The sequence below is a fragment of the Micromonospora sp. NPDC047521 genome (assembly GCF_055587305.1).
On the sequence record NZ_JBVJGN010000001.1, the window covers coordinates 459,537 to 516,106 of the forward strand.

Here is a 56,570-nt window from a genome sequence, read left to right on the forward strand (position 1 = left end):
GCCCGGGAGTACGACCTTCCGCGCGCAACGTGGCTGCAACGTTCTGGAAACTAGCGTCGCCGTCGGCACACCCGCACCACGACGGCGGAGGTAACCATGACGCGCTACGACGCGCCCACCCACTGGCAGTCCCGTTACGACCACTTCATCGGCGGCGAGTACGTCAAGCCGCACGGTGGTGGCTACTTCGAGAACCCCACCCCGGTCACCGGTCAGACCTTCACCGAGGTGGCCCGGGGCACGGCCCCGGACGTCGAGAAGGCCCTGGACGCCGCGCACGGCGCCGCCGACGCCTGGGGGCGTACCTCGGTGGCCGAGCGGGCGCTGATCCTCAACCGGATCGCCGACCGCATGCAGGACAACCTGGAATCCCTCGCGATCGCCGAGAGCTGGGAGAACGGCAAGCCGGTCCGGGAGACACTGGCGGCCGACATCCCCCTTGCCATCGACCACTTCCGGTACTTCGCCGGCGCGATCCGGGCCCAGGAGGGTTCCCTCGGCGAGATCGACGACGACACCGTGGCGTACCACTTCCACGAGCCGCTCGGCGTGGTCGGGCAGATCATCCCGTGGAACTTCCCGATCCTCATGGCCACCTGGAAGCTGGCGCCCGCTCTGGCCGCCGGCAACGCCGTGGTGCTCAAGCCGGCCGAGCAGACCCCCGCGTCCATCCACTACTGGCTGTCGCTCGTGGCGGACCTGCTGCCGCCGGGCGTGCTCAACATCGTCAACGGCTTCGGCGTGGAGGCCGGCAAGCCCCTGGCGTCCTCGGCCCGGGTGGCGAAGGTGGCGTTCACCGGTGAGACCACCACCGGGCGGCTGATCATGCAGTACGCCAGCGAGAACATCAAACCCGTCACCCTGGAACTGGGCGGCAAGAGCCCCAACATCTTCTTCGACGACGTGAGCGCGTCCCGCGACGACTTCTACGACAAGGCGCTCGAAGGCTTCACCATGTTCGCGCTCAACCAGGGCGAGGTGTGCACCTGCCCGTCCCGGGCGCTGATCCAGCAGGGCCACTACAGCGACTTCCTGGCCGCGGCCGTGGAACGCACGAAGGCTATCGTGGCCGGGCATCCGCTGGACACCGAGACGATGATCGGCGCGCAGGCCTCCAACGACCAGCTCGAGAAGATCCTGTCCTACCTGGACATCGGTCGGCAGGAGGGCGCCCGGGTACTGACCGGAGGATCACGGGTGGACCTGGGCGGCGACTTGTCCGGCGGATACTACGTCGAGCCAACCATCTTCGAGGGCGACAACTCGATGCGCATCTTCCAGGAGGAGATCTTCGGCCCGGTGGTTTCGGTGACGTCCTTCGCCGACCTCGACGACGCCGTCAAGACCGCCAACGACACCCTGTACGGGTTGGGCGCGGGCGTGTGGACCCGGGACATGAACGTCGCGTACCGGGCCGGGCGGGCCATCCAGGCCGGGCGGGTCTGGACGAACTGCTACCACGCGTACCCGGCGCACGCCGCCTTCGGCGGGTACAAGCAGTCCGGCATCGGCCGGGAGAACCACAAGATGATGCTTGAGCACTACCAGCAGACAAAGAACCTGCTGGTCAGCTACTCCACGCAGAAGCTCGGCTTCTTCTGATGTCCGTGGTCTCACTCACCCCCGCGGCGGCCGAGTTGATCAGGTCGCTGCGGGGGCGGCACGGGCCGCTGATGTTCCACCAGTCCGGCGGCTGCTGCGACGGCAGTGCCCCGATGTGCTACCCGGCGGGTGAGTTCCGCACCGGCTCGTCCGACGTGCTGCTCGCCTCGCTCTCGGTCGACGGGGTGTCCGAACCTGTCGAGTTCTGGATGTCGACGTCCCAGTGGGAGCTGTGGAAACACACCACGCTGACCGTCGACGTGGTGCCGGGCAGAGGCAGTGGCTTTTCCCTGGAGGCACCCGAAGGAGTCCGCTTCCTCATCCGCTCGCGTCTCGCTCCCTGACAGTCCCCCGCCCCGCCGCGTCGATCATGGAGTCGCGGTGGGGAGAAGATGCGTTAATGCACCCTTTGCGAGGCACCACAACTCCATGATCGACGGCGAAAGCTGGGCCAAGGGAGGCGTAGGGGCGGCGGGTTGGAGCAAACGGCGGGTTTAGGGGTGAAGGAGGGGGGTCAGGGTGGCGATTATGTGACTGGGGCGGCGGTAGAGGTCCACATCGGTGAAGTGACGCATCTGCCAGCCGTGAGCGGATAACCAGTTCATCCGGGATCGATCGCGGCGGAGGCGGTCACGGTCCAGGTGGGACGATCCGTCGTACTCGACACCGACTCGGCGCTTCCGATAGCCAAGGTCGAGGCGGTAGAGCGGCACCCCGTTGCTGTCCGGGACCCAGATCTGCGGCTCCGGCGCGGGCAGTCCAACGTCGATCATGACCATGCGAAGCTGACTCTCCTGCCGGCACTCCGCACGAGGGTCCGCCCGCGGCACCAGATCCCGCGCCTGGCAGATGCCACGCAGGCGCTCGTGCCGAGCGACCTCAACCAGAAGGTCCTCGGGTCGACACGCGCCTGAGCGAAGACACAGATCCAGAAGTGGCATCGCGTCCAGCCGGCACAATGATCGGGCGAGGTCGACCGCGCACCGGGCAGCGGGCGCACACGGCACTCCAGCCAGAACCACCGGGTCGCGTACCGGCAGCACCGCCTCGTGGGCGACGACCCCGCGAATATGCGGCACCCGCTCCCCTGCCGGCGCGATTATGTGCACGTCGGAGCTGCGGGCGTCTCCGAAACCGTGCAGCTGCGCACCGGTGTGGAAGCCAACAACGGCGGTGTCCGGCAACCGTCGAAAGATCGCCGGAAGGTGCCGAGCCGGATCGCCCGAGGGCGCATACACGCTCCGCGACAGTCGGTGCAGTCGGGACCTGTCAGCCAGCCTGCGCACCTGTTCCCGACTCAGGCCCGCGGCGAGCAGCTCCGAGTATCGATACAGACGCTCTGCCATGTCGCAGGAATCTGCAGCACCAAGCCGGAAGCCTGCCACCCCGACCCAACGCCCTGTGGACAACCACCGCCCCTGTGCACAACGCCCAAGAGGGCCCCGACCGTGCTACGCGCCCCGACCCACCCACCGGGTCGATCATGGAGTTGTGGTGCCGGATAGATGCCTCGAAATGGCACGGATCGGCCACCACAACTCCATGATCGACGCGAGGCTGAGCGGGCGGATCAGTCGCAGCCGTAGCCGTCGTTGTCGCGGTCCAGGTCGTAGACGTCGGTGCCGATCACCTTGACGACTCCGCTGACGTAGGCCGGGCCGTTGCCGCTGCCGCCCGCGCAGTCGACGTCGCTGGCGATCGGGACGCAGGGGGTGTAGTTCGGGTCGCACTTCGACGACTGCGGCTTCTTGGTGCCGACGGCGACGACCTGGGTCACCGCCTGCTTCGTCACCACGGACTTGACCAGCTTCTTGGCCGTCGGCACGCCGTCGGTGGTGGTCACCTCGTACGTCAGGGTCTTCACACCGTTCACGCCCTTGGTCCGGACGACCCGCTTCCCCTCGGCCAGCGACGAGTCCTTGACGGTCCGCTCGCCGTACCGGATCGTGGCCCGCTCGGTCACCGTCGTCACCTGGACGACAGGCGCGGGCGCGGCACTGGACAGGGTCGGGGCGGGCGGGGTGGTGGCCGTCGCGGGGTCCGGCACCGACTCGGTCTGCGCGGGACCTTCGGCGGGGGCTGCCACGATGGGCTGCTGCGCCTCGGCGGCGGTGCCGGTACGGCTCGGCTCCGGCTCACCGTCAAGGGCGCCGATGATGGCGGTGCCGGTGCAGCAGAGCAGCAGGACCGACAGGGTGATCGAGCCGACGATGACGGCGGCCCGGCGGGCAGGGCTTGCGCGGTGGAACCAGTTCGGCGCGGCAGTCGGTGGGGGTCCGGGACTGAACGGCGGGCCGGGATTCGGCGGTGGTTGCATCGTCACGGCGATGAGTGTCGTCGCAAACACCGTGTGCAATATCCACCGGCACGCCTGTCACAGGCGTCGTTCGCTCCGCGGGGGTGATCGCTGGGCGATGTCGTGGACGACGATGCGACACCCTGCGGTGGCCTGTCGGGTTGGTCTGGCACGGCCGATCGTGCGGCTGCCCTGCGGACAAAAGCGCATTTCCTCGCGTATCGACCCGCGTTGCGACAGTCCGGCGACGACGGCTGGGGTCCTGTCGGGATGCCGTCAGACGGCGGGGTTCAGCGCTCCTCCATGCCCCATGGCGACCCGTAGTCGGTCAGCAGGTCGAGGAAGGGGATCGGGGGTAGCGCCTCGGGTCCGAGCACCCCGACACCGGCCCACGCCCCGGTGGCGAGCAGTTCCAGCGCGACGACCGGGTTGACGGCAGTCTGCCAGACCACCGCCTGGTGGCCGTACTCCCGCATCGACCATTCGTTGTCGACGACGTGGTAAAGGTAGACCTCCCGGGGCTGCCCGTCGGGGCCGAGGCCACGTACCCAGGTGCCGGCGCAGGTCTTGCCGCGCATCCGCGCGCCGAGGGTGGCCGGGTCGGGCAGGCTGGCGGCCACCACGTCGCGCGGGGACACGTCGACGCCGCGTACCCGCACCGGGGACACCGCGTCCAGGCCGAGCTTGTGCAGCGTCTTGAGCACCCCGATGAACTCGTCGCCGAGGCCGTACTTGAAGGTGACCCGCCGGGCCTTGACCCAGCGCGGAATGAGCAGCACCTCCTCGTGCTCCACGTTGACGCACTCGACAGGCCCGATGCCCTCCGGGAAGTGGAAGATCTCCGGCTCGGAGAACGGTTCGGTCGTGTACCAGCCCCGGTCGGCCTCCCAGATGACAGGCGGGTTGAGGCACTCCTCGATTGTGGTCCAGATGGAGAACGAGGGCGCGAAGTCGTACCCGTCGACTGTGAGGTTCGCCCCGTCCCGGACGCCGATCTCGTCGATCTGGCTGAAGAGTTCGTCGGCGGCGTAGCGGGCGAACACGTCGGACAGGCCGGGTTCGACGCCGATGCCGCACAGCGCCAGCCGGCCGGCGGCCGCCCAGGCTTCGGCCTGCGCGAACTGGTCGTCGCCGAGCTTCACGCCGGTGTCGGCGTGCGACAGCGACATCGCCATGTCCAGGTAGTCAGCGCCGGCCGCGAACGCGCCCTCGAAGATGGGCAGGACGAAGCGCGGGTCGACGGCGTTCAGCACGTGGGTGATCCGGTGCTCCCGGCACAGCGCGGCGACCGCGTCGGCATCGGAGGCGTCCACGCGGGCGGCGACGAACCGGTCGCCGTGCCCGGCGACCGCGCGGTCGGCGCGGGAGGGGTCGTGGTCGGCGACGACCATGGTCTCGAAGAAGGTCCGTCGGGCGGCGATGGCTACGGCGGCGGAGCCGACGCCACCGGCGCCGACGAGCAGGACACGCATCAGGAATCAAACCCCAAACCGAGACGATCGAGAGTACGGAGCCAGAGGTCGCGCCGGCCCTCGCGCGCGTCGGCGCGGGCCAGTGACCAGCGGGTGAGGTTGATGCCGATCGCACGCACGGGTTCCGGCGGGAACGGCAGGGGCTTGCGGCGGACCAGGTCGAGCCGGGTCAGCGGGGTGTTCCCGCCGTCGAGCAGGTCGAGCAGCACCCGGGCGCCGAAGCGGGTGGCCCCGACACCGAGGCCTGTGTAGCCGGCCGCGTACGCGAGCCGACCGTCGTACGCGGTGCCGAAGAACGGGCAGAACCGGGCGCAGGTGTCGATGACGCCGCCCCAGCGGTGACTGAAGCGCACGTCGTCGAGCTGCGGAAACGTGGTGAAGAAGTGCTGGGCGAGGGTGGTGAAGGTGGCCGGGTTCTGTTCCAGTTCGGGGGCGACCCGGTTGCCGTAGTGGTAGACGGCGTCGTAGCCGCCGAAGAGGATCCGCCCGTCGGCGGTGATCCGGTAGTAGTGGAACTGGTTGCCTGTGTCGGCCAGCCCCTGCCTGTTGTGCCAGCCGATCGCGTCCCGCTGGGCGGGGGTGAGTGGTTCGGTCATCAGCACGTGGTCGTAGACCGGCACGACGTACGCCCGCAGGCGGCGCAGCAGTGGCGGGAACGCGTTGGTGGCCAGCACGACCCGCCGAGCCCGCACCGAGCCGGGAGCGGCGTCCGGCCCGCCGGCGGTCGCCGCGTGCAGTGCCGCGCCGTCGGCACGCAGGCCGGTGACCCGGGTGTGTTCGTGCACGCGTACGCCCAGGTCGAGGCAGGCGCGGCGGAGGCCCCATGCCAGCTTCGCCGGGTCCACCATGGCGACCCGGTCAGCGTCGATCATCCCACCCAGGTACGTCGGCGAGTTGACCTCGGCGCGTACCTCGTCGCGGTCCAGAAGCCGCACCCGGTGGCCGTACCTGCGGGCCAACTCCGCGTCGGCGGCCAACCCGTCGAGCTGGTACGGCTCGACGGCGACGGCCAGCTCACCGGTGCGTTCGAAGTCGCAGTCGATGCCGAACTCGTCGACGGTGGCGGCGATGGCGTCGAGGTTGGCGCGGCCGAGGCGTTCCAGTTCGCCGACCTCGTCGGGGAACCGGTCGACGCCGTTGGCCAGCCCGTGGGTGAGCGAGGCGGCGCAGAACCCGCCGTTGCGTCCGGACGCCGCCCACCCGCAGGTGCCGGCGTCGACGAGCAGCACGTCACGGTCGGGGTCGGCCTGCTTGGCCAGCAGCGCGGCCCAGAGTCCGCCGTACCCGCCGCCGATCACCAGCAGGTCGGCGTCCCGCGGGCCGGTGAGCGGCGGCAGCGGGTCGGGGCGTTCCGGTCGGTCGAGCCAGTACGGCAGGGGCACCGCGTCGGCGAGCGCCCGGCCGACCTGCGGGACTGTCATGACGGCCGGCGAACCGAGGCCGTACCGGCCAGCAGGTTGGCGCGGCGTTCCCGCCTGCCGCGCAGCGAGCTGAGCCCGACAAGCAGCAGGGCGATCGCGAACATGGCAGTGCCGATGACGTTGACCTGCGGCGGGATGCCCCGCTGGGCGGCGCCCCAGACGTACATCGGGAACGTGACTGTGGTGCCGGCGTTGAAGTTCGTGATGATGAAGTCGTCGAAGCTCAGCGAGAACGCCAGCAGCGCCGCGGCCACGATGCCGGGCAGCACCAGCGGCAGGGTGATCCGCCTGAAGGTTTGCCACTCGTTGGCGTAGAGGTCCATGGCGGCCTCCTCCAGCCGCCGGTCCATCCCGGCGAGCCGCGCCTTCACGGTGACCACCACGAACGACACGCAGAACATCACGTGCGCGATCACGATCGTCCAGAAGCCCTGCGGCACCCCTGCGGACACGAACAGGGCCAGCAGCGACGTGCCCATCACCAGTTCGGGGGTGGCCATCGGCAGGAAGATCAGCACGTTGACCCCGGACCGGCCCCGGAAGCGGTGCCGGACCAGCGCGAACGCCATGAGGGTGCCGAGCACCGTGGCCACGACTGTGGCGATGAAGCCGATCTGCACGCTGCGGACCACCGCGTCGCACATGTCCGACGTGGCACACGGCTGACGCCAGTTGTCCAGTGTGAACTCGTTGAAGTCGTACGACAGCCGGCTCGACGGCCTGTTGAACGACAGCCCGGCCACCACCAGGATCGGCAGCGCCAGGTAGCCGAGCACCAGCAGCGCCACGATCATCACCCAGCGGTCCGCCAACCACCGCGAGAGCCTCATCGGAGCCGCCTTCCGTTCGCGACTGCGGGGCTCCGCTGCGCTGCACTCCTCGCGCTCACCAGAGCCGCCTTCCGTTCGCGACTGCGGGGCTCCGCTGCGCTGCACTCCTCGCGCTCACAGGACCTCCTCCGTGCCGGCCCTGCGCAGGTAGCCGAAGACCACCGCGAGGATCGCCGCCATCAGCAGGAACGACAGTGCGGCGCCCTGCGGATAGTCCAGCCGGACCAGGAAAGCCGAGTCGATGACGTTCCCGATCATGTACTCGTTAGGGGTGCCGAGGAGTTCGGCGTTGATGTAGTCACCGCTGGCGGGGATGAAGAAGAGCAGCGTGCCGGCGACCAGGCCGGGCATGGACAGCGGCAGCGTCACCCGCCGGAACGCCTGCGCCGGGCTCGCGTACAGGTCGGTGGCCGCCTCCAGCAGCCGGGGGTCCAGCCGCTCCAGGCTCGCGTACAGCGGCAGCACCAGGAACGGCAGGAAGTTGTACGTCAGGCCCAGCACCACCGCGAACGGGGTGGCCAGCAGCCGGCCGTCCGGCGCGAGCAGGTGCACGTCCCGCAGCAGGCCGACGAGCGCGCCGTTGTCCGACAGGATCGTCTTCCAGGCCAGCGTGCGGACCAGGAAACTGGTGAACATCGGCGCCACCACGCACACCAGCAGCAGGTTCTTCCACCGGCCGGCCTTCTGCGCGATGGCGTACGCCAACGGGTAGCCCAGCAGCAGCGCCAACACCAGGGCCAGGCCGGCGTAACCGAACGAGCGCAGGAACTGCGGCCAGTACGCCTGGAGCACGTCCGGGTAGTTGCCGAACGCCCAGGTCAGCGCGTACCCGGTGGAGAGCGAGCCGCTGGGGTCGTACAGGCTCGCCGCGGCGAGCTGCACCAGCGGCACACCGAAGAAGATGAGCAGCCAGGCCGCGCCGGGCAACAGCAGGAGGTACGGCAGGAGCCGGCGCCGCCCGGACCGGGCTGCCGGTGGCACGCTCGGCGGCTGCCCCGATCGGGTGGGGGCCAGGAGGGTCACGACGACGCGCCCACCGGCTCGTCGAGCACCGGCGACGTCCGGTCGATGTCGTCGGCGCCCCGGGGCAGCAGGAACGCGTGCCGCGGATCCCAGTACGCCACAGCCTCGCTGCCGACCGGCACCTGCGCCAGCGCGCCGCTGTTCGCGGCGAAGACCGACAGCTCGGTCCCCCAGCCGGTACGCAGCAGGTACTGCGTGCTGACCCCCACGTAGGAGGCGTCGGTGACGACACCTGTGACGTGCTGATGTCCTTGGGGCACCTGGTCGGCGGAGCCGACCAGATGCAGCTTCTCCGGGCGTACCCCCAGGTGGACCGGACCCCGCTCGGCGCGCGACCGGCCGGCGGGCACCGAGAAGCGCGCGCCGTGCGCCGTCACCGCGACGTCGCCGCCGGTGGTGCCGGCGGCCTCGGCGGCGAGCAGGTTCGACTGGCCCAGGAAGTTCGCCACGAACGCGGTGGCGGGGAACTCGTAGAGGTCGGCAGGTGCGCCGAGCTGCTCGATCCGGCCGGCGTTCATCACCGCGACGGTGTCGGCCATCGTCATGGCCTCCTCCTGGTCGTGGGTGACGTGCACGAAGGTGATGCCGACCTCGGTCTGGATGCGCTTCAGCTCGATCTGCATCTGCCGGCGCAGCTTCAGGTCGAGCGCGCCCAACGGCTCGTCGAGCAGCAGCACCTGCGGCCTGTTGATCAGCGCGCGGGCCAGCGCAACGCGTTGCTGCTGGCCGCCGGAGAGCTGGGCCGGCCGGCGGCTGCCGTAGCCGTCGAGCTGCACAAGCGACAGCATCCGGGTGACCTCGTCGTCGACCGAGCGGATGCCGCGTCGGCGCAGCCCGAAGGCGACGTTCTCGAAGATGCTGAGGTGCGGGAAGAGCGCGTAGCTCTGAAAGACGGTGTTGACCGGCCGCTTGTACGGTCGCAGCCGGGCGATGTCGGTGTCGCCGAGCAGCACCTGGCCGCTTGTCGGCTCCTCCAGGCCGGCGATCATCCGCAGCGTGGTGGTCTTGCCGCAGCCGGACGCGCCGAGCAGCGCGAAGAACGAACCCTGCGCGATGGTCAGGCTGAGGTCGTCGACGGCGGTGAAGATGCCGAACCGTTTGGTGAGGCCGGCCAGGCGCAGATCGCCTGCGGGTGTCTCGCGCGCCATCCCGTCACGCCCCGATGACCTGCTGGAACTTACCCTCGTACTCCCGTTCCTGCTTCTCGTCCAGGGCCATGAACACTTTGGACTTCGACAGCAGCGCCTCGTCGGGGAAGATCAGCGGGTTGGCCGCCAGCTCCGGGTCGATCTTCTCCATCTCGGCCTGGGCGCCCTTGACCGGGCAGATGTAGTTGACGTACGCGGCGAGCTTCGCGGCGACCGCCGGCTCGTAGTAGTAGTTGATGAGCGCCTCGGCGTTGCCCTTGTGGGTGGCCTTGTTGGGCACCATCATGTTGTCGCTGTACAGCATCACGCCGGAGTCGGGCGCGACGAACCGCACCTTCTCGTTCTCACTGGAGAGCTGGATGACGTCTCCGGACCAGCCGATACACGCGGCGATGTCACCCTTGGCCAGATCGGGTGCGTAGTCGTTGCCGGTGAACTTGCGGATCTGCCCGGAGTCGACGGCCTTCTTGAGCTTGTTGAGGGCGTCGTCGAACTGGGCCGCCGTGAAGTTGGCCGGGTCGTGGCCGTTGGACCCGAGGAGCAGGCCCATGGTGTCGCGCATCTCGCTGAGCGCCGTCACCTTGCCCTTGAGGTCGGGGCGGGTGAGCAGCTCGTCGACGGTACGAAGCTCCTTGGTGACACTCCCGTTGAACGCCAGGCCGGCGAGGCCCGACTGCCACGGGATGGAGATCCGGTTCTCGGCGTCGAAGGAGCGGTTGAGCAGTGACGGAAGCAGATTGGCCTGCACGTTCGGAATCTTCGCCGGGTCGAGCTTCTGGATCCAGCCGAGCCGGATCATCCGCGCCGCCATCCAGTCGGTGAGCACGATGATGTCCCGGTCGGTGCTCTGGCAGGCGGCGAGCTGGTTCTGCACCTTGCCGAAGAACTCGTTGTTGTCGTTGATGTCCTCGGTGTACGTGACCTGGATGCCGGTCTTCGTGATGAACTCGTCCAGGCTGGGCCGCTTGGATTCGTCCTTCTCGTCCACGTCCATGTACTGCGGCCAGTTGGAGAAGGCGAGCTTCTTCTCGGTGCCGGACAGGTCCTCGCTGACACAGCCGGCCTCGGTCTGCTGGGCGCCCTTGGTGCCGCAGCCGGCGAGACTACCGCCCGCGGCCAACAGGGCGGCCGAACCGAGAGTGCCGGTGAGCAGTCCACGCCGGGAGAGGGGCCGGAGGGGAGTACGCATGACGACTCCTAGGGGTCGGTGCCGTGGACGACTGATCCTGACATGAGGTGACCTCCCTTACAAGGGATTCCGTTGCGGGATTAGCGATGCACGACGAAATACGCCAGACTACGCGGGGATACACGCGCGACATCACGATCCGGGACATGGGGAGCGCACGATGACAAACCGGCAGCACGAGAACGGCAACGGCGGCCGACGTGTCGCTGTCCGTGAAGGTGCCAATCACGCTCTGCTGGACGACGTGGCCAAGCAGATCATCGAACAGCTCCAGGAGGACGGCCGCCGCCCGTACGCGACCATCGGCAAGGCCGTCGGGCTCTCCGAGGCGGCGGTCCGCCAGCGGGTGCAGCGACTGCTCGACTCCGGCGTGATGCAGATCGTCGCGGTGACCGATCCGCTCCAGCTCGGCTTCCCCCGGCAGGCGATGATCGGGCTGCGTACCGACGGCGACCTGGAGGCGGTGGCCGACCGGCTCGCCGAGCTGGACGAGGTCGACTACGTGGTCATCACCGCCGGGTCGTTCGACCTGCTCACCGAGGTGGTCTGCCGCAACGACGACCACCTGCTGGAGATCCTGCAACGCCTACGCGCGGTGCCCGGCGTGCTCTCCACCGAGGCGTTCGTGTATCTCAAGCTGCGCAAGCAGACCTACACCTGGGGTACGGCCTGACGCGTTCTTGCGCCGGCGCTCGCGTGCTTGTCGGCGCTCGGGTGCCTGTCGGCGCTCGGGTGCCTGTCGGCGCTCGCCGGTGCGTTCCGGAGTGGGTCAACTTCCGAGGCGTGGGCGAACGCAGGCGCGGTGTCAGGCGCGTGTCCCATATCTGGGGCAGCTCGGCAGCCTCCCACCCCCTACCGGCAGGCCGCGCGGACGATGCGGAATCCGTTGCCGAGATCGCCACCGCGCGCTGAATCCGTCGCGGTCAGTCCGTCACACCACTGATAACACTTGCCTCAAGGACCCTGGCTGTGCGATAACCGTTGGCAGAGCGGCCGGCTTCACCCCTTGGACCGGCCCGACGACCGATGGGGCTGACATGGCCAACGCCACCGACCACCTCTGGATGCACTTCACCCGGATGGCGAGCTACTCCGCCGGCGAGGTGCCGACAATCGTGCGCGGCGAGGGCGCGTACGTGCGGGACGCGCAGGGTCGCCGCTACCTGGACGGGCTCGCCGGGCTCTTCGTCGTCAACGCAGGCCACGGGCGCACCGAGCTGGCCGAGGCCGCCGCCAAGCAGGCCGGCGAGCTGGCGTACTTCCCGCTCTGGTCGTACGCGCACCCCAAGGCCGTCGAGCTGGCCGAGAAGATCTCCACACTCACCCCCGGTGACCTCAACCGGGTCTTCTTCACCACCGGAGGATCCGAGGCGGTGGAGGCGGCGTGGAAGCTCGCCCGCGCCTACTTCAAGCGCACCGGCAAGCCCAACAAGTACAAGGTGATCAGCCGGTACATCGCGTACCACGGGACCTCGATGGGCGCCCTGTCGATCACCGGCCTGCCCGGCATCAAGAGCGACTTCGAGCCGCTGGTGCCGGGCGCGATCAAGGTTCCGAACACCAACTTCTACCGGGCACCCGAGCACGGCGACGACGCCGAGGCGTTCGGCCGCTGGGCCGCCGACGAGATCGGCCGGGCCATCGAGCGGGAGGGGCCGGACACCGTCGCCGCCGTCTTCCTGGAACCCGTACAGAACTCCGGCGGCTGCTTCCCGCCCCCGCCCGGCTACTTCCAGCGGGTCCGGGAGATCTGCGACGCGTACGACGTGCTGCTCGTCTCCGACGAGGTGATCTGCTCCTGGGGGCGGCTCGGCGAGTACTTCGGCGCGGTGCGCTACGGCTTCCAGCCGGACATCATCACCACGGCCAAGGGCATCACCTCGGGGTACGCCCCGCTCGGCGCGATGATCGCCAGCGACCGGCTGATGGAGCCGTTCCTCACCGAGACCGGCATGTTCGCCCACGGGGTGACCTTCGGCGGCCACCCGGTCTCCTGCGCGGTGGCCCTGGCCAACCTGGAGGTGTTCGCCCGCGAGGACCTCATCGGGCACGTACGCGCCAACGAGGACGCCTTCCGGTCCACCCTGGAGAAGCTGCACGACCTGCCGATCGTCGGCGACGTCCGGGGCGACGGCTACTTCTACGGCATCGAGCTGGTCAAGGACAAGACCACCCGGGAGACCTTCGACGAGGCCGAGTCGGAACGACTGCTGCGCGGCTTCCTCTCCACCGCGCTGTTCCAGGCCGGGCTCTACTGTCGGGCCGACGACCGGGGCGACCCCGTCGTCCAGCTCGCCCCGCCGCTGATCGCCGAGCAGCAGCACTTCGACGAGATCGAACAGATCCTGCGGACGGTCCTCACCGAGGCCTGGGCGCGGCTCTGAGACGGCCCGGCCGCCGGGATCAGTGGTTCGGAGGGATCACGCGCAGGTGGCCTCGGCGGCCGGTCTGGTGGGGGTTGTCATGGTGCTGGTCGGGCTCCGGCGGGCGGGGGGCCGGGCGGGCGGCCTCACGGACCGCCTCGGCGAGCGCCACCAGATCGTCGGTGGTGGGGGGCGGCGGCTCGAACTCGCCCTCGTGCCGGACCACGTCCCAGCCCCGGGGGGCGGTGAGGCTGCGGGCGTGCGGCTCACACAGGTCGTACGTGTGCGGCTCGGCGAAGGCCGCCAGCGGGCCCACCACAGCCGTCGACTCGTTGTAGACATAGGTCAATGTGGCGACCGCTTGCCGGGGGCAGCCGTTACGGGAGCAGCGCCGTGGTGACCTCACGGCGGCAGGGTATCTCCATTACCGGGTCCGGCGCATCGCTTCGCGTTGCGACACGCCCGTCGTGGTGATCACAGTTCGCCCGTCCGGTACGCGCCGCGCCGCGCGTGCGGCGCTGCCGCTGGCCAGCCCGGCGTGGGGGCTACCCTTTGCCTCATGACGAGTCCGGAACACCGCCGCCCCGGTTCCGGCCGGCGCGCGCACCGCGACCGGCACGGGCGCGGCCTGCGCGGGCGGCTGGTGCCGGCGACGGTGCCGCTGGCCCGCACCAAGGCGGAGGTCTTCGACGACCTGGTCCTGGACACCGTCGAGACGCTGGAACGCCGGTTCGCCAAGGAGTTGGCCGGAGTCGAGTTCGCCGTCGAGGACGTTCCCCCGGACCTGAACGTCTACGACTCCGACGTGTTGGAGGACGGCGAGGTCCCGTTGGCCCGGCTGCTCCCCGGCCGCCCGGGCCGGCAGGAGGTGCCGCCGCGGATCGTGCTGTACCGGCGGCCTCTGGAGTTCCGGGCGATGGACCGTGAGGACCTCGCCGATCTCGTCCACGATGTGATCATCGAACAGGTGGCGAACCTGCTCGGGGTCGACCCCGACGAGCTGGCCTGAGCCGGGCGGCCCCCACCGCCCCGACCCCGTACCGCTCAGGCGGCCCGCCGCTTCAACTTGCGCCGCTCCCGCTCCGAGAGCCCACCCCAGATGCCGAACCGCTCGTCGTGCCCGAGAGCGTATTCGAGGCATTCGGTCTTGACCTCGCAGCGCGAACAGATTCGCTTCGCCTCGCGGGTCGAGCCGCCCTTCTCGGGAAAGAACGCCTCGGGGTCGGTCTGCGAGCACAGCGCCCGCTCCTGCCACTCCGGCGCGTTTCCGAGCAGGTCGGCCACCTCAAGCTGGCCGTCCATCAAATGCCTCCTTGTCGCGCACCGGCGTCATCGCCGCTGCAACCCCCCACGCGAAAGGCGTGCTTGTCCGTCCGGTCCCGTTTTGTTGCGTTCCGTGCGAACAACCCCATTCAAATTACACGCGTGTAATGCGTGCGCCGTCAAGCCAAACTTGATAATGGAGTCGCCCTCCCGACACCCCCGGTCGACCCCTCAGGTCGTCCAGCCTCGCAACCTGCCCTATCGATTCAGACCCCGGCCGAGTAACGCCCTCTCCGGCGAGTTGCCCGACTTTTCTGCCGTGGCGCGCCTCCGACGAGTCGCCGCCATGACGGCGCCAGACACATCGGACGACCCCCTCCCGTCAAGCTGATCTTGGTGGGGGACAGGTTAACGCGGCGCGGCGCAGACCGCCCGTCGAGTGAGGGACAGCATTCACGCCCCGTCCACGATGTGGACGGGGCGCGCCTGCCGAAACGGTGCGGTGAGGTCAGCCCGCAGCCCCGAAACCGCTGGTGGGCCATACGAACTCGGCTATCGCTCCACCATGGACAGAAACTGTGCCGGCGGACGTACCCTCGTCCCACCAGACGGTATAAATGCCGGCCGGCAGATCCGGGTAGACCGCGCTGTGGAACGACCCGTCCCGCACCCGGCGTTCGCGGACCGCCGAGTGGACGCGCCGGTCGTCGCCCCGGCTGATCTCGATCTCCCGGCCGTGCAGATCGGGACCCGTGTAGAGGATCAGCGCGCCGGTCTCGCCGCCCAGTTCGAGAACGACGGTCCCGGTCTCCGACGGCCCGTACGTGTGCTCGTGCATCCGCCGCTCCCCCACCCCGGTCAGGACGACGCCGGCGGGTTGTTGAACCCGTCGTACGGCGTACCCAGGTAGGGGAAGTTCCCGAGGAACGGCGCGGTCACGTCGGCGGCGCTCAACCCGGGGGTGACCGCGCCGGCCGCCGCATCCGGACGGAACGACCTGTCCACCAGCGGGACGGTCACCCCGGCGATCGCCCGCAGGGCGATGCTCACCACGTCGTCGCCGACCCGCCTCCCGTTGGGAAAGCCGGCCAGATCACCGCCGAGCACCCCGAACCGGTCCGGCTTACGGGTCGGCGGGATCGCGGTGTTCAGCCGCAGCATGTCGGCCTGCACGTCGCCCGTGGCGTTGGTGAAGCCGTCGATCAGCCCGGCGGGTACGCCGGTGAGCAGGATCGCCACCAGGTCGGCCCGGGCCTTCTTGGACTTGGTGAGCCGGTCCAGGCTGGGAAAGACGTCCGGGTAGAGCGCCGGCAGCAGCGCGGCCAGTTCCGGCTGCTCGACGAACTTTGCGAACCGCTTGTCCTCCGACGGTGACAGCGAGTTCCACAGGTCCTTCTTGGACATCGGCACGATGACCTCGTTGAACAGCGGATTGCCCAGCCGGGAGACCTGTTTGAACGGGCCGGTGGCGGTGTCCGCCCCACCCTGGTCGCCGAGCACCCGGACCTGCCGGCGCGACGCCGACGTCCACACGCCGATCACCGACGCCTGGTCACCCGCGCCGTACCTGTTGGCGCGCCGCCGCACCCGGTTCAGCGGCACCTGCACGGCGAGGCTGTGCACGTTCATCCGGTCGGTGGCGTTCACCGGTTCACCCTCGGCCTTGAAGATCTTTTTGCCGGCCACGTGCAACTGCTGGAACGGCCGCAGCGTGCCGAGGTCGAAGATCGCCCCGAGGTCCACGAAGAACCCGTCGGCGCGCTGCCCGGCGAAGACCCGCTCCCCCGTGGAGAGCGAGTAGGTGGCCTGCCGGACCAGGTTTGCGTACTTCGGGGTGGACAGCGGGCCGACGTTGCACGGCGGGCACTGCAGCTTGTGCGCCAGCCGGTGCTCCCGGCCGTCGGCCACCCGGGTCAGGCTGTAGAACTGCCGCCGGTTCCAGGTCTCGCTGTCAAGCGAGTCGATCGGGCCGGTGTTGTAGAGAAAGCTGTTCGGATTGGTGATCTGGGTGGTGAATTCGAACCGGTAGGTGACATCCGGACGGCCGTCACCGTCGTTGTCGATATGGATCTCGTAGCGCACGTCGTCACCGAACTCGAAGAAGTTCGGCCCCCCGGAGGGGAGTTGCAACGGCACGTAGTTGGCGATCAGCGTGACCGTGTCGGGCCTGTCGGGGCTCACGAACGCGTACAGGTCGGAGCTGTCGGCGACCGGGTCCTTGGCTATCTCCGGTGCCTCGCGGTGGGAAGACATGGCGGACCAACCTCACTGGGCGGGGGCGGATGGCGGGGTGGTGCGTCGGGTCAACGCCGGGCGGCGCGCCGCAGCCGGTCCGCCAGGCCACGGTCACGGACCTCGATCCGGGACTCGCCGACGAAGACGTCCATCGTTCCGGAGGCGGGGTCCCGCAGGTGCACGACGATCGGCTCGTCGGCACGGGCGGCCGCGCCAGGGGCGTTCTGGGCGGCGGACAGACCCGGCACGGTGAGCGCGGCGGCGCCGAGGGTGGCGCTGGCCGCGGCGGTCAACGTCTGCCTGCGGGTCAGTCGCGGCCACTGCCGCTTCCGCTGATCACTGGTCATGGGCAACCTTTCCGGCTGCGGCGCGAACGCGCCCGCGGTGACGGACGGGTCCGGTGCCGTCTACCGACGCCGCCGGCCCCTCGGGGGACACCGGCGGCGATCCTCGCCGCGACCGCCGCCGGCACCGCGTGGTACGGCCGGCGGCGGGAAAAGGTTCGACCTCAGGGCCGGACGTGACCGTACGCGGTCGAACGCTTGCGCGCCGGTCGCCCGGCCGCCGTCGCGATCGCCCGCAACTGCTCCTCGGTACGCGCCGACCCGTTCCCCGAGCCGGCCATGCGGGAGATGGTCTCCTCCATGAGCGTGCCGCCCAGGTCGTTGCAGCCGCCCTGGAGCATCGCCACGGTGCCCTCGTCGCCGAGCTTCACCCAGGAGCACTGGATGTTGTCGATCCGGCCGTGCAGCAGCAGCCGGGCCATTGCGTGCACCACCCGGTTCTCCCGCCAGGTCGGCCCGGGGCGGGCGATCCCGGCCAGGTAGATCGGGGCGTTCGTGTGCACGAACGGCAGCGCCACGAACTCGGTGAACCCACCGGTGCGGTCCTGCACCCCGGCCAGCACCCGGAAGTGCGCCAGCCACTGCCCGGGGTGGTCGACGTGGCCGTACATCATCGTGGAGCTGGACCGGATGCCCAGCTCGTGGGCCGTGCTGACGACGTCGACCCAGGCGGCGGCCGGGAGTTTGCCCTTGGTCAGGACCCAGCGCACGTCGTCGTCGAGGATCTCCGCGGCGGTGCCCGGGATGGTGTCCAGCCCGGCCTCACGGAGCTGGGTCAGCCACTCGCGGACCGGCACGCCGGCCTTCGCGGCGGCGGTGACGATCTCCATCGGGGAGAAGGCGTGCACGTGCATCTCCGGCACGCGGGCCTTGATCGCGCGGACGATGTCCGCGTACCCGGTGACCGGCATCTTCGGGTCGATGCCGCCCTGGAGGCACACCTCGCTGGCACCTGCCGTCCACGCCTCCTCGGCCCGGTCGGCGACCTGGTCGACCGAGAGGCGGTACGCGTCGGCGTCCCGCTCACGCTGGGCGAACGCGCAGAAGCGGCAGCCCACGTAGCAGACGTTGCTGAAGTTGATATTGCGGTTGACCACGTAGGTGACGTCGTCGCCTACCGTGTCACGGCGGACGTCGTCGGCGAGCCGGCACAGCTCGTCCAGCGCCGGGCCGTCCGCCCCGAACAGCGCCAGCGCCGCGTCGGTGTTGCCGGGCTCCAGCAGCGCCGCCGGATCGTCCGCCGCCAGCCGCAGCCCGGCAGCCAGGTCACGGTCAGCGCCGCTTCCGGCCGCCACCGGGGGTACGCCCGTGCGCCGCGCCTCCGCCTCGGGCGTGACCTTGCCGGCGACCTCGGACCAGTCGCCGTAGACACTGTCGAAGTCGCCGCGCCGGTCGTCGGTCCGGCCCGTGGTGTCGATGGTGGCGTGCAGGTCGGTCCGCCCGCCGAACACCTCCTCCGGCTCCTGCCACGGGTGGCCCTGCGGCATCGCCGACTCGACAGCCATGCCGGTATCCGGGTCGGCGAGGGCGTTCACGTGCGGCGACAGCCGAGGGTCGAGCCACGGGTCGCCGGCACGGACGTACTCGGGGTAGATCGTCAACCGCTCCCGCAGCGTGAACCCGGCCAGTTCGGTGTGCCGGGCCAACTCGTCGATCTGCGGCCAGGGTCGTTCCGGGTTGACGTGGTCCGGGGTGAGCGGCGAGACACCACCCCAGTCGTCGATCCCGGCGCGCAGCAACAGGTCGTATTCGCCGGCGATGAGGTTCGGTGGGGCCTGGATGCGGGCCTTCGGGCCGAGCAGCAGCCGCGCCACCGCCACCGTGGCGGCCAGGTCGTGCAGCTCCGCGTCGGGCATGCCGCGCATCGCCGTGTCCGGCTTGGCGCGGAAGTTCTGCACGATCACCTCCTGGAGGTGGCCGTACTCCCGGTGGGCGCGACGGATCGCGAAGAGGGCGTCGACCCGCTCGGCCGGAGTCTCGCCGATGCCGATGAGGATGCCCGTGGTGAACGGCACCCCGACCCGGCCCGCGTCGTCGAGCACCCGCAGCCGGACCGCGGGCTCCTTGTCCGGTGAGCCGTAGTGCGGGCCGCCCGGCTCGGACCAGAGCCGGGTGGCGGTGGTCTCCAGCATCATGCCCATGCTCGGCGCGACAGGCTTGAGCCGTTGCAGCTCCGACCAGGACAGCACGCCAGGGTTGAGGTGCGGCAGCAGCCCCGTCTCCTCCAGCACGGCCACCGCGCAGGCGCGCAGATAATCCAGTGTGGAGTCGTAGCCGCGCTCGTCCAGCCAGCTCCGCGCCGCCGGCCAGCGCTCCTCGGGCCGGTCGCCGAGGGTGAACAGCGCCTCCTTGCAGCCCTGCGCCGCGCCCTCACGGGCGATCGCGAGGACCTCGTCACGGTCGAGGAAGGGCGCCGGCAGCCGGTGCGGCACGGTGGCGAACGTGCAGTAGTGGCAGCGGTCCCGGCAGAGCCGGGTCAGCGGGATGAAGACCTTCTTCGAGTACGTGACGACGCCCGGCCGCCCCGCGTCACGCAGCCCGGCGTCGCGGATCCCACCGGCCACCCGGAGCAGCTCGTCGAGGGCGTCACCGCGGGCGGAGAGCAGCGCGGTCGCCTCGTCGACGTCGAGGGCCCGCCCGGTCGCGGCCCGGCCCAGGGCCCGCCGCACGCTCGCCTCGCTCGGGCCGGAATGGGTGCGATCAACCATCCACTCACCCTATGCGCCGCGCGTGCCCGCACCACCAGCCCCGGCCCGCACCGTGGGAAACGGCACCCGCTCCTGGTGACGTGCTGCGTCGGTGGGAGGGGCAGGCACCCCCGTGCCGCTCCTTTGCTCTGCTTCAACGGACGCAACACCGCACGTCCGATATCCGGACACCGGGTGTTGCGTCGGTTGAAGCAGAGCAAAGGAAGACCCGAACACCGCCGTCCCCGGAGGGATGCGGCGGTGTTCGAGCGGCTCTGCTGGCGCTGGCGCTGGCTCAGCGAGGCTGGTCGGGGTGCTCGCCCGGGTTGATGTGCTGGGTGCGGTCGGTGTCCGTGTCCGTAGGGCGGCGGATCGCCTGGGTCGGGTCGGCGGACGTCGGGTCGCCGGGCGCCGGGGCAGCGGACTGACGCGGGATGGTCTGCGTCGGGTCGGCCGACGGCGGCTGCCCGAACGGCGGCGCGGCCGGGCCCGGCGGTGCCGACTGGGGGGCGGGGTGCGCCGGAGGTCCCGACTGCGGGAACGGCGGCGCGGACTGCGGTGCCTGGAACGACTGCGCGGACTGCGGGTGCGCCGGGGGCCCGGACTGCGGGAACGGCGGGGCCGACTGCGGCGCCTGGAACGGCGGGGACGGCTGGCCGTACTGGCCGGCCTGCGGGTAACCACCCGCCTGCGGGTAGCCGCCCGGCTGGCCGGGAGCGGGCCATCCACCCTGGGGCTGGCCACCGGGCTGACCCGGCCACCCGCCCTGCTGCTGCGGCCAACCTTGCTGGGGCTGGCCGTACACGCCCGGCTGCGCCTTGGGCTTGGGCACGTAGTACAGGGTGCGCCAGAGCGTGAAGACCACCCAGGCGGCGACCGCGAAGATCACCATCCAGGCGAACCGGGTGAGCACGCCCAGCAACGCGTCGAGGACCTCGGCCTCGGCCAGCCGGCCCACCGTCCAGACCAGCAGGGTCAGCGTGCCGAACAGCGCGCTCACCGCGTACTCGCCGAGGGCCACCTGGGTGATCAGCTTGGCCTTCGGCAGCACCGGCGAGATGTGGGTGGCCAGCAGCACGGCCAGCAGCGGCAGGACCACCGCCTCGATCCCGACGAACGCGAAGAAGGCGCTGCCCGCGCGGTCGGTGAAGTCGCTGTAGTCGTTCGGGGCGATCAGCCGGAGCAGGCCCACGAAGAGGAACACGGCGTTGGCGCCCAGCAGGGCGAGCGCAGCCAGTTCGCGTAGTGGCCTGGTCAGCTGGCGGGCCTGCGTCGCGTCGGTGGACGCGGGCTCGGCGGGGCTGGTCACGAGGTCCCCCTCGGGGCGTGGACGGACAAGGCGCACGTGAGCCTAGTCTCCCGGGCCACTGGCGGCCCGGAGGCGTCACGTGCGCGAGGATGGTCGACATGCGCATCGTGGTACTGGCCGGCGGCATCGGCGGCGCCCGGTTCCTGCTCGGCGTCCGGGCGTACGCCCGCGAGGTCGGCGCCGAGGTGACCGCAGTTGTCAACGTCGGCGACGACCTGTGGCTGCACGGGTTGAAGATCTGTCCCGACCTGGACAGCGTCATGTACACCCTCGGCGGTGGCGCCGATCCCGAGCGGGGCTGGGGCCGGGTCGGGGAGAGCTGGACGGTCAAGACGGAGCTGGCCGCGTACGGGGCGGAGCCGACCTGGTTCGGCCTCGGCGACAAGGACATCGCCACCCACCTGGTCCGCAGCACCATGCTCAACGGCGGCTACCCGCTCAGCGCGGTCACCGAGGCGCTGGCGACCCGCTGGGAGCCGGGCGTACGCCTGCTGCCGGCGACCGACGACCGGCTGGAGACCCACGCTGTCGTCGAGGACGACCAGGGGCAGCGGGCCATCCACTTCCAGGAGTGGTGGGTGCGGTACCGGGCGGACATCCCGACGCACCGTTTCGTCTTCGTGGGCGCGGAGACGGCGAAGCCGGCACCCGGGGTGCTGGACGCCATCGGCACCGCCGACCTGGTGCTCATCGCACCGAGCAACCCGGTGGTGAGCGTCGCGCCGGTGCTGGCCGTACCGGGGATGCGCGAGGCCGTGGCGGACGGCCCGGCGCCGGTGGTGGGTGTGTCGCCGATCATCGGCGGCGCGCCGGTGCGGGGCATGGCCGACAGGTGCCTGGCCGTGCTCGGCGTCGAGTGCAGCGCGGCGGGAGTGGGTCGGCTCTACGGGGGCCGACCGGCTGGTGGTCTGCTGGACGGCTGGCTGGTCGCCGAGGAGGACTCGGGCGCGGTGGTGCCGGAGGTGACGGTCCGCGCGGTGCCGTTGCGGATGACCGACGAGGCGGCGACGGCGGCGATGGTCCGCGCCGCGGTGGAGTTGACGTGAGGCTGGAGATCCTGCCGGTGCTGGGCATCGGGCACGTGACCGAGGGCGACGACCTGGCGGCGTTGATCGCGACCGCCGCGCCCTGGCTGCGCGACGGCGATGTGCTGGTGGTCACCAGCAAGATCGTCTCCAAGGCCGAGGGTCGGCTTGTCGACGTTCCGGCGGACGGGCCGGAGCGGCTCGCCGCGCGCGACGAGGTGTTGGCGGCGGAGACCGCACGGGTGGTCGCCAGCCGGGGGCCGACCCGGATCGTGCAGACCCACCACGGCTTCGTGATGGCCTCCGCGGGCATCGACGCGTCGAACGTGGACAAGACCCGACTGGTTCTGCTTCCGGTGGACCCGGACGCGTCGGCCCGCGCGCTGCGCGCCGCGCTGCGCGAGCACTACGGGCTGGACGTCGCCGTGGTCATCACCGACACGATGGGGCGGCCCTGGCGCAACGGGCTCACCGACGTGGCGCTCGGGGTGGCGGGGATGCCCGCCATCCGCGACCACCGGGGCGAGGTCGACCCCTACGGCAACGAGCTGCACCTGACGCAGATGGCAGTGGTGGACGAGCTGGCCGCCGCCGGCGAGCTGATCAAGGGCAAGTGCGACCAGGTCCCGGTCGCCGTGGTCCGGGGCTACCTCTCGACCACCGACGCCCCGGACGGCGATGGCGCGAAGGTGCTGGTGCGTGACGCCGCGCAGGACCTCTTCTCCCTCGGCACTGCCGAGGCCCGCGCGGCCGGTCTGGCCGACGCCGTCACGCTGCCCGACGGTCCCGGTCCGACGCCTGCCGATCCGGAGGCCACGCGACGGGCGATCGAGGCGGTCGCCGGCGTCGTCGCGCCCGGCACGGTCTTCACCCTTGTCGACGAATCGGAGGTACGCGCCGGACTGATCGCCGAGGTGCCCGGGTGGCCGGACGGGGCCACGGCCCTGGTGCTCGGCTCGCCGCCGGCCCCTGTCGAGCCGATGGACCTGGTCCGCTTCGGCGCCGACCTGCACCGGCTGCGCGTCGCCCTGGCCGCCGAGGGCATCGGATCGACCCTGCTCCCTCCGCCGTCCGGCAGCACGGCGAGCGCCACGCTCGCCCTGTGACCCGTCCGGCCGCGCTCAGGCGTCAAGCATGGCCCGGCCGAGCGGGGTCAACGTGTGCAGAACCCGGTTGCGGTCACGGTGGCTGACGAGCAGGCCGGCGTTGCGCAGCACCGTGGCGTGCTGGCTCGCCGCCGCCGGTGAGATGTTGAGCTGACGGGCCACCTCGCCGGTGGTGCAGCCGTCGTCACTGGCCTGCAACACCGCCGCCCTCGTCCGCCCGAGCAGCGCGGCGAGCGAGTCCCGGCCGGCGCCTGTCGCACCCGGTGCGGTGCCGTTGGCCGGGGCCAGCCCGCCCAGCCGGTCCACCGGGTAGACGAGCACCGGCGGCAACGCCGGATCGAGCAGGGCGACAGGGGTGCTCGCGCAGAAGAACGACGGCACCAGCAGCAGTCCCCGGCCGTCCAGGTACAGCTCCCGGTGGTGTGGGTAGTCGCGAACCTCGAGGACCCCACCCTCCCAGCGCATCGCCGGCCGGAGGCTGGTGAGCAGCCCCTCCACGCCGCCGTCGAGCAGCGCTCGCGCCCGACGGGCCCGGTCCGCCGCCACCGCCGCCTGGATCCGGTGCCAGTACGGGCCGATCGCCAGCGACCGGTACTGCTCCGTCGACTCGGCGAGGTGGTGGAGCGTCGCCACGTCGCCGCGGGCCAGCGCGGCGGCCGACGACGGCAGCGGGGTTTCGGCGGCAAGCACACCCAGGTCCCGTCGCAGCAGCTCGACGGGGGTGCTGCGGACCGCGTCCAGCCCGGCCTCGAAACCCTCGACACTCGCGTACGGGGTGAGGAAGTCGGGGAAGTACCCGCGCGGCGGATTCAGCGCGAAGAGCAGCCTGAGCTGCTCGGAGGCGGCGTCCTGGCGTAACTCCCGGCTCACCGTGCGTCGCCAGGACGACGTCAGTGGGTCGCGGTTGCGGCCCTGCAACGCGTGCAGGCTGAGGACCAGCTCCCAGACCGGGTCCGCCGCCGGGGCCACCCGGGTCCGGAGGATGTCCTCGCCCGAAAAGTGGATCTTCAGCATGGAGCACTCCCGTGTCGCCGGCAGGGGGATGCCGGGTGACCGTTCGACTCTACCTGCCCGGCAGTTATCTCCATCTTTAAGCCTGAGATGAAAAACCTCGACGCCTCCCGGGACAGTTCGGCATGCTTCCAGTGCCCGAGCACGGCACCGGTACGTCGTGGACGTATCCGGCGCCTGGGCGCCGGGGCCGGGGAGGACCGGTGATCGGGCGGCACCACGAGGGTCTGCGGCCCTTGCTCCGCAGAGGTGCCGTCCGATCATTTCGCCGAATTCCGCTCACCCCACCCACAACGCGACCCGGTGGTCCTCGTCGGTGACGTAGAAGACCTGCCCGTCCAGCGTGGCCAGCCCCTCGACATGGTGGAACGGCGCCAGCTCCGCCACAACCTCCCCGTCGAGCAGGTACGCGTCAGGCACCGCGCCGCCCGACCCACCCGCCGGCAACCGGAACCGGACATGCCGCGACGTGACGTCACCCCCACCCGGATGGTCGTCGAGCAGCACCGAACCCTTGCCCAGCGCGTCGATCGACCCGATCACCGCGTCGTACCCGCCGTCCGAGGTCGGCGCGATGGCCCGGAACCCGGCCAACGCCCCCGTCGGGGTCACCCCGCTCACCGCGTACGCCCCCAGCGCCCTGGGCCACGCCGGCTCGACCGCGAACATGTCCGGGACGCCAGCCACCTCCACCACGATCGGCTCACCGGCCGAGGTGACCGGGAAGCGCAGCCCCAGCAGCACCGTCCCGGCCGGGGTGAACGCCGCCGCCTCCACGTTCAGGGGCAGGTCGTCCGGGGCCAGCCGGGTCACCCAACTCTTCGCCCGGGCCGTCCCCCGGGCCAGGGTCTCCACGATGAACCGGTCCCGTACCCGCTCCCCCGGCGGCAGCAGGCTCAGCGGCGCCACGGCGAGAGCGTCGTTGACCGCCCGGTGCAGCCGGAACCGGTTACGGACCACCTGCACCGGCAGCGGACCGACCGCCGCGTCGTCCTCCCGGAACCGGGCCACGAAGGCACGCCGGGGGCGCAGTGGGCCGGCCTTCGACCCGAAGTGCGAGCCGAAGACGTACACCCAGCCGTCGTGGTGGGCGAGCGCCTCGCCGTCCTCGGTGCGGCCGTTCTCGGCCCCGGCGTCCGCCACCACGTGCCGGGCCGTCCACCCGCCGCCGTCCACCTCCAGCAGCAGCGCCAGGCAGCGCTCCACAGGCCCCTCGTCCAGCACCGTCCAGAAGCCCCGCCGGGCGCCGTACGCGCGCAGCAGCGCCGCCGAACGCACCGGCAGCAGATCGCTGGCCTCGTTGCCGGCCACCACGAATTCGACGAGTCGCAGGGTCACCGCGCCAGGGTACGGAGCGGGCGCTCGTACAGTGGCGAGGTGCCCGACACCGCGCTCACCGGCCCCGCCGCCCACCCGACCGACGCCGAGACGTACGCCGCGCTGCACGCCGACGCCGCCGCGCTGCTCGGCGGCTGGCAGCCCACCAGCCCGGACGCCGCCACCGCCCGCGAGAGGACCCTCGCGATACTTTCCGCCGGCCCGGTCGCGATGAGCAGACAGCACCGCCCCGGTCATCTCACCGCCAGCGCGCTGATCCTCGACCCGACCGGCTCGCGGGTGCTGCTCTGCCTGCACGGCAAGTTCGGCATGTGGGTGCAGCTCGGCGGGCACTGCGAGCCGACCGACGAAACCCTGGTGGCCGCCGCGCTGCGGGAGGCCACCGAGGAGTCCGGGATCGACGGCCTGCGCATCGACCCGGTACCGATCGACGTGGACGTGCACCAGGTCGCCTGCCAGGGCGGCTCCCTGCACTTCGACGTCCGGTTCGCCGTACTCGCGCCGCCCGGCGCGGTGGAACAGGTGAGTGACGAGGCCGAGGCGCTGGGGTGGTTCCCGCCGGACGCGCTGCCCGAGCCGCTGGCCGGCGGGACCGCTCAACTCGTCGCGCCGGCCCTCGCGGCCCTCAGACGTAGCCCTCTTCGCCTCGCTCCTTGAGCTTGTCGACCAGGGCCTTCACGTCCTGGGCCCGGTCGCGCGGACAGACCAGAACCGCGTCGGGAGTGTCCACGACGATCAGGTCACGGAGCCCGAGAACGGCCACCATCCGGCCGGACTGCGGGACCACCACCAGGTCGGCGCTGTCGTGCAGCAGCACGCCCGGCTTGGTGTCGGCGCTGCCGAGCACCACGTTCCCCGCCTCGTCGGCCGGCAGTACCTCACCGAGGGTGTGGAAGTCGCCGACGTCGTTCCAGCCGAAGTCACCAGGCACCGTGGCCACCCGGCCCGCGGTGGCGGCGCCCTCCATGACCGCGTAGTCGACGGAGATCTTCGGCAGGGTCGGCCAGATGGCACCGAGCACGTCGTCCTGCTCGGGGGTCCCCCAGGCGGCGGCGATGGCGGTGACACCGGCGTGCAGCGCCGGCTGCTGGCGGGCCAGCTCGGCGAGGAACACGTCCACCCGCCACACGAACATGCTGGCGTTCCACAGGTGGCGTCCGGAGCGGACGTACGCCTCGGCGACGTCGACGGCCGGCTTCTCCTTGAACTCCGTGACGGCCCGCCACGGCGTGCCGTCGGTCTCCTCGCCGGTCTCCAGGTACCCGTAGCCGGTCTCCGGCCGGGTCGGGGTGATTCCGACGGTCATCAGCAGGCCCCGCTCCGCGCCGAGGGCGGCCTCCCGGACCGTACGCACCCAGCTCTCCGGGTCGCCGATCAGGTGGTCGGCGGCGAAGCTGCCCATCACCGCCTCCGGCTCCCGCAACGCGATCACCGCCGCGGCAAGCGCGATCGCCGCGCAGGAGTCCCGTGGGGACGGCTCGACGAGGATGTTCTCCTCGGGCAGACCGGTCAGTTGCCGGGCCACCGCCGCGACGTGCGCGGCGCCGGTGACCACAAGGGTGCGTTCGGCGGTGGTCAAAGGCGCGAGTCGGGCCACCGTCGCCTGGAGCAGCGAAGCGTTGGTGCCGGTCAGCGGGTGGAGGAACTTGGGGTGGCCGGCGCGGGACAACGGCCACAACCTCGTGCCGCTGCCACCTGCCGGGATGACCGCATAGAGCATCCGCACATCATGCCCGACGGATGTCGGGCCGGTGGCCGGGTCGCCCACCGAGCACTCGACGCTCACGAACGGGCGCGACTCCACGCGGCGATGTGCACCTCGGCGCTGGACTCCCAGGTGAACTCCTTGGCCCTGTCGAAACCGGCCTTCGCCAGCGTCAGCCGGCGCTGTTCGTCGTCCAGCAGGGCGGCCAGGTCGGTGCCGATCTGCTCCGCGTCCTCCGAGGTGTACGCGACCGCGTCGCCGCCCACCTCGGGCAGCGACAGTCGGGGCGTGGTCAGCACCGGCGCGGCGCACGCCATGGCCTCGAGGATCGGCAGGCCGAATCCCTCACCGTAGGACGGGTAGGCGGCGACCAGCGCGCCTCCGAGGAAGCCGGGCAGGTCGGCGTAGCGCAGGTAGCCGGGGCGCAGCAGGCGCAGGTGCGACGGGACCTCGGCCACCGCCCGGTCGATGTCGTCGTCGTGGCCCTGCCCGCCGGCGATCACCAGCGCCGGCGGGTCGTCCCGGTCGGCCACCGCGCGCGCCCAGCCGCGGATCAGGTTGGGCACGTTCTTGCGCGGCTCCTTGGCGCCGAGGAAGGCGACGTAGCTGCTGTTGCCGAGCCCCAGCCGGGCGCGCACCCGTGCCTTCTCCTCCTCGCTGGGGGCGTGGAAGGCGGCGTGGTCGACCCCGTGGTAGGCCACGTCGATGCGGGTCGGGTCGGCGTCGAGCAGCCTGATCAGCTCGTCCCGGGTGGCCTTGCTGGGCACGATCACCCGGTCGGCGCGGCGCAGGGAGGTCTTGATGGCGCTGCGGAAGAACGTCCGGCGGGACTTGTCGTAGTGCTCCGGCTCGGTGAAGAACGTCGCGTCGTGCACGGTGACCGTCACCGGACAGCCGGCCCGCAGCGGGCAGGTGTAGAAGGGCGAGTGGAGGACGTGCGCGCCCACCTGCTGGGCCAGCAGCGGCAGGCCGGTCTGCTCCCAGGCGAGGCGCGCCGGGCGGTGCGCCACGGCGGCCGGCGCCGGGATGATCTCCGCGCCGGGCAGCATCCGGGTGTACCGCTCCAGGTCGGTGCGGAGGCTGACAACTGCCAGCTCCACCCCCGACCCGCAGACCTTGCCGAGGGCACCGAGCAGACCGTCGACGTATCGACCGACACCACCACGGTCGGCGGGGACACTCGTGGCGTCGATGAGCACGCGGGGCGGGCGACCGGCGGTCACGGGGCGACTCCTTGAACTGGCGGGTCTGTGGGGAACAACACTCCGGGGGTAAAGCCTACGCCGGAGTACGGGACCGACGCTGACTGCGACCCGACCGTACGCCGACTTGTCATCGTCTTCGAGTACGGCTCCCGGGGGCGTATCGTTCGCGCCGATGGCCGACAACATTGCCCGCGTCTTCGCCGACGCGATCGCGACCGACCCGACCCGACCGCTGCTGACCTGGTACGACGACGCCAGCGGCGACCGCACCGAACTGTCCGGCGCCACACTTGCGAACTGGGTGGCGAAGACCGCGAACCTGCTCGTCGACGAGGTGGGCCTCGCGCCGGGCTCACCGGCGGGGGTGTTGCTGCCTCCGCACTGGCAGACCGCGGCGGTGCTGCTGGGTTGCTGGTCGGCCAAGGTGAACGTCACCGACACGCCCGGCGACGTGGAGGTCCTGTTCGCCGCCGCCGACCGGTTCGACGAGGCGCAGTCCTGGTCGGCGGCCGAGCAGTACGCCCTGGGCCTCGCGCCGCTCGCCGCACCGCTCCGGCAGGTACCGCCCGGGTTCGCCGACTACGTGGTCGAGGTACGCCGCCACGGTGACCACTTCACCCCGCAGCCCCGGTCGGGTCCCGCCGACGCGCACCTGCTCGCCCGCGCCGAGGCACGCGCCGTGGAACTGGGCATCGAGCCCGGCGCGCGGGTCCTCGTCGACGCCGACCGCTACCCCGACCCGGTCGACTGGCTCCTCGCGCCGCTGACCCGCGCCGCGACAGTGGTCCTCTGCGCCAACCCGGACCCCACCCGCCTGGCCGCCCGTGCGACCACGGAAAAGGTCACCCGCGCACTCCCGTGACCCGCTCGCAGGACCTCCGGGCGGAATCCGGCCGTCGAGGTCGGCGGGTGCGCAACGCGCCCTTTGACCAGGGCGGGGCGGGGCACGGCCGGGTCGATGGGGCCGGCACCCGGCAACTGTCAGGCGGGAGCGCTGTCGGTGGCTCGGCGTTGGGCCAGGGCGGCGAACGCCGTCAGGGATTCGGGGTTGGCCAGGGCGCCCTTGGCCGCCGCCCGGTCGACAGGGGTGCCGGTGAGGATCTTCTTGACCGGCACCTCCAGCTTCTTCGCCGACAGGGTGCGGGGTACGGCGCGTACCTGGTGGATCTCGTCGGGCACGTGCCGGGGCGAGAGTGCGGTCCGCAGCTCCCGGCAGATCTTCCCGCGCAGCTCGTCGTCCAGCTCCCGGCCCTCGGCCAGCACCACGAACAGCAGCAGCTCGCCGGCGCCGCCCTCGTCGTCCTCCAGGTGCACGACGACCGAGTCGACGACCTCGTCGAGGCCCTCGACCACCGAGTAGAACTCGGCGGTGCCCAACCGCACCCCACCTCGGTTGAGGGTGGCGTCGGAGCGTCCGGTGATCACGCAGCCGCCCCGCTCGTTGATGGTGATCCAGTCGCCGTGCCGCCAGACGCCCGGGTAGACGTCGAAGTAGGCCTCGCGGTAGCGGGTGCCGTCCGGGTCGTTCCAGAAGCCCACAGGCATGCTCGGCATCGGCTCGGTGATCACCAGCTCACCCAGTTCGCCGATCACCGGGGTGCCGTCGGCGGACCGGGCCTCCACCTTCGCGCCCAACGCCCGGCAGGCGATCTCACCGGCGTACACAGGCAGGAGCGGCACCCCTCCGACGAAGCCGGTGCACACGTCGGTGCCGCCGGAGAGCGACTGGAGCTGCACGTGGTCGCTCACGGTGTCGTACACCCATCCGAAGCCCTCGGCGGGCAGGGGCGCGCCTGTGGAACCGACGCCGCGCAGCGCGGACAGGTCGGCGATGTCCCGGGGCACCAGGCCGGCCTTGCGGCACGCCAGCAGGAACGGCGCGGAGGTACCGAAGTACGTGGTGCCGGTCTCGGCCGCCAGCCGCCACAGCCCACCCAGGTCGGGGTGGCCCGGGTTGCCGTCGAACAGCACGATGGCGGCGCCCACCGCCGGCCCGGACACCAGGAAGTTCCACATCATCCAGCCGGTGGTGGTGAACCAGAAGAACCTGTCGGACGCGCCCAGGTCGTGGTGCAGGGCGAGCATCTTCAGGTGCTCCAGCAGGATGCCGCCGTGCCCGTGCACGATCGGCTTCGGCAGACCTGTGGTGCCCGAGGAGTACAGCACGTACAGCGGGTGGTCGAACGGCACCGGCGTGAACGTCAACGGCTCGTCGGTGGGCGCGGCCAGGTCGGCCCAGCCCAGCGCGCCATCGGGGACGGGGCCGGCCGGGTCCAGGTACGCGATGCTGACGGTGTGCCGCAGCGACGGCAGGGCCGCGCGGATGGCGGCGACCTCGGCACGCCGGTCCACAGGCTTGTCGCCGTACCGGTAGCCGTCCACGGCGACGAGCACTGTCGGCTCGATCTGCTGCCAGCGGTCGGTGACACTGCGGGTGCCGAACTCGGGCGCGCAGGACGAGAAGATCGCCCCGAGGCTGGCGGTGGCCAGCAACAGGACGTACGTCTCCGGGATGTTCGGCGCGTACGCCGCCACCCGGTCCCCGGCGGTGACGCCGAGCCGGCGCAGCCCGGCCGACACCCGGCGGACCTGCTCGCGCAGCTCCGCGGCGGTCAGCGTGACGGGCGCGCGGGTCTGACCGTGCGCGATCACCACCGGGTCGTCGTCGGCGCGGCCGGGCATCCGCAGTACGTTCTCCGCGTAGTTGAGCGTTGCCCCGGGGAACCAGCGGGCGCCGGGCATCCCCCGCTCGGCCAGGGTGGCGGTCGGCGGGGTGTGCGCGATCACCTCGAAGTGGTCCCAGATCGAGCGCCAGAACCCGTCCAGGTCGGTGGTGGACCAGCGCCACAGCGCGTCGTAGTCAGCGAAGTCCAGCCCGCGGTGCTCGCGCAGCCAGCGCAGGTAGTCGCCGATCCGGGACCGCTCGCGTACGTCCGCCGGCGGCGCCCACAGCATGTCACCCACTGCTCAACCCTCCCCTGGCCCGGCACGACACTGTGAATGGGCCGTGGCGCCATCTTGCCCTACCTCGAAGCGTCATTCTGCGCACCGGGTACGCCGATCGACGCGTGCGCGGCCCACACTCCACCCGGCCCACCCATGTGGTTCAGCCAGCGCGGTGGGCCTGGATGGCCCGGCGACGGGCCAACCGGTGGGCGCGCCGGATCTCCGCCTCCTTGTACCGGCGCTCGTCCTCCGCCGTCTCGGGCAGCACCGGACGGACCATCCGCGGCGCGCCGCCCACGTCCACGCCGACGAAGACCAGGTACGCGGTGGCCACCCGCACCGGCGTGTCCTCGGCCGAGTCCCAGCGCTCGGCCACCACCCGTACGCCCACCTCCATCGAGGTCTGTCCGGTCCAGTTCACCTGGGCGTGCGCGTGCACGAGGTCGCCGACCCGGACCGCCTCGGAGAAGACGATCTCGTCGATCGCCGCGGTGACGGCCGTACCGCCGCTGTGCCGGGCGGCCGCGGCTCCCGCCACGTCATCGACGAACTTCATCAGGACTCCGCCGTGCACGGTGCCGTAGAGATTCACATCGACAGCCGTCATGATCTTGCTGAGAGTGACGCGGGAGTACGACGTCGGCTTGCCGGTCGGAGCGGCGGAGAGGTGCTCGGTCATGCCGGAAACGGTACGGTGCGCGGATGCGACATCTCTGGAGCTTCCTCGCCGGGCTGGTGGTGGCGCCCATCACCTGGGTGCTCGTCACGCTGGGGCAGGACGGGTCGAGCCGGACGGTCGACCGCTGGGTGGAGATCGGCACCTTCAACACCGCCAACCTGATCGAGCCGGCCGTCTACCTCGGTGTCGGCGGTGTCCTGCTCGGCCTTCTCGGCACGCTGCGCTTCTCGCCGCTGGGCCCGCTGGTTGCCGGGCTGCTGCTGGTCATCCCGTACGTCGGGATGTTCGTGGCGCCGTTCGAGGTGCGTGACGCGGTCCCGCAGGACTGGAAGGTGTTCGGCGATCCGCTGCCGCTTCGGCTGCCGGTGGAGAACGGCACGCTCTTCCTGATCGGCATGCTGCTGCTGATGGCGACGTTCAGCCGCCAGCGCTGGCGGCAGTGGCCGCAGCCGGCGACCGGGCCGGTCGAGGCCCCCGCGACGACGCCGACGGACGGCCCCCGCAGCGACAACTTCACCCTGACCGACTGGCCGCCCGCCGAGCCCGCCGAGCGGGAGACCGCTCCGCTCACCCTCGGTTACCCGGCCGACCCGACGCCCACCGAGCCGCTGCCGCGCCGGGTGGGTGGCGAATCGCCGTGGTCCGCGCCGCCGCGTGGGCAGTCCCGCCCCGAGGACACCACCGAGATCCGTTGATCGCCGGGCGGGCCGGGCAACCGGCCCGCCCCTAGTGCAGGGCGACGGCCAGGTCCGGGTCGACCGTGCCGAGGGCGGCGCGGGGAACGACCAGGACCATGACCGCCAGCGCCGCGGCCATGCCACCCGCGACGACCATCGCCATCGGTACGCTCCCCGTGCCGAACAGGCCGGCGAGGGGCGCCGACAACGCGCCGACGCCGAACTGCACGGCCCCGAGCAGCGCCGCGGCGGTCCCGGCGGCCTCACTGTGCCGGCTCATGGCCAGCGCCGGAGCGTTCGGCAGGGCCAGGCCGGCGGCGGCCAGGACGAGCCACAGCGACGCGAGCAGGGTCCCCAGGCCACCGATGCCGGTGACGGCGAACAGCACCAGCAGCAGCCCGGCGGCCGTACCGGCGACCAGGGCGCTGACGAGGATCTGCTGCGGGGTGTAGCGGCGCAGCAGCCGCACGTTGAACTGGGTGGCCGCGATGAGGCCCACGGCGCCGGCCCCGAAGGCCAGGCCGAACTGCTGCTCGTCGAGGCCGTACTGGTCCTGCAGGACGAAGGACGACCCGGACACGTACGCGAACAGCGACGCCATGGCCAGCCCGGCGACGAGCACCAGACCGACGAAGGCCCGGTCGTTGAGCAGCCCCCGGTAGTCGCGCATGGTCGCCGCCACCCCGCCGTGGCGGCGTCGCGTCACCGGAAGGGTCTCCGGCAGTCGCAGCGCGGCGACGACGATCAGCAGGGCGCCCAGCACGGCCAGCGCCGCGAAGACGCCCCGCCACTCCGTCCAGCGCAGCAGGCCGCTGCCGAGCGTCGGCGCGAGGATCGGCGCCAGCCCCATCACCAGCATCAGGCGGGAGAAGATCCGCGCGAAGGACGCGCCGCTGAACAGGTCGCGGACGACGGCCGTGGCGACAACGGTGGCGGCCGCGACGCCGAGACCCTGGAGCACCCGCAGCGCGCCGAGCACGGCGATGTCGGGTGCGAAGACGCACAGCACGGAGGCCACGATGTGCACGCCCAGGCCGGCGAGCAGTGGCAGGCGCCGGCCGACCACGTCGGAGACCGGCCCGATCAGCAGCTGGCCGAACGCGAGGCCGAGCAGCGTGCCGGTCAACGTCAACTGCACGGCGGTCTCGGTGGTCTGCAGGCCCGCGGTGATGGCGGGCAGCGCCGGCAGGTACATGTCGATTGTCAGGGGGCCGATCGCGATCAACGCGCCCAGCACCAGGACGAGTTGGACGCGTTCGCGGTTGGTCATGAGGTCGCCGGGCAGCGCCTCCACGTCGGGGGCGGTCTTCTCCACCAGCTGCTTCGTCATCTCGATCTCTCTGGGTCAGGTCGTACGTCGTGGGGCGAGCAGTGGTGGGGATCGGTTTCGGTGATTCTCACGTGCTGACAACGTCACAGACCCGTATGACATCCCCACTGTGGGGGGACTCACGGGCGCACGACGACCGCCCCACCGCCGGCGCGGGCGGTGGGGCGGGTGTGATCGGGTGGCGGCTAGGCGATGCCGGCAAGCAGTTGACGTGCCATGACGATGCGCTGCACCTGGTTGGTGCCCTCGTAGATCTGGGTGATCTTGGCGTCCCGCATCATCCGCTCCACCGGGTAGTCCCGCGTGTAGCCGTAGCCACCGAGCAGCTGCACCGCATCGGTGGTGATCTCCATGGCGGCGTCGGAGGCGAAGCACTTGGCAGCCGCGCCGAAGTAGGTCAGGTCGGCGTCACCGCGCTCGGACCTCCCGGCGGCCGCGTACGTGAGCTGCCGGGCCGCCTCCAGCTTCATGCCCATGTCGGCGAGCATGAACTGGACGCCCTGGAACTCGGCGACCGCCTTGCCGAACTGCTTGCGCTCGGCCACGTACCCCTTGGCGTAGTCGAGCGCGCCCTGCGCGATCCCGACGGCCTGCGCGGCGATGGTGACCCGGGTGTGGTCCAGGGTCTTCATGGCGGTGGCGAAGCCGGTGCCCTCGGCGCCGATCATGCGGTCGGCGGGGATCCGCACGTTGTCCAGGTAGACCTCGCGGGTGGGCGAGCCCTTGATGCCGAGCTTCTTCTCCGGGGCGCCGAAGCTCACCCCGGGATCGGACTTCTCGACGACGAAGGCCGAGATGCCCCGGGACCGGGCGGCCGGGTCGGTGACGGCGAAGACCGTGTAGAACTCGGACACACCGGCGTTGGTGATCCAGCGCTTCACGCCGTTGAGCACCCAGTGATCCCCGTCACGCACCGCCCGGGTGGTCATCGAGGCCGCGTCGCTGCCCGCCTCCGGCTCGGAGAGGCAGTACGAGAACATGGCCTCGCCCGCCGCGACGGCTGTCAGGTAGCGGCGCTTGAGGTCCTCGGAACCGGACAGCAGCAGCGGCATCGTGCCGAGCTTGTTCACCGCCGGGATCAGCGAGGAGGACGCGCAGGCGCGGGCCACCTCCTCGATCACGATGGCGGTGGCCAGCGCGTCCGCGCCCGCCCCGCCGTACTCCTCGGGGATGTGCGGCGCGTGGAAGTCGGCGGCCCGCAGCGCGTCGTAGGACGCCTTGGGGAACTCGCCCGTCTCGTCGGCCTCGGCGGCGTGCGGGGCCACCTTCGCCGCGCAGACCTCACGGACCGCCTCCCGGATCGCCTGGTGCTCCTCGGGCAACCGGTAGACGTCGAACGACTCGCCTGCGGCCATGTCGGCCCCTCCCCTTCACCGCTATCATGCGCAGTCTGTGACGTCTCCTGACCGCCGAACGCGCAGACTGAAGACTAGCGACTGCAGTTCAGGTGATGTTACCGGCGCGTAGGTATGGGCATGACGGAGCACCCACGCGGCTGGGCGATGATGGAAGACAGACAGTGAGACATCCCTCCGGTGCCCGCCCAGGCGCCGCAGCAGAATGCGACGCGACGACGCGCCGCCAGTGCGAGCGGAGAAGACAGGCGTGACGATCCCCTACCCCACCATCCAGCCGACCCCCGCCATCGCCGCGGTGACGCCGCCTTCGGGCGCACCTCGGCCGCGGGTGACGTTCCTGGGGACCGGATACCTCGGTGCGACGTACGCCATCTGCTACGCCGAGCTGGGCTACGAGGTGCTCGGGTTCGACGTCGATGCCGACAAGATCGCGATGCTGAACGCCGGTCAGGTGCCGATCCACGAGCCCGGCCTGGACGAGCTGCTCAAGCGCAACCTCGCCGCCGGCCGCCTGCGGTTCAGCACCGACATCGCCGAGACCGCCGAGTTCGGCGACGTGCACTTCATCTGCGTCGGCACCCCGCAGCGGGCCGGCGGGATGGGCGCCGACCTGTCGTACGTCGAGGCGTCGGTCACCAGCCTCGCGCAGCACCTGACCCGCAAGGCGCTGATCGTCGGCAAGTCCACCGTGCCGGTGGGCACCGCCGAGTGGGTGGAGCAGCTGGTCGGCAAGCACACCCCCGGCGACCTGGGCGTCGAGGTGGCGTGGAGCCCCGAGTTCCTCCAGGAGGGCTTCGCCGTCGACGACGTGCTGCGCCCCAACCGGATCGTGGTCGGCGTCAAGAGCGAGTGGGCCAACGGCATGCTCTACGCCGCGCACAAGGGCGTCTTCGACCTGGCCGCCACCGAGGACCGCGAGGTGCCCCTGGTGGTCACCGACTTCGCGACCGCCGAGCTGGTCAAGGTCGCCGCGAACGCCTTCCTCGCCACCAAGATCTCCTTCATCAACGCGATGGCCGAGGTGTGCGAGGCCTCCGGCGGCGACGTCACCCAGCTGGCCCGGGCCATCGGGTACGACCCGCGGATCGGCAACCGCTTCCTCCAGGCCGGTCTCGGTTTCGGCGGCGCCTGCCTGCCCAAGGACATCCGCGCATTCCAGGCCCGCGCCCAGGAGCTCGGCGCCGGTGAGGCGCTGCGGTTCCTGCACGAGGTCGACCTGATCAACCTGCGCCGCCGTACCCGGGTCCTCCAGCTCGCCGCGGACCTGCTCGGCCGCCGCTCCGGGCCGGCCGGTCCGGACTTCTCCGGCACCCGGATCGCCGTGCTCGGCGCCACCTTCAAGCCGAACACCGACGATGTCCGCGACGCCCCGGCGCTCGCCGTCGCCGCGCTGTTGCAGAAGGCCGGCGCCGACGTGCACGTGTACGACCCGCAGGGCACCGAGAACGCCCGGCGCGCCGTGCCCGAGCTGACCTACGAGGTCGGCATCAACGAGGCGGTCGCGGAGGCCGACCTGGTCTGCGTTCTCACCGAGTGGGCCGACTTCCGCAACGCCGACCCGGTCGCCCTCGGTGAGCTGGTCGCCGGCCGCAAGGTCGTCGACGGCCGCAACTGCCTCGACTCGACACTGTGGACGCAGGCCGGCTGGGAGTACCGGGGCATGGGCCGCCCCTGACGGATTCGACGGCGACGGCCGGTCGCGGAGCACTCTCCGCCGCCGGCCGTTGTCGTTTGTTTGCCCCGGACCCGCCGACAAGTGTCGAAATCCGCGCCAGCTTTGGGCATGCTGCGACAGTGGGAGTCCACAGTGCGAGCGGAGGGGTGTCGTGGCGACCTTTCAGTGCACCTCGTGCGGTCGGGAGATAAAGCCGGCCGTGCGCTGCCCGCACTGCGGCGCCGACCAGCCGCAGTGGGTCGAGCACCTGGCGGACATCGAGCGCTCGATCGCGGAGATGAAGGCGCGCGACGCCGCCATCGCCCGCGAACAACGGCAGATCGCGGCCAAGATGCAGGCCGCGCTCTTCCAGCGGGACATCCTCGCGCACGCCGGTGAGGAACGGATCAAGCAGGCCACCAGGCCCCGCCGGGTGCTGCGTCGCCGTCCCGGCCGCCGCCCACCGACCGCCACCACCGGCGCCCCACCACGGGTGCCCCGCCAGGGCACACCGCACGCGCCGGAGGATCCGCCACCACCCCCGCCCCGGCCGTCCTGGCTGGACGCCGACGACCCGGAGCACCCGCCGGAGGCGTCGTCGCGGGAGGTGCAGAACATCCCCCTCGGGCTCGGTGCCCTGCTGCTCGGCGTGGCAGCGGTGGTCTTCGCCGCGGTGGCGACCAGCTCGATGGACGCGCTGGCCCGGCTCGGCATCCTGCTCCTGGCCACCGCGCTGATGCTGCTCGCCCCACCGGCGCTGGCCCGGCGCGGGCTCACCTCGACCGCCGAGACGATCTCCGCGGTCGGCCTGCTGCTGGTGCCGTTGGCCGGCAACGCGCTCTGGGCGGTGGACCGGATCGGCAACGGGGGCTCCTCCGGCGCCGTCTTCGCCGCGTTGATCTTCGCGGTCACCGCCGCCGTGGCGTACGGGTACGCCAGGTGGACGGGTCTGCGCGTACCCCGCTTCGCCACAGTGCTCGCCGCGCAGCCGGTGCTGCCCCTGCTGGCGTACGACCGGGTCACCGGGCCCGCCGGCTGGGCCCTGGTGCTGACCGTGGTCGGCGTGTTCGACCTGTGGCTGACCCGCTCCGGGGTGGCGTTCGAACGGCCCGTCCGGCAGGACCTGCCGGACCCGGTCGCGCCGAGCGCGCCCCGTCAACGTGACCCGGAGAGCCGACCGGAGGGCGACCCGGAGGAGGCAGCCGAGGTTGTCGACGCCACCCCCGGGTCCGCCGACCTCCGACCGACCCGCCCGGTGCCGGGGCTGCGCGAGCTGATCTGGCTGCTGCACGCGGCGGCGATCGCGGTCGCCCTCGCGTACGCGGTCACCGCCCTGCTGCGCGCACAGGCCGTGCCGACGGCGGTCAGCGCCGGAGCGGCGCTGCTGCTGGCCGCCGCGGTGGGGCTGGCCGGCGCGCTGGTGCTGCGACGCCCACCGCTGCCGGACGTCGCCGCAGGCATCCTCACCCTGGCCGTGATCGGCGCACTCGGCCGGGTCGTCTCGGTGGCGCTGCCCGGCCGGTCGCTGCTGCTCATCGCGGCGGTCATCACTGTCACCGGGCTGGCCGTCCGCGCGGTCCCCGAGGCCGCCCGGCGGGGCCCACAGATCGCCTCGGCGGTGGCGCTCACCGTCAGCGGGGTGGTGGTCGCCGGAGGCGCGCTGCGCGCCGGGGTGGCACCGGTCCGGGCGTCACTTCCCGCCTGGGCAGCGGACCTGGACCTCTACCCGGCCGAACTGGCCGCCGCTGTCGGTCCCACCGCCTGGCAGCTCGCCGCCGCCGCGTTCCTGCTCACCATCGCCGCCGTACTGGCCCTGCCACCGGAGATCCGCCGGGAGTTCGCGGTCGCCGGCGCGGCGCTCACCGCACTCGCCGTACCTGCCTCGTTCGGACTCGGTTGGGCGTCGGCGCCCTGGCCGATGGTCGTCACGGCGGTCGGCATCGGGGTGATCGGCCTCTCCGCGCGTACCAGCCGGGCCGCTCTGGCCCACGGTTCCGGCGCCGCGGTGGTGGGCCTGTTCGGCGCGGGCGCCAGCCTCGCCCGGCCGCCGCTCACCGCCGCGGTCCTGCTCACCCTCTTCGCGGCCGGCGCGCTTGTCGCGCTGGCGCCCCGGGTCCGCCTCGCCTCCGAGGCCGCCGACACGGTCGCCGCCTGGGCCGCCGGCGGCGCCGCCTTCGCGCTGCCCGGCGCGGTGGCCGCGTTCGTGGCCTCCACCGTGCCTGTCGATCCCACGCCCACCCCGGCGAGCCTCCGCGAGGCGACCGTCCCGGTGCTGGCGGCGAGCTTCCTGGCCGTCTGCGTGACCCTCGGGTACGCCGCCGTCGTGCAGGTCTCCCACCGCCGCATCCCCGCGCCGCTGTCGGTGGGCACCGGGCTCGGCGCGCTTGTGGTCACCGCCGCGGCCTTCGGCGCACCCGGCGCGACGGTCGCCGACGCGTGGGTGGGGGCGCTGCTGCTGGTCGCCGCCGTGCTGCTCTTCCTGGCTCCGTCGATCGACGCCGGCCGCCGTTCCGATCTCACCCTGGACGGCTCGGACCTGGCCGCGGCGGCGGTGACCACCGCGCTCATCGCGACGCTGGTACGCATCGCCGCGGTACTCACGCCGGGCGGGCAGCTGGCGGTGGCCGCCGGCCTCGTGCTCGTGGTGGCCGTGGGCGTCCGCGCCATGCCGCAGGAGTGGCGGCGCGGGCCGGTCCTCGGCATCGCCGTCGGCGGCGTACTCATCGGTGTGCTCGCCGGTTGGACGGCGCTGCGCGGCGGGGTGGGCGTGCTGGCGACTCCGGGCCCGATCTGGGATGGCGACCTGAGCGGCTGGCCGGCCGCACCGACCGGCGGGTCCACCTGGCAGGCCCCTGTCGCGCTGGCGCTGCTGGCCGTCGCCGCAGGCATCCTGCTCCCGCCGCCGTGGCGGTGGGACGTGTCCGGCGCGGCAGTGGTGCTCGCCACGATCGGCGCACCGGCCGCGTTCGACCTGCCCTGGTGGTCACCGGTCCTGGTCGGCGGCATGGTCGCCACCGTCTACGGGATGGCCTCGGTGGCCACCGAGGAGCCCCGCGCGGCGTTGTCCCGGGCCACCGTCGCCGGGGCGGTGGCGCTGCACGCGGCCGGGGCCGGTCTGGTCCGGCCGTGGACCACCGCGCTGGCGTTGGGCAGCATCGCGCTGATCGGCGTGGTGGTGGCCACGCTGGCCCGCGTCCTGGCCGGGCCGCAGGTGACCGACATCGAGACCGAGGGGATGCCACCGCACCTGGTGCAGATCGGCGGAGCGGCTATCGGCGCCGCGCTGCTGGCCCTGCCGGGGGCGGTGGCGGCGCTGTCCGCCGAGTTCGACCACTCGGCGCAGGTGGTGCTCACCGCCGCGCTTGCCGCCACAAGCCTCGGCCTGGCCGCCGTGGCGGCCGTCCGGCGCCACGTCCCGCAGTACCTGCCGTGGGCGAGCGTGGCGGTGGTCGGCGGGGCGACCATCAGCGCGCTCGCGGCGATCCCCACAGGCCTCGCCGCTGGTGTCTACGCGGCCGCCGCCGCCCTGCTCGGTGTGCTCGCCGAGCTGATCCGGGCCGCGACCGTGCCGCCGACCGGCTCGGCCCAGCCGGTCCGCCGGTGGTCGGTGCTGCTCAACGGGGCGCTGCGCCGGTTGCCCGACGACCCGGAGAACCGGCGGTGGCGGGTCAGCCCGTCCGCCGGCGCGCTGGCGGCGGCGGCTCTGCCGACCGTCCTGGCCCTCGTGTCGATCGCACCCGCCCTGGTCACCGCCCTGGTCGAGCCGCACCGCACGCTGGCTCGGATCTGGCAGGGGCCGCCACCGGAGCTGCTCACCCCACCCCCGGACGTGATCAACCCGACCCACGTGCTCACCGCGTTGCTGCTCACCGCGACCGCGGCGCTTGCCGCCACCGGTTTCAGTGGCGGACGGCGGTCCCGGGCCGTTCCGGTGGTGCTGCCCGGCGCCGCCGTCACCCTGCTGATCACGCCCATCGCGCTGGGCCAGGGCTGGCCGGCGAGCACCGTCGCCGCGCTCGCCGTCTTCACCATCGCGATGCTCGGTCTCGCGCTGACCCCGCCGCCCCCGCTTGTCGACCCGGCCCGCTCGCTGCGGCTCGCCCGGGTGCTGGTGTTCGTCATCGGGTTGACCGCCGGCAGCGCCGGTCTGGCCGGCAGCCTGGCCACCAGGGACATGACCCTGTTCACCCTCGGCAGCGCGGTAGCCGTCGGCACCGTGGGGGCGTTCTACGGCACCACCCAGCGGGCCCGCATCCTCGGCTGGCTCTTCGCCTCACTGATGGCGCAGCTCTTCGTGCTCACCGCCGGTCTGGTGGCCGGGCTGGCCGCCGTCTGGTCCGCGTTCGGGGTGCTCGCGGTCGGGGCGGCCCTCCAGGTGTGCGCCGCGACCCTGCCCCGCCTGCGCCGTCCGGAAGCGCAGCGCGAGGCCTCCACGGTGGAGTGGAGCGGGTACGCGGCCGCACTGATCGCCCTCGCCCTCGCCTTCGACTCGCCCCGGCACATCGCGGCCCTGCTCGCCGCCTGGGGGGCGGTCCTCGGCGTGGCCGCCACCCGGCCCGGCCGGCGGCCGGTGGAGCGCCGGATCCTGTTCTGGTCGGTGGTGGCCTGCGAGATCACCGCCTGGTGGATCCTCATGAGGGTCGCCGACGTCGCCCTGCCCGAGGCCTACACACTGCCGTTCGCCGCGCTGGCCCTGCTTGTCGGCGTCCTGGAGCTGCGCCACCGACCGGACCTCAGCAGCTGGGTGGCGTACGGGCCGGCGCTGGTCGCCGCCTTCGTGCCGACCCTGGCGATCGTGCTGGCCACCGAGTCGAGCACGTTGCGGCAGATGCTCCTGCTGCTCGGCGCCGTCGGGGTGCTGATCTTCGGTTCGTCCAGCCGGCAGCAGGCGCCGGTGATCGTCGGCGCGTCGGTCACCGCGATCGCCGCCATCCACGCCCTGTTCAGTCTCGGCCCGTGGCTGGCGCTGATCCCGGTCGGCATCCTGCTGCTGGTGCTCGGCGCCAGCAACGAACGCCGCCGCCGCGCCCAGGAACGCCTCCAGACGGCCCTTCGCGGCATGAGGTGAAACCGGAGGATCACGGCGGCGTGGCGGAGTGGGGACGGTGGGTGGGCCGGGCTCGTGGGCCGCTGCGACCCCGCCCTGCCCCAGGTCAGGGCAGGGTGGCGTGGAGGGTTGCTTCCTTCTCCGCCACCAGCTTCTCCAGGTCCTGCTGGTAGGTCGCCATCCGGGCGCGCAGCGCCTCGTCGGACGCGCCGAGGATCCGTACGGCGAGCAGGCCTGCGTTGCGGGCGTTGCCGATCGACACAGTGGCCACCGGAACACCTGCCGGCATCTGCACGATGGACAGCAGCGAATCCATGCCGTCGAGGTGCTTCAGTGGCACCGGCACACCGATCACCGGCAGCGGCGTCACCGAGGCGACCATGCCGGGCAGGGCGGCGGCGCCACCCGCGCCAGCGATGATCACCTTGAGGCCCCGGTCGGCGGCGTCGCGACCGTACTCGATCATCGCCACCGGAGTCCGGTGCGCCGAGATCACCCGGACCTCGTACGACACCCCGAAGTCGTCGAGCACCTCGGCCGCCGCCCGCATGGTCGGCCAGTCCGAGTCGCTGCCCATGATCAACCCGACGGTGCTCACTGCGGTTCCTCCTTGGTTCGCTGCCGCCCGGGTCACTCGTGCCCCTCGCGCAGCCAGCGCGCGGCGCGCGCCGCCCGCGCCCGTACGTCGTCCAGGTCGTCGCCGAGCACCGTCACGTGCCCGATCTTGCGGCCGGGCCGCACCTGCTTGCCGTAGAGGTGCACCTTCGCGCCCGGCTCGGCGGCGAAGAGGTGGTGCAGCCGCTCGTCTATCGACATTCCGCCCGGCTCACCCCCGAGCACGTTCGCCATCACGACCACCGGGGCGGTGAGCGCGGTGTCGCCCATCGGGTAGTCCAGCACCGCCCGAAGGTGCTGCTCGAACTGGGAGGTCCGCGCGCCCTCGATGGTCCAGTGCCCCGAGTTGTGCGGACGCATGGCCAGTTCGTTCACCACGATCGCGGGGCGGCCGGCGGCGTCGCGTACCTCGAACAGCTCCACGGCGAGCAGTCCGACCACGCCGAGCGCGGTGGCCAGGTCGATGGCGAGCTGCTGGGCGGCTACCGCCAGGTCCTCGTCCAGGCCGGGGGCCGGGGCGAGCACCTCGACGTTGATGCCGTCCCGCTGGACCGTCTCCACGACCGGGTACGCGGCCACCTGACCGAACGGCGAACGCGCCACCTGCACGGCCAACTCCCGGCGCAGCGGCACCCGCTCCTCGACGATCAGCCGGGTGCCACCGGCGAGCAGCGTGGTCGCCAGCTCGGTGGCCTGGGCGGCGTCGTCGACCATCCAGACGCCCCGGCCGTCGTAGCCACCGCTGGCCGCCTTGAGCACCACAGGCCAGCCGACGCGCGTGCCGAAGTCGACGAGGTCGGCCGGGTCGCCGACCGGCATCCACGCGGGGTTCGGCGCGCCCAGCTCGGTCAGGCGTTCCCGCATGACCTGCTTGTCCTGGGCGTGCAGCAGCGCGTCCGCCGGCGGGTACAGGGACACGCCCTCGGCCGCGAGCGTGCGGATGTGCCCGTTGGGCACGTGCTCGTGGTCGAAGGTGACCACGTCGCAGCTCTTGGCGAAGGTGCGCAGCGCGGCGAGGTCGGTGTGGTCGCCGTACTGGACGTCGGCGGCGACCAGGGCCGCGCCGTCGTCAGGGGCCGCCGCGAGCACGCGCAGTGACTGGCCGAGGGCGATCGCGGCCTGGTGGGTCATCCGGGCCAACTGGCCGCCACCCACCATGCCGACAACTGGTAGTCCGGTGCGGGAATCCATAGCGCGGCCAGCCTATCCGGGCCATCGGCGTGGCCACCCCGGAGGGCCGGGACCCACCCGGTCGGCACGGAGCACCACCCCACACGGGCACGAAGCGCATACTTCGGGCGGTGGCGCAGAGTGCCGGCTGTCGCCAAAGCGACGGTGGCGGGCGCAACCCTGCGGCTCAACCGGACGTGTGACAGGCATCGACCATCCACGCTGGACCATGGGGGAATGATGAACCTGGCAGCTCTACGCGTCCTCGCGCCCGTCACCGTGCTGGCGGGGCTGACGGCCTGCACCACCGCGTCGCCCGATCCCGTGGCCGGAGCCGGCACCACGACGCCCGCACCCAGCGCCACGCCCTCCAGCGCGACGACATCCGGCGGCGCGTCGTCCACCCCCAGCGCGGCACCCAGCCCGTCGGCCAGCACCCGGGCCGCCTGCCCGGTGAGCGCCGCGACCCTGCACAAGGCAGCGGGGCTGGGCAGCACCCACCGGATCGACCCGGACCACATCAAGTGCGCACGCCGGTGGGCGACGGCAGGTGTGATCGCTGTCGATCCGGCCCAGCAGGGCGACGGCGTGATCGTTTTCGAGTACGCGGCCGGCAGGTGGAAGAAGATCGGCGAGGGCAGCGCCCTCGAATGCAGCTCGTTCGGCATCCCCAACGAGATCGGCGACCAGGTCGGCTGTCACGACCAGTAGCCGACGGTCAGCGGACCCCACCCAGCTCGGCGACCAGATCCTCCACCGAGGTGACCGGCCGCTGGCAGACGAAACCCCGGCAGACGTACGCGGCGGGCCGCCCGTCGACAAGCGGCCGGTCGGCGAGCAGCGGCACGCCGGGCTGGTCCGGCAGCCCGGCCACCACGACCGCGCCGGGCGGGGCGTGCCGGCGGGCAGCGGCCACCAACGGGTCGCCGGCCGGGTCGTCGGTCACCACGGCGATCTCGTACGGCCCGGACAGCACCGCCTCCCCGACCGTGGCGGCGTACCCGGTGAACCGGGCGTGCCGCCCGACGATCGGCGCGACTGTGGCGAGGGCCTCCTCGGCGGCTTCCCGGTAACGGGTCTCCCCGGTCAGTGCCGCGTACGCGACGAGCCCGGCGACCAACGCGGACCGGCCGGACGGGGTGGCGTTGTCGGTGGGGTCGGCCGGTCGGGCGACCAGCCGCTCCGCGTCGTCGGCCGTGTCGTAGTACGCGCCGCCGGACGCCGCGAAGTGCTCCAGCGCGGCGTCCAGCAACTGGCCGGCCAGGGTGAGCCAGCGGCCCTCGCCGGTGAGCTGGTGCAGCGAGCAGAACGCCTCGGCCACGCAGCCGTAGTCCTCCAGGACGCCGGCCGGATCGCCGACCCTGCCGTCGCGGGAGACGCGGCGCAGCCGGCCGTCCACCAGGTGAGCGGTGGCCAGGTGCTCGGCGGCGTCGCGCATCGCGCCGTCGGCGACGATGGTGACGCCCTCCATCAGGTTGACGTCGTCGTCCTCGGGCGACGCGTACAGCGCGGCGACCTGGAGGAACTCGACGATTGCGGTGATCGCCAGGCCGTTCCAGGCGGCCACCACCTTGTCGTCGCGGGCCGGCTGGGGGCGCTCGTCGCGGGCCGCGAGCAGCCGACCCACCACCTGCTGCCAGCGGGACCGGATCTCGGGTGCCGCGTCGTCCACGTCCCGGGCGAGGCGCAGCACGCTCATGCCGTGCTCGAAGGTTCCCTCGTCGGTGACGGCGAACAGGTCGGCGGCCCACCGGCCGTCCTCCTCGCCCAGCGCCTCGACGAGCTGGGTTGGCGTCCAGGCGTAGGTGAGGCCCTCGACGCCCTCGGTGTCGGCGTCCAGCGCGGACGCGAACCCCTCCCCCGGCCGGTGCAGCTCGTCGGCGAGGAACCGGGCGGTGTCCCGGGCGATCCGGCGGGCCAGACGGTCGCCGGTGAGCCGCCACAGCTGGGTGTAGACGCGCAGCAGCAGCGCGTTGTCATAGAGCATCTTCTCGAAGTGCGGCACCGTCCAGTGCGCGTCCACCGAGTACCTGGCGAAACCGCCGGCGAGCTGGTCGTAGATGCCGCCCCGGGCCATCGCCTCGGCGGTGTGCCGGACGATCTCCAGGCTGCGCGGGTCGGCGGTGCGCTGGTGGTGGCGCAGCAGGAACAGCAGGTTCATGTGCGGCGGGAACTTCGGGGCGCCCCCGAAGCCGCCGTTCGTGGCGTCGTACTCGTTGGCCAGCGTGGCGGCCGCGGCGTCGAGCAGCGGGGCGTCCAGCGGTGCGGTGGGGCCGGACACGGCCTGCGCGCCGCCGATCGCCTCGACCACGGCGGCGCCCTGGCGCAGCACCTCCTCGCGCTGGTCCTTCCAGGCGGTGGTGACCGACTGGAGCAGGCGGACGAAGTTGGCGCGCGGGAAGTAGGTGCCGCAGAAGAACGGGGTGCCGTCCGGGGTGGCGAAGACGGTCATCGGCCAGCCGCCCTGACCGGTCATCGCCTGGGTGGCGGTCATGTAGACCGCGTCCACGTCCGGGCGCTCCTCGCGGTCCACCTTGATCGACACGAAGTTGTCGTTCATCAGGGCGCCGACCTGCTCGTTCTCGAACGACTCGTGCGCCATCACGTGGCACCAGTGGCAGGCGGCGTAACCCACCGAGATGAGCACCGGGACGTCGCGCCTCTTCGCCTCGGCGAACGCCTCGTCGCACCACGGCCACCAGTCGACCGGGTTGTCGGCGTGCTGGAGCAGGTACGGACTTGTGGCGTCGGCGAGTCGGTTCACCCGACGACCATAACCACAGCCGCCCGGACGTGCCCGGTGGTCAGGAGGCGCCGTCGGCGCGGAGCCGGAACACGTTCGACTCGGCCGAGTCGCGAAGCGTCCCCAGCACCGCGCCGATCTTGTCCGCCGGCATCGGCTTGAAGAAGTGGTAGCCCTGCGCGGAGGTGCAGCCCAGCTCGGCCAGCGCCATCCGCTGCTCGGCGGTCTCCACCCCCTCGGCGACCACCCGCAGGCCCAGTTCGTGGGCGAGACCCACTGTGGTCCGGACGATCGCCGCGGCCTCCGGCGAGTCGGCCATCCGGATCACGAACGAGCGGTCCACCTTCAACTCGTCCACAGCGATCCGGGTGAGGAAGGTCAGCGAGGAGAAGCCGGTGCCGAAGTCGTCCACGGCGAGCTGCACACCCATCGACCGCAGGGTGGCAAGCACCTCGTCGATGACCTCCAGCTCGCTCATCACCACGGTCTCGGTGATCTCCAACACGAGCCGGTGCGGTGGCACCTGGTGCCGGCGCAACGCGTCGGCGATCTCCGCCGGCAGCCGGGGGTCGAGGAGGCTGCGCGCCGAGAGGTTCACCGAGATCGGTACGTCCAGCCCCTCCCGCGCCCAGCCGGCGGCCACACCGAGGGCCTTGTCCAGCACGTACCTGGTGAAGGTGCCGAGCTGCTCGCTGTTCTCCACCGGACGGATGAAGTCGGACGGGCCCAGCCAGCCCCGGCGGGGATGCTGCCAGCGGATCAGCGCCTCCACGCCGGTGGGCGCGCCGGTGGCCAGGTCGACGGCCGGCTGCAACGCCAGCACCAGCTGGTCGTCGACCTTCAGCGCCTCCCGCAGCTCGGCCAGCAGGGCGAGCTGGTCGGTGCTTGCCGCGTCCCGGCTGCCGTCGTACGCGGCGACGCTGCCCCCACCCTCCTTGGCCTGGTACATCGCGATGTCCGCCCGGCGCAGCAGCTCGGTCATGTCTGCGGTGCCGGCGTCGGCGACGACCACCCCGACGGACACCTCGATCGACATGCGCACCCCGGCCACCTCGGTCGGGGCGGCCAGCCGTTCGGCGATCTCCCGGGCCTGGCGCAGCGCGTGCGCCAGCGGCGCGGCCCGGTCGCCGAGCACCGGCACGGACGTGAGCAGCAGCGCGAACTCGTCACCGCCGAGCCGGCCGAGCAGGTCACCGGGCCGGGCCATCGAACTGAGCCGGTTCGCGGTCAGCCGCAGCAGCTGATCACCGGCGGCGTGCCCGAGGGTGTCGTTGACTTCCTTGAACTGGTTGATGTCCAGCAGCAGCAGCGCCACCGGGTGGTCGTGGGCGAGCTGCCGCAACGACTGGTCACCCTTGCCGAGCATGGCCGCCCGGTTGGCAAGCCCGGTGAGCGGGTCGTGCACCGCCTCGTACGACGACCGCGCGGTCACCAGCCGCAGCTCGCGGTGGGTCGCGGCGTCGTGCAGCGCGGCGGCCAGGGCGTCGCCGAACGCGGCGACGGCGTCGCGTTCCCGGTTGCTCGGCGGGGCGGATCGCGGGAACCGGACCCGCAGCCGGCCGACCGGCGCGGCGCCGACCGAGAGGGGACGGATCAGCTCGTGCTCGTCCGGCTCCGACAGGTCCGGTGGACCCACCTCCCGGTCGACCATCTGGCCGCCCGCGTCCCCCCGGTAGCGGCGCCACCGGCCGTCGGCCCGCGCCACGTCGACGTCCACCAGCTCGGCGTTGAACAGCGCCAGCGCGCCGGTGACAGCCGCGCTGGCCGCTCCCCGCTCGTCGAGCTGGTTGAGGGCCGCGGTGGCCTCGGCGAAGGCCCGCCACGTGCGGCGTTCCTGGTCGGCCCGCAGCCGGTACCGGTAGGTCTGCTGGAGCAGCCAGAGCAGCGGCGGCAGCAACAGCAGCCAGCGCGCGTCCAGCTCCAGCAGCGCGACCACCACCAGGCCCACCGCCACGTTGCCGACGAACATCAGCAGCTTGCCGCGCAGCGCCGCGAGCAGGGGCGGGCCGATTGGCAGACCGTGCCGCAGGCCCAGCGTCACCCCACCGAGCCAGGCCGTCACCAGCAGGTACGTCACCGAGCCGGCGATCACGGCCAGCGCCAGCATCGGGGTGGGCGCGGCGAGCAGCGGCTCCCCCAACGCGGTGGCCACGGACACGGCCAGCGCCGTGGCGGCCGCCAACGACGCCGCGATCCGGACGATCTCCAGTGCCGGGCGGCGGTCGTTGTGCAGCGAGAGCACCGTCCAGGACAGCCCGGCGCCGAGCAGGGTGGCCGACGGCAGCCAACCGGCGGGTGCCAGGTAGAGGCAGACGATCAACGCCGCCTCGCCCCAGGTGATGCTGACCATCCCGGCTGGTGAGCGGAACCGCAGCCGGGCGAACTGGGCGAGGGCGACGACGCCGACGACGATGCCGAAGCGGGCCGGACCACCGAGCGGGTCGTCCGACGGCAGGTTGGCCGGCAGGGTCAACCCCACGGTGGCGGCGACGACCGCGGTCAGCGTGACCGCTGCGGTGAGCACGAGAAGCCGGACCGGCGTGCCGCGTACCCCGAGCCGGTCGCCGACCGGGCCGGAGGTCATCGACCTCCCCCGTCAGGCGGCCCCGCGAGGGTACGACGGGCGGCCGGTGCTGTGACTGTCATCGGCGCCCCCTCCCGCGCACGGCTCGGGGACTTTTGGTCCCCCCGGCGGAAGGCTAAGCCAAACCGGGTGGTCGCAACAGGGGGCGACCACCCGGTTGGGCGTGAATCATGCGGGGACTACCCGTTCCGGTGCTGCTGGTGCCCGTTGGGAGCGGGCGTGGATGAATCACGGCCGCCGGTCCCGTCTGTCGGATCAGCGACTGCCGCGTCGGCCCTGGTCGGGTCGGTCGGCCGCCCCTGCTGGGGGAACCGGTCGGGCAGCCGGCGCAGCCGGGAGTTCATGTTGCGGATCAGCAGGATGGTCGCGGTGGCCAGCAGCAGGATGAGGAAGAGGCCCATCGGGCCGGCCAGCCCACCCGTGCGGGTGTCCCCGAAGTTGTTCTCCGCGAGCACCTGGGCAGCGGTCAGCATGGCGTTCCTCCGATGTGCGGTTGGTTACCAGGGTAGCGCCGCGGTTAATCAGCGCGCGTGCGCCGTCTCCCGCACACCTGCGAAGAGGTCGGACTCGGGCATCGGGCTGTCCACCATCGATCGGGCCAGCTCGAAGTCCTCGGTGGGCCAGGCTCCCTGCTGCAACTCCATCGGCACCTGGAACCAGAAGCCGTCCGGGTCGACCTGGGTGGCGTGGGCGCGCAGCGCGTCGTCGCGGACGGGGAAGTAGTCGGCGCACTCCACCCGGGTGGTGATCCGGGGGCCCTTGTCCGGGCGGTCCTCCCAGCGCTTGAGCCAGTCCTCGTACGGCGACTCCCGGCCCGCGGCGAGCATGCCCTCGTGCAAGGCCATGATCTTGGCCTTGGAGAAGCCGATGTCGTAGTAGAGCTTCAGCGGCTGCCACGGGGCACCCAGCTCCGGGTAGCGCTCCGGGTCGCCGGCGGCCTCGAAGGCGGCCACGCTGACCTTGTGGCACATGATGTGGTCGGGGTGCGGGTAGCCACCCTCCTCGTCGTACGTGGTGACCACGTGCGGACGGAACTCGCGCATCAGCCGCACCAGCGGCCCGGCGGCCACCTCGACGTCCTGGAGGGCGAAGCAACCCTCGGGCAGCGGCGGCAGCGGGTCGCCCTCGGGCAGCCCCGAGTCGACGAAGCCGAGCCAGGCCTGGTCGACGCCGAGGATCGCCCGCGCGGCGTCCATCTCGGCGCGCCGGATGTCGGCGATGTTGGCCCACACGTCGGGCCTGTCGAGCTTGGGGTTGAGCACGCTGCCGCGCTCACCGCCGGTGCACGTCACGACCAGGACGTCCACCCCTTCGGCGACGTACTTCGCCATGGTCGCCGCACCCTTGCTCGACTCGTCGTCCGGGTGCGCGTGGACGGCCATGAGACGCAGTTGCTCTGCCAACTTCGGCGCTCCTCGTCTGTGCCGGACGGTGGACCCGACCGGACTCGACCGGCTTGACCTGCCGGGGATCCTCCACACCCCGCCGCCGGCCGCACCGCGCGGGGCCCGACCTGCCGTTCCTGCCGCTGGGCCGGGCTGGGAGGATGGACTCTGTCATTCTTGCCGATGCCGCCGACAACAACGCCAGGAGATACCCGCCGGTGACCGAGACGCACGCCACAATTTCACCGGGCGCGCCGGTTTTTCCCGCTGGGCGCTACGGCCGCCGCCGCGAACCGGGCGGCAGGGCCCGCCGTACGCTGCTGGCCGCGCTGGCCCTCCTGCTGCTGGCGGCGTCGCTGACGCTGATCTCGGTACGCCTCTACAAGCAGTACGGCGACCCGGTGTACGACGCGCAGGTGATCACGTACACCGACATCACCGACAGCCAGGTGCGTGTCGACTTCCGGGTGACCGTGCCGTCGGGCGGCTCGGCGGTGTGTGTGCTGCGCGCCCGCGACCGCGCCGGTGCCGAGGTGGCCCGCGAGGAGGTCACAGTGAGCGCGGCCCCGGGCGACAGGCACGTCACCACCAGGCACCGCCTCGCCACCACCGCACGGCCGTTCATCGGCGAGGTACTGCGCTGCCGACCCCCGGCCTGAGCTGGGGAGACGTCGCTCTCGCGGCGCGGCGGAGGCCGCTCACCCGGGGTGCTGCACACGGGCACCGCCGGTGATGGCCGACACGCTGTGTCGTACCGCACTGGTAACTTGGTAGTTCACCTGTCAGCCAGCCACGCACAACTGAGGAGACCGCCTGTGTCCACTGGCAACGAGGCGCCCGCCACCTGGCTGTCCCAGGACGCGTACGACCGCCTCCAGGCCGAGCTCGACGAGCACATCGCCAACCGCCCCGCGATCGCAGCCGAGATCAACGCGCGGCGCGAGGAGGGCGACCTGCGGGAGAACGGCGGCTACCACGCCGCCCGTGAGGAGCAGGGCAAGGCCGAGGGCCGCATCCGCTACCTCCAGGAGCTGCTGCGCACCGCGAAGGTCGGCGAGGCCCCGACGGCGGACGCGGTGTCGCCAGGCATGGTCGTGACGATCTACTTCGACGACGACACCGACGACACCGAGACGTTCCTGCTCGGCTCCCGGGAGATCGCGGCCACCACCGACCTGACCGTCTACAGCCCCGAGTCCGCGCTCGGCAAGGCGATCCTGGGCGGTCGGCCGGGGCAGACCTGCACCTACACGGCGCCCAGCGGCGCCGACATCAAGGTGACAGTGGTCAGCTTCGAGCCGTTCTCCGGCTGACGCCGGCGCTCGCTGAGACACCGCTTCCGAGGCGTGACACCTACAGGTGTCACGCCTCGGCTGCGAAGACCACCTGGTAACCGCTGGCCCGCAGCGCGCTGATCAGCGTGTCCGAGTGCTCGACACCCCGCGTCTCCACCGACAGCGCCACCTCCACCTCGCCGAGGCCCAGGTGCGGGTTGGCGCGCTGGTGCTCCACGTCCACCACGTTGGCCCGGTGCTCGGCGATCTGGCTGAGCAGCGAGGCCAGTTGCCCCGGCCGGTCCGAGCAGCGCACCGTCACCCGCAGGTAGCGGCCCGCGGCGGCCAGGCCGTGCTCGATCACCCGCATCATCAGCAGCGGGTCGATGTTCCCGCCGGAGAGCACCGCGACCACAGGTGTCTCCACCTCCACGACACCGGCCAGCAGCGCGGCCACGCCGACCGCGCCGGCCGGCTCGACGACCTGCTTGCCCCGCTCCAACAGGCACAGCAGCGCCCGGGAAATGTCCTCCTCGGTGACGGTGACGATCTCGTCGACCAGCTCGCGGACGTGGTGGAAGGTGATCTCGCCGGGCCGGCCCACCGCGATGCCGTCCGCGATCGTCGCGAAGGCGGGCAGCCGGACGGGCTGCCCGGCCACCAGAGAGGGCGGGAAGGCCGCCGCACCTGCCGCCTGGACGCCGACGATCCGGATGTCCGGCCGCAGCGCCTTGGCCGCCACGGCCATGCCCGAGATCAGGCCGCCGCCACCCACACCTGTGATGATGGTCTGCACGTCCGGGCACTGTTCGAGGATCTCCAGCGCCACAGTCCCCTGCCCGGCGATCACGTCCCGATGGTCGAACGGGTGGATCAGCACCGCGCCGGTCCGCTCGGCGTACGTCTGGGCGGCGACGAGCGCCTCGTCGACGGTGTTGCCTGCCAACTCGACCTGCGCCCCGTACCCCTTCGTGGCGGCGACCTTCGGCAGCGGCGCGTTGACCGGCATGAAGACAGTCGCGTGCGTACCGACCAGGCCGGCCGCGAGAGCCACGCCCTGCGCGTGGTTGCCGGCGCTCGCCGCGACGACACCGCGTTCCCGCTCGTCCGCGGACAACCGGGAGATCCGTACGTACGCGCCGCGCACCTTGTACGAGCCGGCCCGCTGCACGTTCTCGCACTTGAGCCACGTCGGCCCGCCCAGTTGCGCGCTCAACGGCCGGGACGGCTCCAGCGGGGTGGTCCGGATGACGCCGTCGAGCAGTTTCCGCGCAGCCCGCACGTCGTCGAGGCCGACCAGTTCCGTCATGCCCCGATCGTGCCACCCGCCCCCGGCGCCGCCGTCGGCGACACCGGGGGCGACCGGCTCGACGATCAAGCGGTGGCCGGCGACCCCGTGCCGACCCGGGGGTAACCGGGGGCGTGGCGCGACCACGGAGCGGCCATCTCGAACTGACCGGCCACGCCGAGCAGCAGCAGCTCCGAGCCGGGCGGACCGACCAGTTGCACGGCCACCGGCAGGCCGTCCGGGCGGCGGCCCACCGGCACGACGATCGCGGGCAGGCCTGCGATGTTCCACGGCGCCGCGTACGGGGCGTACCTGATGTTGGCCGTCATGTTGGCCCGCCAGGACCGGTCGGACCAGCGCGCGGCCTCCGGCGGCGCGGTGGCCAGCGCCGGGGTGAGCAGCAGGTCGACCGAGTGGTCGGTGAAGAAGTCGACGGACCGCTCCCGCCACGCCGCCCGGTCGGCCTCCCGGACGTACCCGCGGCGCTGCGCCCACTCGCCCAGCGCGACGTGTCGACGGGTACGCCTCTGCAGGCCGCGTCGGTCCAGGCCGCTGGCCCGTACGTCGGCGGCGGCGGCGGCGAGCCAGGTGGCGATGCCCTGGAGGCCAAGCGCGGTGGGGTAGACGGGGTCGGCAGGCACGGTGTCGTGCCCGGCGGCGGCGAGCAGCCGGCCGGCGGCGGCGACCGCGTCGCGGTTCGGCGCGTCCGGCGACACTCCCCGCACCGGGGAGCGCAGCGAGACGCCCACCCGCAGCCGCTGCGGGGGGACCAGCTTCTCCGGCCGCCGTCCGGCGAGCACCGAGAAGCCGACCGCCGCGTCGGCGACGGTGCTGGTCAGCATCCCGTGCTCGGTGAGACCGAACCAGTCGTCCGCGCCGAGCTGGCAGGGCACCACGCCCCGGCCCGGCTTGAGCCCGACCAGGCCGCAGCAGGCGGCGGGGATCCGGATCGAACCGAGCCCGTCGTTGCCGTGCGCGATCGGCACCAGGCCGGCCGCCACCGCGGCGGCCGCGCCGCCGGAGGAACCGCCGGGGGTACGGGAGCTGTCCCACGGATTGCGCGTCACCGCGCTGCCGTCGTCGGTGAGCGCCCACAGGCCCAGCTCCGGCATCCGGGTCACGCCCAGGATCACCGCACCGGCGCCGCGTAGCCGGCGGACCACCTCGTGGTCGGCCTCCGCGACGTCGGTACGCGCGGCGGCCGACCCGTTCCAGGTGGGCAGCCCCGCGACCGGGGTGTTCTCCTTGACCGCCACCGGCACCCCGGCGAGGGGCAGGTTGGCCAGGTCTTCCTGCTCGTCGACCTTCTCCGCCTCGGTGATCGCCTCGCCGCCGCGAACGACGCGGAACGCGGTCAGTTCGCGGTCGGCCGAGGCGATGTGCTCAAGGTGGTCGGCGACGACCTGGGTGGCCGAGACGTCGCCCCGGCGCACCCCCCGGGCGATCTGCTTGGCGGTCGCTCCGACCCAGGTCGCCATGATGTCCTGCACGGCCATCCTCCCCAGCGGTCAGCCCAGTGCCTGCTCCAGATCGGCGAGCAGGTCGTCGACCGTCTCGATGCCGACAGACAGTCGCACGAGATCGCCGGGAACTTCAAGCGGCGAGCCGGCAGCACTTGCGTGTGTCATCCGGCCCGGGTGCTCGATCAGGGATTCCACGCCGCCGAGCGACTCGGCGAGCACGAAGAGCTTGGTGCGGTTGCAGATCTCCACGGCGTGGTCCTCGCCGCCGGAGGCGCGGAACGAGATCATGCCGCCGAAGCGGCGCATCTGCTTCGCGGCGACCTCGTGGCCGGGGTGCGAGGGCAGCCCGGGATAGATCACCTCGGACACCTTGGCGTGCCCGTCGAGGTACGCGGTGAGGCGTTCGGCGTTGTCGCAGTGCCTGTCCATCCGTACCCCGAGGGTCTTGATGCCGCGCAGGGTGAGCCAGGCGTCGAACGGGCCGTTGATCGCGCCCATCGCGTTCTGGTGGTAGCGCAGCTCCTCGCCGAGCGCGGCGTCGGCGACGACGAGCGCGCCGCCCACCACGTCGGAGTGCCCGCCGATGTACTTCGTGGTCGAGTGCACCACGACGTCGGCGCCGAAGGCGATCGGCTGCTGAAGGTACGGCGAGGCGAAGGTGTTGTCGACGACCAGCAGCGCACCCGCGTCGTGCGCCACGGCGGCCAGGGCGGCGATGTCCGCGATGCCGAGCAGCGGGTTGGTGGGCGTCTCCACCCAGACGATCTTGGTGCGGCCGGGCTGCACGGCGGCCCGGATCGCGGCCGGGTCGGAGACCTTGGCCGGGGTGAACTCCAGCCCCCAGCGCTGGGCGACACGGGCGAAGAGCCGGTACGTGCCGCCGTACGCGTCGTCCGGGATGATCACGTGGTCGCCGGGTTGGCAGACGGCCCGCAACAGGGTGTCCTCGGCGGCCAGGCCGCTGGCGAAGGCGAGACCGACAGGCCCACCCTCCAGCGCCGCGAGGCACTCCTGGAGGGCGTCGCGGGTCGGGTTGCCGGAGCGGCTGTACTCGTAGCCGAGCCGGGGCGCGCCGACGGCGTCCTGGGCGTACGTGCTGGTCTGATAGATCGGTGGAATCACCGCGCCGGTGCGGGCCTCAGGGTCCTGACCGGCGTGGATGGCGAGCGTCTCGAAGCCGTGACTCATTCTGGTGAGGCTAGTGCCCCGCCCGGCGGGGCGTGGCGGAGCCGGGTGGTCGGCATAGCCTGGGCCGATGAGCGGGTGTGTGTTCTGCGAGATCGTGGCGGGTGCGGTGCCGGCGTTCCGGGTCGCCGACGAGCCGGACGGGGTGGCCTTCCTGGACACGCGGCCGGTGTTCAAGGGGCACGTGCTGGTCGTGCCACGGGTGCATCTGGTGACCCTGGCCGAGCTGCCGGCCGAGCTGCTGCCCGGCTACTTCGCGCTGGTCCGGCGGCTGGCCGTGGCGGTGGAGACCGGTCTGGGCGCCGGTGGGACGTTCGTGGCGATGAACAACAAGGTGTCCCAGTCGGTGCCGCACCTGCACACCCACGTGGTGCCGCGGACGAAGGGTGACGGGCTGCGCGGCTTCTTCTGGCCGCGCACCCGATACGACGACGACGCCGAGGCCCGGGCCCACGCCGACCGGATCGCCGCCGCCCTGCCGGCAGGGGCCTGAGTCACACCCACGCGGGTAAGGAAGCCGTACCCACCGGTGTTACACGCTGGGAGAGGTACGAGAGGAGTCCCACCGTGTTCCTGCGCCGTATGAACGCCGAGATGGTC

General features: G+C 72.1%; 50 protein-coding genes (2 of these 50 cut by a window edge). 18 read left to right on the top strand and 32 right to left on the bottom strand.

Going from position 1 to position 56,570, the window contains the following annotated elements; translation table 11 throughout:
* The 3 genes in view from ACZ6N8_RS02165 to ACZ6N8_RS02175 are tightly spaced (at most 42 nt apart) and all read left to right on the top strand, a layout consistent with a single transcriptional unit that may run on beyond the window.
* Positions 1–54, top strand: the final stretch of a protein-coding gene (locus ACZ6N8_RS02165) for a GAF domain-containing protein (RefSeq protein ID WP_466006953.1). 1,230 nt of this gene lie to the left of the window's left edge; 54 of the gene's 1,284 nt are visible here — the last part of the coding sequence; the start codon falls outside the window, past its left edge; the stop codon is at positions 52–54.
* 42 nt (positions 55–96) lie between these two features.
* Positions 97–1,602, top strand: a complete 1,506-nt coding sequence (adh, locus tag ACZ6N8_RS02170; RefSeq protein WP_466006954.1) for an aldehyde dehydrogenase — start codon at positions 97–99, stop codon at positions 1,600–1,602.
* Positions 1,602–1,946, top strand: a complete 345-nt coding sequence (locus tag ACZ6N8_RS02175; protein WP_466006955.1) for a DUF779 domain-containing protein — start codon at positions 1,602–1,604, stop codon at positions 1,944–1,946. Before adh ends, ACZ6N8_RS02175 begins: the two co-directional genes overlap by 1 nt.
* Before the next feature lie 150 nt (positions 1,947–2,096).
* Here ACZ6N8_RS02175 and ACZ6N8_RS02180 read toward each other — a convergent pair whose 3' ends face one another.
* The 8 genes from ACZ6N8_RS02180 to ACZ6N8_RS02215 form a co-directional block, all read right to left on the bottom strand.
* Positions 2,097–2,948, bottom strand: a complete 852-nt coding sequence (locus tag ACZ6N8_RS02180; RefSeq protein ID WP_466006956.1) for a DUF559 domain-containing protein — start codon at positions 2,946–2,948, stop codon at positions 2,097–2,099.
* Positions 2,949–3,172: 224 nt separating this feature from the next.
* Entirely contained in the window at positions 3,173–3,919 is a 747-nt protein-coding gene (locus tag ACZ6N8_RS02185) for a G5 domain-containing protein (protein WP_466007285.1), read from the bottom strand.
* 269 nt (positions 3,920–4,188) lie between these two features.
* Entirely contained in the window at positions 4,189–5,370 is a 1,182-nt protein-coding gene (locus ACZ6N8_RS02190; RefSeq protein WP_466006957.1) for a saccharopine dehydrogenase family protein, read from the bottom strand.
* Entirely contained in the window at positions 5,370–6,791 is a 1,422-nt protein-coding gene (locus ACZ6N8_RS02195; RefSeq protein ID WP_466006958.1) for an NAD(P)/FAD-dependent oxidoreductase, read from the bottom strand. The genes ACZ6N8_RS02190 and ACZ6N8_RS02195 overlap by 1 nt, the downstream gene beginning before the upstream one ends.
* Positions 6,788–7,621: an ABC transporter permease gene (locus tag ACZ6N8_RS02200; RefSeq protein WP_364367801.1), complete on the bottom strand. Its 834-nt coding sequence runs from the start codon at positions 7,619–7,621 to the stop codon at positions 6,788–6,790. Before ACZ6N8_RS02200 ends, ACZ6N8_RS02195 begins: the two co-directional genes overlap by 4 nt.
* A gap of 114 nt (positions 7,622–7,735) precedes the next feature.
* Positions 7,736–8,644: an ABC transporter permease gene (locus ACZ6N8_RS02205; RefSeq protein ID WP_466006959.1), complete on the bottom strand. Its 909-nt coding sequence runs from the start codon at positions 8,642–8,644 to the stop codon at positions 7,736–7,738.
* The gene (locus ACZ6N8_RS02210; RefSeq protein ID WP_466006960.1) at positions 8,641–9,792 is read right to left on the bottom strand and encodes an ABC transporter ATP-binding protein; all 1,152 of its coding nucleotides are present in this window, start codon (positions 9,790–9,792) and stop codon (positions 8,641–8,643) included. Before ACZ6N8_RS02210 ends, ACZ6N8_RS02205 begins: the two co-directional genes overlap by 4 nt.
* Positions 9,793–9,796: 4 nt before the next feature.
* Positions 9,797–10,981: a polyamine ABC transporter substrate-binding protein gene (locus tag ACZ6N8_RS02215; protein WP_400307135.1), complete on the bottom strand. Its 1,185-nt coding sequence runs from the start codon at positions 10,979–10,981 to the stop codon at positions 9,797–9,799.
* Between the two features lie 160 nt (positions 10,982–11,141).
* Here ACZ6N8_RS02215 and ACZ6N8_RS02220 point away from each other — a divergent pair, with 160 nt between their 5' ends.
* Entirely contained in the window at positions 11,142–11,654 is a 513-nt protein-coding gene (locus ACZ6N8_RS02220; RefSeq protein ID WP_203177830.1) for an Lrp/AsnC family transcriptional regulator, read from the top strand.
* Between the two features lie 364 nt (positions 11,655–12,018).
* Entirely contained in the window at positions 12,019–13,365 is a 1,347-nt protein-coding gene (locus ACZ6N8_RS02225; RefSeq protein WP_466006961.1) for an aspartate aminotransferase family protein, read from the top strand.
* A 19-nt stretch (positions 13,366–13,384) separates the two neighbouring features.
* On the opposite strand, the gene ACZ6N8_RS02230 is transcribed toward ACZ6N8_RS02225, so the two are convergent.
* Positions 13,385–13,750, bottom strand: coding sequence for a DUF3499 domain-containing protein (locus tag ACZ6N8_RS02230; RefSeq protein ID WP_387111965.1), 366 nt, complete (start codon positions 13,748–13,750; stop codon positions 13,385–13,387).
* 153 nt (positions 13,751–13,903) lie between these two features.
* Between ACZ6N8_RS02230 and ACZ6N8_RS02235 the strand changes: the two genes are divergently transcribed.
* Positions 13,904–14,353: a metallopeptidase family protein gene (locus ACZ6N8_RS02235; protein WP_074316962.1), complete on the top strand. Its 450-nt coding sequence runs from the start codon at positions 13,904–13,906 to the stop codon at positions 14,351–14,353.
* 35 nt (positions 14,354–14,388) lie between these two features.
* On the opposite strand, the gene ACZ6N8_RS02240 is transcribed toward ACZ6N8_RS02235, so the two are convergent.
* From ACZ6N8_RS02240 to ACZ6N8_RS02265, 6 genes are all read right to left on the bottom strand, one after another.
* Positions 14,389–14,646 (bottom strand): WhiB family transcriptional regulator, encoded by a 258-nt coding sequence (locus ACZ6N8_RS02240; protein ID WP_007455784.1) that lies wholly within the window; start codon positions 14,644–14,646, stop codon positions 14,389–14,391.
* 469 nt (positions 14,647–15,115) lie between these two features.
* Complete coding sequence (locus tag ACZ6N8_RS02245) at positions 15,116–15,445, bottom strand: phospholipase (RefSeq protein WP_466006962.1); 330 nt, start codon at positions 15,443–15,445, stop codon at positions 15,116–15,118.
* A 20-nt stretch (positions 15,446–15,465) separates the two neighbouring features.
* Entirely contained in the window at positions 15,466–16,860 is a 1,395-nt protein-coding gene (locus ACZ6N8_RS02250) for a DUF4331 domain-containing protein (protein WP_466006963.1), read from the bottom strand.
* Positions 16,861–16,910: 50 nt separating this feature from the next.
* Positions 16,911–17,189, bottom strand: coding sequence for a hypothetical protein (locus tag ACZ6N8_RS02255; RefSeq protein ID WP_466006964.1), 279 nt, complete (start codon positions 17,187–17,189; stop codon positions 16,911–16,913).
* Between the two features lie 161 nt (positions 17,190–17,350).
* Positions 17,351–19,894 (bottom strand): bifunctional FO biosynthesis protein CofGH, encoded by a 2,544-nt coding sequence (locus ACZ6N8_RS02260; protein ID WP_466006965.1) that lies wholly within the window; start codon positions 19,892–19,894, stop codon positions 17,351–17,353.
* A gap of 274 nt (positions 19,895–20,168) precedes the next feature.
* Positions 20,169–21,182 carry a hypothetical protein gene (locus ACZ6N8_RS02265; protein WP_466006966.1) on the bottom strand — a complete coding sequence of 338 codons (1,014 nt, stop codon included), beginning with the start codon at positions 21,180–21,182 and terminating at the stop codon, positions 20,169–20,171.
* 98 nt (positions 21,183–21,280) lie between these two features.
* Here ACZ6N8_RS02265 and cofD point away from each other — a divergent pair, with 98 nt between their 5' ends.
* Entirely contained in the window at positions 21,281–22,228 is a 948-nt protein-coding gene (cofD, locus tag ACZ6N8_RS02270; protein ID WP_466006967.1) for a 2-phospho-L-lactate transferase, read from the top strand.
* Positions 22,225–23,313, top strand: a complete 1,089-nt coding sequence (locus ACZ6N8_RS02275; protein WP_466006968.1) for a coenzyme F420-0:L-glutamate ligase — start codon at positions 22,225–22,227, stop codon at positions 23,311–23,313. The genes cofD and ACZ6N8_RS02275 overlap by 4 nt, the downstream gene beginning before the upstream one ends.
* A gap of 15 nt (positions 23,314–23,328) precedes the next feature.
* Here ACZ6N8_RS02275 and ACZ6N8_RS02280 read toward each other — a convergent pair whose 3' ends face one another.
* Together ACZ6N8_RS02280 and ACZ6N8_RS02285 are read right to left on the bottom strand one after the other, a co-directional pair.
* On the bottom strand, positions 23,329–24,327 hold the full coding sequence (locus tag ACZ6N8_RS02280; protein WP_466006969.1) for a winged helix-turn-helix domain-containing protein: 999 nt from the start codon (positions 24,325–24,327) through the stop codon (positions 23,329–23,331).
* Positions 24,328–24,603: 276 nt separating this feature from the next.
* Entirely contained in the window at positions 24,604–25,662 is a 1,059-nt protein-coding gene (locus tag ACZ6N8_RS02285) for a hypothetical protein (RefSeq protein ID WP_466006970.1), read from the bottom strand.
* A gap of 39 nt (positions 25,663–25,701) precedes the next feature.
* Between ACZ6N8_RS02285 and ACZ6N8_RS02290 the strand changes: the two genes are divergently transcribed.
* Positions 25,702–26,319: an NUDIX hydrolase gene (locus tag ACZ6N8_RS02290; protein ID WP_466006971.1), complete on the top strand. Its 618-nt coding sequence runs from the start codon at positions 25,702–25,704 to the stop codon at positions 26,317–26,319.
* On the opposite strand, the gene ACZ6N8_RS02295 is transcribed toward ACZ6N8_RS02290, so the two are convergent.
* Both ACZ6N8_RS02295 and ACZ6N8_RS02300 read right to left on the bottom strand, forming a co-directional pair.
* A complete protein-coding gene (locus tag ACZ6N8_RS02295) occupies positions 26,288–27,382 on the bottom strand; it encodes a mannose-1-phosphate guanylyltransferase (RefSeq protein WP_466006972.1) in 1,095 nt (364 codons plus the stop codon). The two genes, ACZ6N8_RS02290 and ACZ6N8_RS02295, sit on opposite strands and share 32 nt — an antisense overlap.
* A 62-nt stretch (positions 27,383–27,444) precedes the next feature.
* Positions 27,445–28,590, bottom strand: coding sequence for a glycosyltransferase family 4 protein (locus tag ACZ6N8_RS02300; protein ID WP_466006973.1), 1,146 nt, complete (start codon positions 28,588–28,590; stop codon positions 27,445–27,447).
* A gap of 154 nt (positions 28,591–28,744) precedes the next feature.
* Between ACZ6N8_RS02300 and ACZ6N8_RS02305 the strand changes: the two genes are divergently transcribed.
* A complete protein-coding gene (locus tag ACZ6N8_RS02305) occupies positions 28,745–29,434 on the top strand; it encodes a TIGR03089 family protein (RefSeq protein ID WP_466006974.1) in 690 nt (229 codons plus the stop codon).
* Positions 29,435–29,553: 119 nt separating this feature from the next.
* Here the strand turns inward: ACZ6N8_RS02305 and ACZ6N8_RS02310 are convergent, their stop codons facing one another.
* On the bottom strand, positions 29,554–31,536 hold the full coding sequence (locus tag ACZ6N8_RS02310; RefSeq protein WP_466006975.1) for an acetoacetate--CoA ligase: 1,983 nt from the start codon (positions 31,534–31,536) through the stop codon (positions 29,554–29,556).
* 142 nt (positions 31,537–31,678) lie between these two features.
* Positions 31,679–32,197, bottom strand: a complete 519-nt coding sequence (locus ACZ6N8_RS02315; protein ID WP_364367858.1) for an acyl-CoA thioesterase — start codon at positions 32,195–32,197, stop codon at positions 31,679–31,681.
* A 23-nt stretch (positions 32,198–32,220) separates the two neighbouring features.
* On the opposite strand from ACZ6N8_RS02315, the gene ACZ6N8_RS02320 reads away from it, so the two are divergent.
* A complete protein-coding gene (locus ACZ6N8_RS02320; RefSeq protein ID WP_466006976.1) occupies positions 32,221–32,892 on the top strand; it encodes a hypothetical protein in 672 nt (223 codons plus the stop codon).
* Between the two features lie 31 nt (positions 32,893–32,923).
* Here ACZ6N8_RS02320 and ACZ6N8_RS02325 read toward each other — a convergent pair whose 3' ends face one another.
* Positions 32,924–34,204: a multidrug effflux MFS transporter gene (locus tag ACZ6N8_RS02325; protein ID WP_466006977.1), complete on the bottom strand. Its 1,281-nt coding sequence runs from the start codon at positions 34,202–34,204 to the stop codon at positions 32,924–32,926.
* A 185-nt stretch (positions 34,205–34,389) separates the two neighbouring features.
* A complete protein-coding gene (locus ACZ6N8_RS02330; protein WP_466006978.1) occupies positions 34,390–35,559 on the bottom strand; it encodes an acyl-CoA dehydrogenase family protein in 1,170 nt (389 codons plus the stop codon).
* Positions 35,560–35,809: 250 nt separating this feature from the next.
* Between ACZ6N8_RS02330 and ACZ6N8_RS02335 the strand changes: the two genes are divergently transcribed.
* A complete protein-coding gene (locus ACZ6N8_RS02335) occupies positions 35,810–37,237 on the top strand; it encodes a UDP-glucose dehydrogenase family protein (RefSeq protein ID WP_466006979.1) in 1,428 nt (475 codons plus the stop codon).
* A gap of 151 nt (positions 37,238–37,388) precedes the next feature.
* Positions 37,389–42,284, top strand: coding sequence for an SCO7613 C-terminal domain-containing membrane protein (locus ACZ6N8_RS02340; protein ID WP_466006980.1), 4,896 nt, complete (start codon positions 37,389–37,391; stop codon positions 42,282–42,284).
* An 85-nt stretch (positions 42,285–42,369) separates the two neighbouring features.
* Here the strand turns inward: ACZ6N8_RS02340 and purE are convergent, their stop codons facing one another.
* Positions 42,370–42,861, bottom strand: coding sequence for a 5-(carboxyamino)imidazole ribonucleotide mutase (gene purE, locus ACZ6N8_RS02345; RefSeq protein ID WP_357980009.1), 492 nt, complete (start codon positions 42,859–42,861; stop codon positions 42,370–42,372).
* 32 nt (positions 42,862–42,893) lie between these two features.
* The gene (locus ACZ6N8_RS02350; RefSeq protein ID WP_364367877.1) at positions 42,894–44,069 is read right to left on the bottom strand and encodes a 5-(carboxyamino)imidazole ribonucleotide synthase; all 1,176 of its coding nucleotides are present in this window, start codon (positions 44,067–44,069) and stop codon (positions 42,894–42,896) included.
* 216 nt (positions 44,070–44,285) lie between these two features.
* On the opposite strand from ACZ6N8_RS02350, the gene ACZ6N8_RS02355 reads away from it, so the two are divergent.
* On the top strand, positions 44,286–44,759 hold the full coding sequence (locus tag ACZ6N8_RS02355; RefSeq protein ID WP_466006981.1) for a hypothetical protein: 474 nt from the start codon (positions 44,286–44,288) through the stop codon (positions 44,757–44,759).
* Positions 44,760–44,766: 7 nt separating this feature from the next.
* Here ACZ6N8_RS02355 and ACZ6N8_RS02360 read toward each other — a convergent pair whose 3' ends face one another.
* The 4 genes from ACZ6N8_RS02360 to mca form a co-directional block, all read right to left on the bottom strand.
* The gene (locus ACZ6N8_RS02360) at positions 44,767–46,812 is read right to left on the bottom strand and encodes a thioredoxin domain-containing protein (RefSeq protein ID WP_466006982.1); all 2,046 of its coding nucleotides are present in this window, start codon (positions 46,810–46,812) and stop codon (positions 44,767–44,769) included.
* 40 nt (positions 46,813–46,852) lie between these two features.
* On the bottom strand, positions 46,853–49,375 hold the full coding sequence (locus ACZ6N8_RS02365) for a putative bifunctional diguanylate cyclase/phosphodiesterase (RefSeq protein WP_466006983.1): 2,523 nt from the start codon (positions 49,373–49,375) through the stop codon (positions 46,853–46,855).
* Between the two features lie 179 nt (positions 49,376–49,554).
* Positions 49,555–49,848 (bottom strand): hypothetical protein, encoded by a 294-nt coding sequence (locus tag ACZ6N8_RS02370; RefSeq protein WP_387111900.1) that lies wholly within the window; start codon positions 49,846–49,848, stop codon positions 49,555–49,557.
* 48 nt (positions 49,849–49,896) lie between these two features.
* On the bottom strand, positions 49,897–50,778 hold the full coding sequence (mca, locus tag ACZ6N8_RS02375) for a mycothiol conjugate amidase Mca (RefSeq protein WP_364367892.1): 882 nt from the start codon (positions 50,776–50,778) through the stop codon (positions 49,897–49,899).
* A gap of 200 nt (positions 50,779–50,978) precedes the next feature.
* Between mca and ACZ6N8_RS02380 the strand changes: the two genes are divergently transcribed.
* Entirely contained in the window at positions 50,979–51,419 is a 441-nt protein-coding gene (locus tag ACZ6N8_RS02380; protein WP_466007287.1) for a DUF4307 domain-containing protein, read from the top strand.
* A gap of 156 nt (positions 51,420–51,575) precedes the next feature.
* A complete protein-coding gene (greA, locus tag ACZ6N8_RS02385; protein WP_139584162.1) occupies positions 51,576–52,073 on the top strand; it encodes a transcription elongation factor GreA in 498 nt (165 codons plus the stop codon).
* A 49-nt stretch (positions 52,074–52,122) separates the two neighbouring features.
* Here greA and ilvA read toward each other — a convergent pair whose 3' ends face one another.
* The 3 genes from ilvA to ACZ6N8_RS02400 form a co-directional block, all read right to left on the bottom strand.
* The gene (gene ilvA, locus ACZ6N8_RS02390) at positions 52,123–53,343 is read right to left on the bottom strand and encodes a threonine ammonia-lyase (protein ID WP_466006984.1); all 1,221 of its coding nucleotides are present in this window, start codon (positions 53,341–53,343) and stop codon (positions 52,123–52,125) included.
* A 65-nt stretch (positions 53,344–53,408) separates the two neighbouring features.
* Positions 53,409–54,818, bottom strand: coding sequence for an amidase (locus ACZ6N8_RS02395; RefSeq protein ID WP_466006985.1), 1,410 nt, complete (start codon positions 54,816–54,818; stop codon positions 53,409–53,411).
* 12 nt (positions 54,819–54,830) lie between these two features.
* Positions 54,831–55,973, bottom strand: a complete 1,143-nt coding sequence (locus ACZ6N8_RS02400) for a cystathionine gamma-synthase (RefSeq protein ID WP_466006986.1) — start codon at positions 55,971–55,973, stop codon at positions 54,831–54,833.
* 67 nt (positions 55,974–56,040) lie between these two features.
* Here ACZ6N8_RS02400 and ACZ6N8_RS02405 point away from each other — a divergent pair, with 67 nt between their 5' ends.
* Both ACZ6N8_RS02405 and msrA read left to right on the top strand, forming a co-directional pair.
* Positions 56,041–56,463: an HIT family protein gene (locus ACZ6N8_RS02405; protein ID WP_387111885.1), complete on the top strand. Its 423-nt coding sequence runs from the start codon at positions 56,041–56,043 to the stop codon at positions 56,461–56,463.
* 74 nt (positions 56,464–56,537) lie between these two features.
* Positions 56,538–56,570, top strand: the beginning of a protein-coding gene (msrA, locus tag ACZ6N8_RS02410; RefSeq protein WP_466006987.1) for a peptide-methionine (S)-S-oxide reductase MsrA. It continues 630 nt past the right edge of the window; only the first 33 of its 663 coding nucleotides appear in the window; its start codon is at positions 56,538–56,540; the stop codon falls past the right edge of the window.

What these genes read in the sequence shown, in the direction of transcription:
- ACZ6N8_RS02185 (WP_466007285.1), bottom strand. Translation starts at nt 3,919, where the DNA reads ATGCAACCACCGCCGAATCCCGGCCCGCCGTTCAGTCCCGGACCCCCA.
- ACZ6N8_RS02260 (WP_466006965.1), bottom strand. Translation starts at nt 19,894, where the DNA reads ATGGTTGATCGCACCCATTCCGGCCCGAGCGAGGCGAGCGTGCGGCGG.
- ACZ6N8_RS02320 (WP_466006976.1), top strand. Translation starts at nt 32,221, where the DNA reads ATGCGACATCTCTGGAGCTTCCTCGCCGGGCTGGTGGTGGCGCCCATC.
- ACZ6N8_RS02370 (WP_387111900.1), bottom strand. Translation starts at nt 49,848, where the DNA reads ATGCTGACCGCTGCCCAGGTGCTCGCGGAGAACAACTTCGGGGACACC.
- ACZ6N8_RS02400 (WP_466006986.1), bottom strand. Translation starts at nt 55,973, where the DNA reads ATGAGTCACGGCTTCGAGACGCTCGCCATCCACGCCGGTCAGGACCCT.
- ACZ6N8_RS02240 (WP_007455784.1), bottom strand. Translation starts at nt 14,646, where the DNA reads ATGGACGGCCAGCTTGAGGTGGCCGACCTGCTCGGAAACGCGCCGGAG.
- ACZ6N8_RS02295 (WP_466006972.1), bottom strand. Translation starts at nt 27,382, where the DNA reads ATGCTCTATGCGGTCATCCCGGCAGGTGGCAGCGGCACGAGGTTGTGG.
- ACZ6N8_RS02305 (WP_466006974.1), top strand. Translation starts at nt 28,745, where the DNA reads ATGGCCGACAACATTGCCCGCGTCTTCGCCGACGCGATCGCGACCGAC.
- ACZ6N8_RS02200 (WP_364367801.1), bottom strand. Translation starts at nt 7,621, where the DNA reads ATGAGGCTCTCGCGGTGGTTGGCGGACCGCTGGGTGATGATCGTGGCG.
- ACZ6N8_RS02325 (WP_466006977.1), bottom strand. Translation starts at nt 34,204, where the DNA reads ATGACGAAGCAGCTGGTGGAGAAGACCGCCCCCGACGTGGAGGCGCTG.
- ACZ6N8_RS02220 (WP_203177830.1), top strand. Translation starts at nt 11,142, where the DNA reads ATGACAAACCGGCAGCACGAGAACGGCAACGGCGGCCGACGTGTCGCT.
- ACZ6N8_RS02365 (WP_466006983.1), bottom strand. Translation starts at nt 49,375, where the DNA reads ATGACCTCCGGCCCGGTCGGCGACCGGCTCGGGGTACGCGGCACGCCG.
- ACZ6N8_RS02225 (WP_466006961.1), top strand. Translation starts at nt 12,019, where the DNA reads ATGGCCAACGCCACCGACCACCTCTGGATGCACTTCACCCGGATGGCG.
- ACZ6N8_RS02190 (WP_466006957.1), bottom strand. Translation starts at nt 5,370, where the DNA reads ATGCGTGTCCTGCTCGTCGGCGCCGGTGGCGTCGGCTCCGCCGCCGTA.
- ilvA (WP_466006984.1), bottom strand. Translation starts at nt 53,343, where the DNA reads ATGACGGAACTGGTCGGCCTCGACGACGTGCGGGCTGCGCGGAAACTG.
- ACZ6N8_RS02245 (WP_466006962.1), bottom strand. Translation starts at nt 15,445, where the DNA reads ATGCACGAGCACACGTACGGGCCGTCGGAGACCGGGACCGTCGTTCTC.
- ACZ6N8_RS02255 (WP_466006964.1), bottom strand. Translation starts at nt 17,189, where the DNA reads ATGACCAGTGATCAGCGGAAGCGGCAGTGGCCGCGACTGACCCGCAGG.
- ACZ6N8_RS02350 (WP_364367877.1), bottom strand. Translation starts at nt 44,069, where the DNA reads ATGGATTCCCGCACCGGACTACCAGTTGTCGGCATGGTGGGTGGCGGC.
- ACZ6N8_RS02315 (WP_364367858.1), bottom strand. Translation starts at nt 32,197, where the DNA reads ATGACCGAGCACCTCTCCGCCGCTCCGACCGGCAAGCCGACGTCGTAC.
- ACZ6N8_RS02280 (WP_466006969.1), bottom strand. Translation starts at nt 24,327, where the DNA reads ATGCTGAAGATCCACTTTTCGGGCGAGGACATCCTCCGGACCCGGGTG.
- ACZ6N8_RS02175 (WP_466006955.1), top strand. Translation starts at nt 1,602, where the DNA reads ATGTCCGTGGTCTCACTCACCCCCGCGGCGGCCGAGTTGATCAGGTCG.
- cofD (WP_466006967.1), top strand. Translation starts at nt 21,281, where the DNA reads ATGCGCATCGTGGTACTGGCCGGCGGCATCGGCGGCGCCCGGTTCCTG.
- ACZ6N8_RS02195 (WP_466006958.1), bottom strand. Translation starts at nt 6,791, where the DNA reads ATGACAGTCCCGCAGGTCGGCCGGGCGCTCGCCGACGCGGTGCCCCTG.
- adh (WP_466006954.1), top strand. Translation starts at nt 97, where the DNA reads ATGACGCGCTACGACGCGCCCACCCACTGGCAGTCCCGTTACGACCAC.
- ACZ6N8_RS02210 (WP_466006960.1), bottom strand. Translation starts at nt 9,792, where the DNA reads ATGGCGCGCGAGACACCCGCAGGCGATCTGCGCCTGGCCGGCCTCACC.
- ACZ6N8_RS02330 (WP_466006978.1), bottom strand. Translation starts at nt 35,559, where the DNA reads ATGGCCGCAGGCGAGTCGTTCGACGTCTACCGGTTGCCCGAGGAGCAC.
- ACZ6N8_RS02180 (WP_466006956.1), bottom strand. Translation starts at nt 2,948, where the DNA reads ATGGCAGAGCGTCTGTATCGATACTCGGAGCTGCTCGCCGCGGGCCTG.
- ACZ6N8_RS02405 (WP_387111885.1), top strand. Translation starts at nt 56,041, where the DNA reads ATGAGCGGGTGTGTGTTCTGCGAGATCGTGGCGGGTGCGGTGCCGGCG.
- ACZ6N8_RS02235 (WP_074316962.1), top strand. Translation starts at nt 13,904, where the DNA reads ATGACGAGTCCGGAACACCGCCGCCCCGGTTCCGGCCGGCGCGCGCAC.
- ACZ6N8_RS02250 (WP_466006963.1), bottom strand. Translation starts at nt 16,860, where the DNA reads ATGTCTTCCCACCGCGAGGCACCGGAGATAGCCAAGGACCCGGTCGCC.
- ACZ6N8_RS02215 (WP_400307135.1), bottom strand. Translation starts at nt 10,981, where the DNA reads ATGCGTACTCCCCTCCGGCCCCTCTCCCGGCGTGGACTGCTCACCGGC.
- ACZ6N8_RS02395 (WP_466006985.1), bottom strand. Translation starts at nt 54,818, where the DNA reads ATGGCCGTGCAGGACATCATGGCGACCTGGGTCGGAGCGACCGCCAAG.
- ACZ6N8_RS02355 (WP_466006981.1), top strand. Translation starts at nt 44,286, where the DNA reads ATGATGAACCTGGCAGCTCTACGCGTCCTCGCGCCCGTCACCGTGCTG.